Genomic DNA, 57,671 nt, shown 5'->3' on the forward strand with positions numbered 1-57,671 from the left:
GACCTCCCCCCGCTCGACCCACGACGTACCCGCAGCGACGACGGGCGTGCCGACACCGCCGGCGAAGCGCTGTGGCAGGAGCCCCGGCGCGCCCAGCCCCGGGCGATCCCCCCGATCGACCGCGCGCCCGAGCGGCACCGACCCGACGAGCGGCACCGACCCGACGAGCGGTTCCGACACGACGAGCGGTTCCGACACGACGACCGAGCCCAGGACGGCGGCCCCGGTCCCACCTCGGCGCCCCAGGCCGATCAGGCGATGTGGGCACCGGTGGGCGACGACCCGGCCACGGCGCCCCTCGGCCGTCCCGACATCCCCGGCGACGACCCGCGCCGTGACCCCGGGCCCCGCAGCCGCCGCAGTGGCGACCGAGGTGGCCACGGTCGCCGCGCGACCGCACAGATGCAGGCCCGTAAGCGACGACGCCGGGTGGTGCTGGCGCTGGTGATGGTCTTCATGGTCGCGGTCATCGGTTCGCTGGGATACGTCGGCCTGCGGATGACCGGCTATTTCGTCGACGACGACGACTACTCGAACGCATCCGGTACCGGGGACGTGCTCGTCTCCATCCCGCAGGACTCGACCCTCACCCAATTCGGTCAGATCCTGCGCGACCGCGGCGTGGTCGCCAGCGTGCGCGCGTTCACCGACGCCGCCGGATCGGGCTCCATCTCCGCAGGGTTCTACAAACTCCGGACCGGGATCCCGGCGGCGACGGCGGTGTCGATGCTCGACGGCGACGCGAACCGCGTGGGCCGTGTGGTGATCCCGCCGGGCCGCCAACTCGACACCAAGCAGACCGCCGACGGTTCGCCGAGCACGGGCATCTTCGCGATGATCGCGCAGGCCACCACGGTCACGATCGACGGCCGCCGATCCGGGGTCACCCAGGAGCAACTGGCCCAGGCCGCCGCGACCGCCTCGCCCACCGACCTCGGGGTGCCGTCGTGGGCCACGGCCGACGTGGAACGCCTCAACGGTGACCATCGACGCATCGAGGGCCTCATCGCGCCCGTGGCGTTCGAGGCCATCGACCCGACGCTGTCGCCGACCGCCATGCTCAAGTACCTGATCACCACCAGCGCAACGCTGTTCGATCAGTGGGGACTGCTCGACCGCAACGACACCGGGTTGAGCCCGTACCAGAACCTGGTGTCGGCGTCGGTGGTCGAGAAGGAGGTCGCCGATCCCGACGACTACGGCAAGGTCGCCCGCGTCATCCTCAACCGCCTGGGCAAGAACCAGAAGCTGGAGATGGACTCGACCGCGAACTACACCGCTGCGGTGGTGAACATCGACGTCTCCGGCGACGCGTACACCGCTGACACGAAGTGGAACACCTACCAGGTCAACGGCCTCCCTGCGACACCCATCGGGTCGGTCGGCAAGGCCCCACTCCAGGCCACCGACAACCCACCGGCCGGCAACTGGATCTACTTCGTGGCCGTCGACCCGCAGGGGACGACGTTGTTCACCGAGGACTACGCCGAACACCTCCGCAACCGGCAGAAGGCCTGCGACAACAAGGTCCTCGCCGTCGGATGCCGGTGACCGCTGCACCGTCGACGGTCCGTAGGGCCGCGGTCCTCGGGTCGCCGATCGGTCATTCGCGTTCCCCCGACCTGCACCTGGCGGCCTATCGCGCACTGGGACTCGCGGATTGGACCTACGAGCGGATCGAGTGCACCGCAGAGCAACTCGGTGACCTCGTCGACGGTCTCGACGACAGTTGGGTCGGGCTGTCGGTGACCATGCCCGCGAAGGTGGCCGCCCTCGACCACGCCGACGAGGTCACCGGGCGGGCGGCCATGGTGGGTTCGGCGAACACCCTCGTGCGCACACCGGCGGGATGGTCGGCGGACTGCACCGACATCGACGGGGTGACCGGGGCGTTGCGCGAACTGGGTGCCGAGAGTCTCGACGGCGCCTCGACGGTCGTGCTCGGAGCAGGCGGGACCGCGCGCCCGGCGCTGGCCGCCCTGGCCGCCGCCGGTGCGGGATCGGTGACGGTGGTGGTCCGCGAAACCGCCCGCGCCACAACACTTCTCGAGCTCGCCGACACGCTCGGACTCTCCGCCGAGGTGGTCGACTTCGCGCCCTCGGACGATCTCGCGTCACGCTGCGCGTCCGCCGCGGTCACCGTCAGCACGGTGCCCGCGCAGGCCGCGGCCCCTCTGGCGGTGTCGGTGGCGGCGTCGCCGCGCCTCGTCGACGCCATCTACGCCCCGTGGCCGACCCCACTGGCCGCCGCCGTCACCGACCGCGGCGGCGCGGTCGCGGGCGGGCTCGTGATGCTGCTCCACCAGGCCGTCACCCAGGTCGAACTGTTCACCGGCCGAGCGGCCCCGCGCGATGCGATGGCCGCCGCCCTCGCCCGCTGACCCCTGGGGAGCCGGGTCGGCATCGGTATCGATCCACAGTTGTGACACACCGGTGACTGCGCCGTCGGTTGTCCCCAGGTGGACCACATCGGACGCGACGCGGTGCGCCGCCATCGCCCACGATCATCGGGTGATCACGACCTCGGCCGTCTGCGCGGTGACCCTGCTGGTGGTCCCGGCATGGTTGATGGTGCTCACCGGCCACGACCTGCGCTCACGCACACTGCCCAACCGGCTGACCGTGCCCGCGGTGATCGCGGCAGCGGTCGCGGCGACCTGTCACGGGGGTGTCGCCTTGTCGGTCCTGGCGCTGTCGGTGCCGTACCTGCTCACCTGCCTCGCCGGCGGGTGCGGTGGTGGTGACGTCAAGCTCGCCGCGGCGCTCGGTGGCCTCGTGGCCGACCCGGGCCGATCTCTCGTCGTCGTGGTGGCCGCATCGCTGCTGAGCCTCGCCGCGGCCGGGGTGATCGCGGTGCGGGGCCGGGGGAGTGAGGGTCGCGCGCCGCGGCCGCACGGGCCCGCCCTGGTGGCCGCCGCGCTGATCGCCGGTGGGCTGCTGCCCGCCGGCTGACGCACGTGCGGCGGGAGGCCGCACACCGACGTGGAAGAATGATCACTCGTGCTGCGCTGGATAACTGCCGGAGAATCCCACGGCCCCGCCCTGGTCGCCCTCGTCGAAGGGATGATCGCCGGTGTCTCGGTCACGTCCGACGACATCGCCGCCCAGCTCGCCCGCAGGCGGCTGGGCCATGGCCGCGGTGCCCGCATGAAGTTCGAGGCCGACAAGGTCACCGTCGTCGGCGGTGTCCGGCACGGCCTCACCCAGGGCGGCCCCGTCGCCATCGAGATCGCCAACACCGAGTGGCCCAAGTGGGAGACGGTGATGGCGGCCGACCCCGTCGACGCCGCCGAGCTGGCCGATGTTGCCCGCAATGCCCCGCTCACCCGCCCGCGCCCCGGCCACGCCGACTACTCCGGCATGCTCAAGTACGACTTCGACGACGCCCGTCCGGTCCTCGAGCGGGCGAGCGCCCGCGAGACCGCCGCACGCGTCGCCGCCGCCACCGTGGCACGCAACTTCCTGCGTCAGGTGCTCGGCGCCGAGGTCCTGAGTCACGTGGTGTCGATCGGGGCGTCCGACCCGTTCGACGGTCCGAGCCCCACGCCGGCCGATCTCGACCGCATCGACGCCAGCCCGGTGCGCGCCGCGTCCGAGACCGCAGAGGCCTCGATGATCGCCGAGATCGAGGCCGCGAAGAAGGAGGGCGACACCCTCGGCGGGGTCGTCGAGGTCATCGTGACCGGCCTGCCGGTCGGCCTCGGCTCCCACGTCAGCGGTGAGACCCGGCTCGACGCACGTCTCGCATCGGCATTGATGGGCATCCAGGCGATGAAGGGTGTCGAGGTGGGCGACGGTTTCGCGACCGCCCGCCGCCGCGGCAGCCAGGCCCACGACGAGATGGTCCCCGGGCCCGACGGCGTCCTGCGCTCGACGAACCGTGCCGGCGGCCTCGAGGGCGGCATGACCAACGGTGAGGACCTCCGCGTCCGTGTGGCCATGAAGCCGATCTCGACGGTGCCGCGTGCGTTGTCGACCGTGGACATGTCCACCGGCGAACAAGCCAGCGCCATCCACCAGCGGTCGGACGTGTGCGCGGTCCCCGCCGCGGGAGTGGTCGCCGAGGCGATGGTGGCGCTCGTCGTCGCGCAGGCGGCGCTCGACAAATTCGGTGGCGACTCGGTGACCGAGACCGCCGACAACGTGGCGCGCTACCGCGAGCGTGTCGCCGCACGCCTCGCCCACGGCGACGCCGCCGCCTCGGTTCCGCGTCCCGCCGCCGGATGACCTCCGACCCACCCGCGAACGGCACGGCCGGACCCGTCGTCCTGATCGGGTTCATGGGTGCGGGGAAGTCGACGGTCGGATCGGTGCTGGCCGCCCATCTCGGCGTCGAGTACCTCGACACCGATCACGAGATCGTCCGACGCACGGGGCGGTCGATCGCCGACATCTTCGCCACCGACGGCGAGGAACGGTTCCGTGAGGTCGAGACCGCGGTCATCTCCGATGTGCTCACCAATCACCGTGGTGTCGTGGCCCTCGGTGGCGGCGCCGTCCTGAGCCCCGAGGTCCGGCGCGTCCTGTCCGGGCATCGGGTCGTGCACCTCTATGTCGCACCCGCCGCAGGTTTCGCCCGGGTCGAGGGTTCGGCCCGTCCGCTCCTGCAGGTCGACGCCGACGGCCGCACCCCGCGAGAGCGGTACGTCGCCCTGCACGCCGCACGGGCCGCGGTCTACGCCGAGGTGGCGACCGTCCGTGTGGACACCGACGACGCCGACCCCGTGACCGTCGCCGGGCGTATCCGTGTGCTGCTCGACCCCGCGACGCCGTCGTCGGACCGCTCCCACCCGCACCACCCCGATCCCCGAGAGGCCTCCTCGTGACCGAGCCCACCACCGAGCCCACCCACACCGAGCCCACCCGCATCCGGGTCGCCACGGCCGACCCGTACGACGTGGTGATCGGGCGTGATCTCCTCACCGATCTCGTCACGGCCGCCGGCGGTGCCGACCACATCGCGATCCTGTATCAGCCGCCGCTGATCAAGACCGCAGAGGCGGTGCGCGAGGTGCTGGCCGAGGCGGGCTTCGACGCCCATCGCATCGAGATCCCCGACGCCGAGGCCGGCAAGGACCTGTCGGTGGCAGCCTTCTGCTGGGAGGTGTTCGGTCGGATCGGCATGAAGCGCAACGACGTGGTCATCGGCCTCGGCGGCGGTGCCGCCACCGACCTCGCCGGGTTCGTCGCCGCCACCTGGATGCGCGGCATCGGCGTGATCCATCTGCCGACGACGCTGCTCGGCATGGTCGACGCGGCGGTGGGTGGCAAGACCGGCATCAACACCGACGCGGGCAAGAACCTGGTCGGCTCGTTCCACGAGCCCCGTGCGGTGCTCATCGACACCGCGACCCTCGAGACGGTGCCGCCCAACGAGATCATCGCCGGGCTCGCCGAGGTCATCAAGACCGGGTTCATCGCCGATCCGGAGATCCTCACCCTGATCGAGGCCGACCCGGTCGCCGCACGCGATCCGTCGGGATCGGTTCTGCCCGAACTGATCCGACGCTCGGTACAGGTCAAGGCCGATGTGGTGGCCGCCGATCTGCGCGAGTCGTCACTGCGGGAGATCCTCAACTACGGCCACACCCTCGCCCACGCGATCGAACGTCGGGAGCAGTACCGGTGGCGCCACGGGGCCGCGGTCTCGGTCGGTCTGATGTACGCCGCGGAACTGGGCCGTCTGGCCGGGCGCCTCGACGACGCCACCGCCGATCGACACCGCAGCATCCTGGAGTCGGTGGGGCTGCCCACCGGCTACGACGAGGACGCCTTCCCGGCGTTGCTCGAGACGATGGCAGGGGACAAGAAGAACCGGTCGGGCATGCTGCGGTTCGTGGTGCTCGACGGGCTGGCTCGGCCGGGACGACTCGAGGGTCCCGATCCCGGTCTGCTGGTCGCCGCCTACTCCGCGATCGCGCGGTCGGCGTCGCCCGGGGGCATCCTGCTCTGACCCGCACGCCGCGGGCGCCGACCGTTCGAGGGCCGGTCCGCGGGGCGCGGCCTCAGTGGCTGTCGGCGGTCTGGCGCTGCGAGGTGTCGGCGTCGCTGTTCTGCTTGGTGTTCTTGGCGCGCTGGCGCCGTGCTAGCAGGCGTCCCACCGCGGCGCCGACGAGTGCGGCGAGGAACACCAGCAGGGTGGTGAACGAGCCGCCCGCGAAGATCTCGACGAAGATCGAGTTCTGACCCATACCCGCGACCAGGTAGTTGCTCAGGGCCCACGAGACGATCGCCGAGACGACACCGGTGAACAGTCCGGCCTTGAGCCAGCGGATGGTGAGGTCGTCGTAGTCCTCGGGGTCGTCGTGGGCGCGACCGTCGGCGATGCCGTCGACGCCGCCCCAGATGATCGCGATGAGGACGACGACCGCGACGGCGATGGTCTTCCAGTACGTGCCCTGCAACGGGGCGTGCACGATCGCGAGACCGAGCAGCACCCGGGCCACCACGTGGACCACCGACATCGACACACCACGCAACAACCAGGCAACCATGGGCGGAAGCGTACCCAACGCCCTCGGCGCCGTGTGCCGCAACACACACTTCCTGCGCGGTAGCGTGGCTGCGATGACCTCCCTGGCACCGTCGGTGACCGATCCGCACGACGTCCATCGGGCTCGTCGCGACCGTCTGCGCGCGGCCCTGACCGACGTCGGCGCCGATCACGCCCTCATCGGCGACCTCGTCAACGTCCGCTACCTGACCGGGTTCACCGGTTCCAACGCCGCGGTCGCGATCGCCGCGAGCGGTCCCGACGACGACCGCATCGCCACCGACGGTCGGTACGTGACGCAGGTGTCCGAGCAGGTCCCCGACCTGGTCGGGGTGATCGGTCGGAACTGCCCCGCGACCCTGCTCGGCGGGTTCGCCGGGGGATCGGTGGTCGCGGTGGAGGAACACGCGATGACGGTCGCGACCTGGCGTGCGCTGGGTGCCGACGCCGACGCCACGAGCCCCTCGATCCGCCTCGTGGCCCTGGGGCCGCGGGTAGAGCAGTTGCGGGTGGTGAAGGACGAGAGCGAGATCGAGCTGCTGCGGCAGGCCTGTCAGGCCGCCGACGTGGCGCTGGCCACCATCATCGAACGCGGCGTCATCGTGCCCGGGCAGACCGAGCGGCAGGTGGCACGCGCCCTGGAATGGGAGATGTACGCGTGCGGGGCCGACGACATCTCCTTCGAGACGATCGTCGCCGCCGGAGCCAACTCCGCGGTACCGCACCACCGTCCGACCGATGCCGTGCTCGCCTCCGGCGACTTCGTGAAGATCGACTTCGGGGCCGTCGTGGGCGGGTACCACTCCGACATGACGCGCACCTACGTCCTCGACCACGCCGCGGACTGGCAGCGGGAGATCTACGACCTCGTCGCCGCGGCCCAACAGGTGGGTCGCGAGGCGCTGGCGCCCGACGCCGACGCGCGTGGGGTCGACGCCGCCGCACGCGCGGTGATCGACGCCGCGGGGTACGGCGAGAACTACGTCCACGGCCTCGGACACGGCGTCGGTCTGCAGATACACGAAGCGCCGGCGATCGGTGCAAGTGCGACGGGTACACTGCCATGCGGTGCGGCAGTCACCGTGGAACCCGGTGTGTACCTGCCCGGCAGAGGTGGTGTCCGCATCGAGGACACGCTGGTGGTCCGCGAGGGCGTTCCCGAGCTGCTGACCACCACCGACAAATCATTCTCCGTCATCTAGGGGCGTCCGAACGTCCCGACGACGATGACCATGCGCCCGCTCGCGGGTGGAAGGAAGCGACACACACGTGGCCAGTACCGCAGATTTCAAGAACGGGCTCGTTCTCCGGATGGACGACCAGTTGTGGCAGATCCAGGAGTTCCAGCACGTCAAGCCCGGTAAGGGTCCGGCGTTCGTGCGCACCAAGATCCGCAACGTGCTCTCGGGCAAGATCGTCGACAAGACGTTCAACGCCGGCGTGAAGGTCGAGACCGCGACCGTCGACCGACGGGACATGACGTTCCTCTACAAGGACGGCGCCGACTTCGTCTTCATGGACTCGGAGAACTACGAGCAGATCTCGGTCAGTCCGCAGACGCTCGGCGACGGCCACAAGTTCCTCCTCGAGAACATGAAGGTCCAGGTCGCCATGCACGACGGCAACCCCCTCTACGTCGAGCTCCCCGTCACCGTCGAGGTGCTCGTGGCCCAGACCGATCCCGGTGTGCAGGGTGACCGGTCGACCGGCGGCACCAAGCCGGCGACGCTCGAGACCGGCGCCGAGATCAACGTCCCGCTGTTCATCAACACCGGCGACAAGCTCAAGGTCGACTCCCGCGACGGCAACTACCTCGGTCGCGTGAACTCGTGACCTCGGTTCGTCCGCTCTGCGTGTGAGGGCCGCGTGAAACAACCCGGAACCCGACACAAGGCGCGGCAACGCGCCGTCGACCTGTTGTTCGAGGCCGAGGCCAAGGACGTCTCGCCGATGGAGCTCATCGCGCAGCGGCGTGAGCTCGTCGTCGACGACGAGAGCATCGGGATGATCCATCCCTACACCGCCCGGGTCGTCGAGGGCCTCACCGCCGATCGCGCACAGATCGACGCCGTCCTCACCTCGCACCTGCGCGAGTGGACCCTGCCCCGACTGCCCGCCGTCGACCGCGCGATCCTGCGCCTCGCGGCGTGGGAGTTGTTCAACACCCACGACGTCCCGCCCGTCGTCGTGGTCGACGAGGCCGTCGAGCTCGCCAAGGAACTGTCGACCGATGAGTCGCCCGCCTTCGTCAACGGCGTGCTCGGTCGGATCGTGACCCTCGCCCCGCAGGTGCGGGCCGCGTCGATCGCGACCGGATCGGAGCCCGACACCGCCGGCGAGTGACGCAGCTCGCTCGAGGCGGGTTCGGCGCGCGGCGACTGTTAAGGTTCTCCGCGGAAGCAGGCATCCTTTAACGATCCGTCCCGTGAGGCGGAGAAGGAGGTCGGGTAGGTGACACCGGCAGACGGCGCGCCCGATGATCGGCGGATTCTCCTCGATTCCGGTGACGTGGCCCGGACGATCGCGCGGATGGCCCATCAGGTCATCGAGAAGACCGCACTCGACGACCCGCAGGCGCCCCGGGTCGTGGTCCTCGGGATCCCCACGCGAGGAACGACTCTCGCCCAACGTCTCGTCGACCGCATCCGTGAGTTCTCCGGCGTCGACGTCGGTGTCGGGTACCTCGACATCACCCTCTACCGCGACGACCTGCGCGCACAGCCGCACCGGCCCCTCGAGCGCACCTCGGTTCCCGCCGGTGGCGTCGACGCGGCGCTGGTGATCCTCGTCGACGACGTCCTCTACTCCGGTCGCACCGTCCGGGCGGCACTCGACGCCCTCCGCGATCTCGGACGCCCGTCGGCGGTACAGCTCGCGGTCCTCGTCGATCGCGGGCACCGTGAACTGCCGCTGCGCGCGGACTACGTCGGCAAGAACATCCCCACCTCGCGCACCGAGGACGTCTCGGTGCAGCTCGTCGAGCACGACGGGATCGACCAGGTCGTCCTCGCCCCGGCCGCCCGATCCGCAGCGACTCGGCCGGCCGCCGGCGAGAGGCGGACACGCTGATGCGACACCTGCTCTCGGTCGACGACCTCGACGCCGCGGCCGCGCACGGACTCCTCGACGAGGCCGAACGGTTCGAACAGGCGCTCCTCGGCCGTGAGGTCCGCAAGCTGCCGACGCTGCGCGGTCGCACCGTGATGACCCTGTTCTACGAGAACTCCACGCGCACCCGGGTGTCGTTCGAGGTCGCGGGCAAGTGGATGAGCGCCGACGTCATCAACGTCAGTGCCTCGAGTTCCTCTGCGGGCAAGGGGGAGTCGTTGCGCGACACCGCCAAGACCTTGCGTGCGGCAGGCGCCGACGCGTTGATCGTGCGCCACCCCGCCTCGGGTGCGGCCCATCAGATCGCGCGGTGGACCTCCGAGGACGGCGACGGGCCGGCGGTCATCAACGCCGGCGACGGCACCCACGAACACCCCACGCAGGCACTGCTCGACGCGTTGACGCTGCGGCAGCGACTCGGCTCCCTCGAGGGCAGGCGCATCGCGATCGTCGGCGACATCCTGCACTCGCGGGTCGCCCGGTCGAACGCGCACCTCCTGGCGACCCTCGGGGCGCAGGTGGTGCTCGTCGCGCCGCCGACACTGCTGCCGGTCGGTGTGTCGGTATGGCCCGTCGAGGTGTCCCACCACCTCGACGCCACCCTGCCCGGTGTCGACGCGGTGATGGTGCTGCGCGTGCAGGCCGAGCGCATGAACGGTGGGTTCTTCCCGTCGGCGCGGGAGTACTCGATCCGGTACGGCCTGAGCGAACGCCGCCTCGCCCTGCTCGACGACGACGCCATCGTGTTGCACCCGGGCCCGATGCTGCGCGGCATGGAGATCGGCTTCTCGGTGGCCGATTCACCCCGCGCCACGGTCCTGCAGCAGGTGAGCAACGGGGTGCACATGCGGATGGCCGTGCTGTTCCGACTGCTGGTCGGGACCGACGAGGAGGGTGTGTCGTGAGTGAGCAGCTGCTGATCGCCGATGTGCGTCCCTACGGCGAGGGCGACGCTGTCGACCTCCTCGTCGTCGACGGCGTGATCACCGAGATCGGCACCGACCTCTCGGCCGACGGGGTCGAGAGGGTCGACGGCCACGGTGGTGTGCTGCTGCCGGGCTTCGTCGACCTGCACACCCACCTGCGCGAGCCCGGTCGCGAGGACACCGAGACCATCGAGACCGGTTCGGCGGCAGCAGCTCTCGGCGGTTACACCGCGGTGTTCGCCATGGCCAACACCGATCCGGTCGCCGACTCGGCCGTGCTCACCGACCACGTGTGGACACGCGGTCAGAAGGTCGGTCTCGTCGACGTCCACCCCGTCGGTGCGGTGACCGTGGGCCTCGAGGGCACCCACCTCGCCGAACTGGGCGCGATGGCCGACGGTGTCGCGCAGGTCAAGATGTTCTCCGACGACGGCAAGTGCGTCCACGATCCGCTGCTCATGCGCCGCGCCCTGGAGTACGCGAGCGGACTCGGGGTCCTCATCGCCCAGCACGCCGAGGAACCACGACTGACCGTCGGTGCCATCGCCCACGAGGGGCCCACCGCGGCCCGCCTGGGTCTGGCCGGCTGGCCACGTTCGGCGGAGGAGTCGATCGTCGCCCGCGACGCGATCCTCGCCCGTGACGCCGGTGCGCGGGTGCACATCTGCCACGCGTCGACCGCGGGCACCGTCGAACTGTTGCGGTGGGCCAAGGCGCAGGGCATCGCGATCACCGCGGAGGTGACGCCGCACCATCTGCTCCTCGACGACTCCCGCCTGCAGACCTACGACGCGGTCAACAAGGTCAACCCGCCGCTGCGGGAGAGCAGCGACTGTGTCGCCCTGCGACAGGCACTGGTCGACGGTGTGATCGACTGCGTCGCCACCGACCACGCACCGCACGCCGAGCAGGACAAGTGCTGCGAGTTCGCTCAGGCCCGGCCCGGCATGCTCGGTCTGCAGACGGCGCTGTCGGTGATCGCGGCGACCGTGGTGGGGCCCGACGGCCTCGACTGGCGTGGCGTCGCCCGGGTTCTCAGCGAGCGACCCGCACAGATCGTCGGTCTCCCCGATCAGGGGCGCCCGATCGCGGTCGGCGAGCCGGCCAACCTCACCGTCGTCGACCCCGACGCGGAGTGGACGGTGTCGCGCAGCGCGCTGGCGAGCCTCAGCGCCAACACGCCGTTCGACACGATGACGCTGCCCGCACGGGTGGTCGCGACAGTCCTGCGCGGTCGGGTGACCGCGCTCGACGGACAGGTGCGATACCGATGAGCGGTGTGCTGGTGGTGGCGATCGTCGTCCTGGCGTGGCTGGGGGTCATCGCGCTCATGCTGCGCGGATGGCGCAATCGCGCACGCAGACAACAGGATCTGCTCGGTGCGTTCCCCGAGGTCCCGCTCGATCCCGGAGCGCTGCGGTTCGGTCCGCACACCGGGCTCTACGTCGGGTCCACCGTCGCACCGAGCTGGCAGGACCGGGTGGCCGTCGGCGACTACGGCGACCGCGCGTCGACGGAGTTCTCCGCGTTCGACAACGGCATCCTGCTCAGCCGGCACGGCGCGAACCCCATCTGGATCCCGCGGGAGTCGCTCGTCGCGGTCCGCACCGAGCGCGGCCTCGCCGGCAAGGTGATGACCGCCGACGGCGTGCTGGTGATCCGCTGGCGTCTGCCGTCGGGGACCGAGATCGATTCCGGTGTGCGCGCCGACGACAAGAGCGTCTATCCGACCTGGGTGGAACTCGACCCCCCGAAGACCACCGACACACCCGATCCGGCGGCCGACGGACCAGACGACAACCCCACCGACACAGCGAAGGAGCAACGATCATGACCACAGCGGTGTTGGTGCTCGAGAACGGGCAGGTGTTCACCGGCACGGCGTTCGGCGCCACCGGCCAGACCCTCGGCGAGGCGGTGTTCTGCACCGCGATGACCGGTTACCAGGAAACCCTCACCGACCCCAGCTACCACCGGCAGATCGTCGTCGCCACGGCCCCCCAGATCGGCAACACCGGCTGGAACACCGAGGACGACGAGAGCCGCGGCGGGCGCATCTGGGTGGCCGGATACGCGGTGCGCAACCCGACCCGCCGGGTGTCGAGCTGGCGGTCGACGGGAACCCTCGACGACGCGCTCGTCGAGCAGGGTGTCGTCGGGATCGCAGGCATCGACACCCGCGCCGTGACCCGCGTCCTGCGCGACCACGGGTCGATGCGCGCGGGCATCTTCTCCGGTGACGCTCTCGCCGACACCGACGTGCTGCTCGACCGGGTGCGCTCGGCGCCGTCGATGGCCGGCGCCGACCTGGCCGGTGAGGTCAGCACCGACTCCGAGTACGTCGTCGACGCGGTCGGGGAACACCGGTTCACCGTCGCCGCCATCGATCTCGGCATCAAGACCAACACGCCGAGGATGCTCGCGCAGCGCGGTGTCCGCGTGCACGTGTTCGGATCGTCGGTCGATCCGCAGGTCGTCACCGACCTCGCTCCCGACGGGGTGTTCCTGTCCAACGGACCCGGCGACCCGGCCACCGCCGACGACGCCGTCGCGCTGACCCGCAGCGTGCTCGACCGCCGGATCCCGTTGCTGGGCATCTGCTTCGGCAACCAGATCCTCGGCCGCGCACTGGGCCGCGACACCTACAAGATGAAGTTCGGTCACCGCGGCATCAACATCCCGGTGATCGACCACACCACCGGTCTGGTGTCGATCACCGCGCAGAACCACGGCTTCGCCCTCGAGGGCGAGGCGGGCGAGGAGTTCGACACCGACTTCGGGCGGGGACGGGTGAGCCACACCTGCGCCAACGACGGCACCGTCGAGGGTGTCGAGCTCGTCGACGGTCGCGCGTTCTCCGTGCAGTACCACCCCGAGGCGGCGGCCGGTCCCCACGACGCCGCATACCTGTTCGACCGATTCGTCACCGTGATGCAAGGAGTGCGTGCCTGATGCCCCGCCGCAGCGATATCGACCATGTCCTGGTGATCGGTTCGGGTCCCATCGTCATCGGCCAGGCGTGCGAGTTCGACTACTCGGGTACCCAGGCCTGCCGCGTGTTGCGCGCCGAGGGCCTGCGCGTGAGCCTGGTGAACTCGAACCCCGCGACGATCATGACCGACCCGGAGTTCGCCGACGCCACCTACGTCGAGCCGATCACCGCGGAGTACGTGGAGAAGGTGATCATCGCCGAGCGCGACGCCGGACACCCGATCGACGCCGTGCTCGCCACACTCGGCGGGCAGACCGCGCTGAACACCGCCGTGGCCCTGCACGAGCAGGGGATCCTCACCAAGTACGACATCGAGCTGATCGGCGCCGACTTCGACGCGATCCAGCGCGGCGAGGACCGGCAGAAGTTCAAGGACATCGTCGCCAAGGTCGGCGGCGAGAGCGCCCGCTCCCGTGTGTGTTTCACGATGGCCGAGTGCCACGACACCGTCGCCGAACTCGGCTACCCGGTGGTGGTGCGTCCGTCGTTCACCATGGGCGGTCTCGGTTCGGGCATGGCCTACGACGAGAACGACCTCAACCGCATCGCCGGCGGTGGCCTGGCGGCCTCGCCGACGGCCAACGTCCTCATCGAGGAGTCCATCCTCGGGTGGAAGGAGTACGAGCTCGAGCTGATGCGCGACGGCCGCGACAACGTGGTGGTCGTCTGCTCCATCGAGAACGTCGACCCGGTGGGCGTCCACACCGGCGACTCGGTCACCGTCGCACCCGCGATGACGCTCACCGACCGCGAATACCAGAAGATGCGCGACCTCTCCATCGACATCCTGCGCGAGGTGGGCGTCGACACCGGCGGGTGCAACATCCAGTTCGCGATGGACCCCGCCGACGGCCGCCTGGTGGTCATCGAGATGAACCCCCGGGTGTCGCGGTCGTCGGCGCTGGCGTCGAAGGCCACCGGGTTTCCGATCGCGAAGATCGCCGCGAAGCTCGCCGTCGGCTACTCCCTCGACGAGATCGTCAACGACATCACCGGCGAGACGCCGGCGTGCTTCGAGCCCACCCTCGACTACGTCGTCGTGAAGGCACCGCGGTTCGCGTTCGAGAAGTTCCCCGGCGCCGACGACACCCTGACGACCACCATGAAGTCGGTGGGCGAGGGCATGAGCCTCGGACGCAGCTTCGCCGAGGCACTGGGCAAGGTCATGCGGTCGATGGAGACCAAGGCGGGCGGTTTCTGGACCGACCCGGCCACCGACGACTCGCTCGAGCAGATCCTCGCCGACATCGCCACCCCGCGCGACGGGCGGCTCTACCGGATCATGGCGGCATTCGACCTCGGCGCGACCGTGGAACAGCTCTTCGACGCGACGAAGATCGATCCCTGGTTCCTGGCCGAGATCGAGGCCATCGGTGCGCTGGGCGCACGGGTCCGCACAGCCGACACCCTCGACGAGGACCTGCTGCGCGAGGCCAAGTCGCACGGCTTCTCCGACCGGCAGATCGCGGCTCTGCGCACCGATTTCGCCGACGACGCGGCTGTGGCCGCACATCGCTACGCCCTCGGCGTCAACCCGGTGTACAAGACCGTCGACACCTGCGCCGCCGAATTCGAGGCCAAGACGCCGTACCACTACTCGACCTACGAGACCGATCCCGCCGCCACCAGCGAGATCGCCCCGCAGACCGAACGCGGCAAGGTCCTGATCCTCGGATCGGGTCCCAACCGCATCGGCCAGGGCATCGAGTTCGACTACTCCTGCGTGCACGCCGCGACGACGCTGACCGACGCCGGCTACGAGACGGTGATGGTCAACTGCAACCCCGAGACCGTCTCCACCGACTACGACACCGCCGACCGGCTCTACTTCGAACCGCTGACGTTTGAGGACGTCGTCGAGGTGTACCGCGCCGAGTCCGCCTCGGGCACCGTCGTCGGTGTGATCGTGCAGCTCGGCGGCCAGACCCCGCTCGGGCTGGCGCGACGCCTCGAGGAGGCCGGCCTGCCCATCGTCGGCACCAGCCCCGCCGCCATCGACCTCGCCGAGGACCGCGGCGAGTTCGGCAAGGTCCTCGACGCCGCGGGCCTGCCCGCCGCGAAGTACGGGATGGCCACCACCTTCGCCGAGGCCCGCACCATCGCGGCGGACATCGGATACCCGGTGCTGGTCCGCCCGTCGTACGTCCTCGGCGGCCGCGGCATGGAGATCGTCTACGACGAGCCGTCGCTCGAGGGCTACATCTCCCGCGCGACCGAGCTCACCCCCGAGCACCCGGTGCTCGTCGACCGGTTCCTCGAGGACGCCGTCGAGATCGACGTCGACGCCCTGTGCGACGGCACCGAGGTGTACATCGGCGGGATCATGGAACACATCGAGGAGGCCGGCATCCACTCCGGCGACTCGGCCTGCGCTCTGCCCCCGGTCGCCCTCGGCAAGACCGACGTCGCCGCGGTGCGGCGCTCGACGGAGGCGCTGGCTCACGGCATCGGGGTGAAGGGCCTGCTCAACGTACAGTTCGCCCTCAAGGACGACATCCTCTACGTCCTCGAGGCCAACCCGCGGGCCAGCCGCACGGTCCCGTTCGTCTCGAAGGCGACCGCGGTGCAGCTGGCGAAGGCGTGCGCCCGGATCATGCTGGGGGAGTCGATCGCCGAGCTGCGCACCTCCGGTGTGCTGCCCGCGACCGGTGACGGCGGTGACCTCCCGGTGGGCGCGCCCATCGCGGTCAAGGAGGCCGTGTTGCCGTTCAACCGGTTCCGTCGCGCCGACGGCACCGGCGTCGACTCGCTGCTGAGCCCCGAGATGAAGTCGACCGGCGAGGTGATGGGCATCGACGCCGACTTCGGTCGGTCGTTCGCGAAGTCGCAGACCGCCGCCTACGGCTCGTTGCCGCTGTCGGGCAACATCTTCGTCTCGGTCGCGAACAAGGACAAGCGGGCCCTGTTGTTCCCGGTGAAGCGCCTCGCCGATCTCGGCTTCCACATCCTCGCCACCGAGGGAACCGCAGAGGTGTTGCGCCGCAACGGGATCACGTGCACACAGGTGTTCAAGCACTCCGACACCGACCTCCCCGAGGGCGCGGTGACCATCGTCGACACCATCCGGGCCGGAGAGGTCTCGATGGTCATCAACACCCCGTTCGGCAACTCCGGACCGCGCGTGGACGGCTACGAGATCCGCAGCGCCGCGGTGTCGGTGAACATCCCCTGCATCACCACCGTCCAGGGCGCCGGCGCGGCGGTGCAGGGCATCGAGGCCGCACTGGGCGGTGACATCGGGGTGATGTCCCTGCAGGAACGCCACCGCGTGATGCGCAGCTCGTGACCGATCCGGGTGGTCGCTCGGGCAGCGGGGGAGCCGACTACGCAGGCCGCCACCTCGACGCCGTCGCCCGCCGTGGCCGTCTGTGCGTGGGTGTGGACCCCCATCCGGGGCTGCTCGCCGCGTGGGGCCTCGCCGACGACGTCGGCGGGCTGCGTGCGTTCACCGAGACCGTGGTGCGCGCCGTGGCGCCGATCGCGGCCGCGATCAAACCCCAGGTGGCCCTGTTCGAGCGATTCGGTTCGGCCGGGTTCGGCGTGCTCGAGGAGGCCATCGCCGAGATCACCGCGGCGGGTGCGCTGGTCATCTCCGACGCCAAACGCGGTGACATCGGGTCCACCATGGCCGCCTACGCGCACGCGTGGCTGTCGCCGCGGTCGCCGTTGTGTTCCGACGCCGTCACCGTCTCGCCCTATCTGGGATTCGGGTCGCTCGACCCCGCGTTCGACGCCGCCGCGGAGTCGGGCCGCGGGGTGTTCGTCCTCGCCCGTACCTCCAATCCCGAGGGGGCGGCGCTGCAACTCGCCGACGCCCTGGGTACCACCGTCGCGCAGTCGGTGATCGACGCCGCCGCGGCCCGAAACAGCTCCGGACCCGCCGCACTGGGCGTGGTCGTCGGTGCCACACGTCCGCACGGTCTGTCACTCGAGGCACTGGGGGGACCGATCCTGGCGCCGGGCGTCGGAGCGCAGGGCGGCACGCCCGACGACGTCGCCCGCATCTTCGACGGCGCACACCGCTGGGTCCTGCCCGCGGTCTCGCGGGAGATCCTCGGCGCCGGTCCCGACCGCGCGGCTCTCGTGGCGGCGACCGAGTCGATGCGCGATGCGCTGGAGTCCGCCCTGCGCGGCTGAGGCCGTCCGCGCTCTCGCCCCAGCTCACGAGGGCAAAGCGACACGCTCGACGGGCTGAGCGATTACGACCGATCCGGGTTCGAACCACCCGTCACACACGTCCCATGCGCACCTCGACGGCCGCGGACCGACCGGGCGTCGTCGCTGAGCGCGAATAGGCTGTCCCGCAGCTGTTTTCGCCGACATCGGCGATCGTGGGGCGGCCGGGGGCGCCGGCGGCGTCGGACCGGGGCGAAATCCTCTACAACACGGTCTCTAGTGCGGAAATGGCGGGGTGGGGGTCGCAAATCCCAGCTCACGTCGGTACGGTCGCAGTCGCTGTGGCAAACCACAGCACCCGCTGCCCACCCGGTGGCGACTCGACCCAGTTCTACGAATACGGAGGAACCCGTGGCCCTTCCCCAGTTGACCGCTGAGCAGCGCGCTGCTGCTCTGGAGAAGGCAGCTGCCGCTCGCAAGGCGCGCGCCGAGCTCAAGGAGCGGCTCAAGCGTGGAGGCACCAACCTCACGCAGGTGCTGAAGGATGCCGAGACCGACGAGATCCTCGGCAAGATGAAGGTCTCCGCACTGCTGGAGGCCCTGCCCAAGGTGGGCAAGGTCAAGGCGCAGGAGATCATGACCGAACTCGAGATCGCCCCCACCCGCCGTCTGCGCGGCCTGGGCGATCGGCAGCGCAAGGCGCTGCTCGCGAAGTTCGATCAGGACTGATCAGAACTAGATGGCATCGCACGACCGGAGGGGTCGACTGGTGGTACTGGTCGGCCCCTCCGCCGTCGGTAAGTCCAGTGTCGTGCGGCGTCTGCGTGAGCTGATGCCCGACCTGGTGTTCAGCGTCTCGGCCACCACCCGCGCCCCGCGAGCCGGCGAGATCGACGGCCGCGACTACCACTTCGTCGGCGCCGACGGATTCGACGCCATGATCGCCGCGGGCGATCTGCTCGAGTGGGCCGAGATCCACGGCGGGCTGCAACGATCCGGGACCCCCGCCCGCCCCGTGCTCGACGCCCTCGACGCCGGCAAACCCGTTCTCGTGGAGGTCGACATCGCCGGCGCACACGCCGTGCGCGACCGCCTCCCCGACGCCATCACCGTCTTCCTCACCCCGCCGAGCTGGGAGGTGCTGGTCGAACGGCTCACCGGTCGCGGCACCGAGAGCCCCGAGGTGATCGAGCGCCGACTGCAGACCGCACGCGCCGAACTGGCCATCGCCGACGAGTTCGACCACGTCATCGTCAACGACGAAGTCGACCGCGTGGCCCGCGAGTTGGTATCCTTGCTGGTCGGGCGTGAGGATCCCCGGTCGTCTGCAGTGTGACCCACATGGTGCGGTGTCCGACCGACTCCCCTGAACAGCGCGTTTGCATCCGATTGCCCGCTGATGCGCCCGATCGACAACGAAGTGAGGACTTTGCGTGAGCATCCCGACCAGCAGTGCAGCCTTCGGCTCCGACGCCACAGCGACAGGCGTCGTCGACGCCCCGGCCTACGACACGCCGCTGGGTATCACCAATCCGCCCATCGATGAGCTGCTCGACCGCGCATCGTCGAAGTACGCCCTGGTGATCTACGCGGCCAAGCGCGCACGCCAGATCAACGACTACTACAACCAGCTCGGCGACGGCATCCTCGAGTACGTCGGCCCCCTCGTGGAGCCGGGCCTGCAGGAGAAGCCGCTGTCGATCGCCATGCGCGAGATCCACAGCGACCTGCTCGAGCACACCGAAGGCGAGTAGGTCGATCGCGAACAGCGACGCGGGTCGACGCCGATGACCGGGAGCGGCCCGTCGCGGCGCATCGTCGTCGGTGTCGGCGGCGGTATCGCCGCCTACAAGGCGTGCTCGATCATCCGCCACTTCACCGAGGCCGGACACGACGTCCGTGTCATCCCGACCCGCGCCGCGCTCGAGTTCGTCGGTGCCGCCACGTTCGAGGCACTCAGCGGCAATCCGGTGACCCCCGACGTCTTTGCCGATGTCGAACAGGTCCCGCACGTCCGCATCGGACAGGGCGCCGACCTGGTGGTCGTCGCGCCGGCGACGGCGGACCTCATGGCGCGCGCCGCGTCCGGACGGGCCGACGACCTGCTCACCGCGACGCTGCTCACGGCCCGGTGCCCGGTGGTCTACGCCCCCGCGATGCACACCGAGATGTGGGAGCACCCCGCGACCGTCGCCAACGTCGCCGCCCTGCGCAGTCACGGCGCGATCGTCCTGCGTCCCGCCTCGGGACGGCTCACCGGACGCGACTCCGGACCGGGCCGCCTGCCCGAACCGACCGAGATCGGGCTCCTCGGCGACGTCCTCCTCGAGCGCCCCGACGCCCTGCCGCACGACATGTCCGGCGTGCGGATGCTCATCACCGCCGGCGGCACCCGTGAACCCCTCGACCCGGTGCGCTATCTCGGCAACCGCAGTTCCGGCAAGCAGGGGTATGCGTTGGCGCGCGCGGCCACCCATCGTGGCGCGTCGGTCACGCTGATCGCCGGGGCCACAACCGAACTCGTCGCACCCGCCGGCGTCGAGGTGGTGCCGATCGTGACGGCGACCGAACTCGCCGAGGAGGTCGGCAAGCGCGCAGGCGACGCCGACGTGGTGATCATGGCCGCGGCCGTCGCCGACTTCCGACCGGTGAGCGTCGCGGAGTCGAAGATCAAGAAGGGCGCGTCGGGTCCCGCGCCCATCGAGCTCGACACCAACCCCGACATCCTGCACGGCATCGTCGCCGCCCGCGATCGCGGCGAACTCGGCGGCACCACCGTCATCGTGGGTTTCGCCGCCGAGACCGGCGACGCGTCGGGCGGGGTCCTCGACCACGGTCGGGCGAAGCTGGCCCGCAAGGGATGTGACCTGCTGGTGGTCAACGCCGTCGGCGACGGCAAGGCCTTCGGGACCGACGACAACACCGGATGGCTGCTCGCCACCACCGGCAGCGAGACCGCACTGCCGCTCGGATCGAAAACACTCATGGCGAGCCGAATACTGGACGCCGTCGGTGACCTGCTGGGCGGGAGTCGATCGCACTAGACACGGGTACGCGCCCATCCCGGCCAGGTCACCGGCCGTCGGTGGGGGTGTGTACCTTGAACGATTGTCACGGGGGACAGATCACGCCCGGGCGTGCCTGCACAACATCTGTAGCAACCACACCACGACTGCACCTCGTCGCGAGGTTCGAGAGGAAAAGATGAGTTCTGCCGGAGCATCCAGGCTCTTCACCAGCGAATCGGTCACCGAGGGTCACCCAGACAAGATCTGTGACGCCATCAGCGACTCGATCCTCGACGCCCTCCTCTCGCAGGACAAGCACTCGCGCGTCGCCGTCGAGACCCTGGTCACGACCGGACAGGTCCACGTCGCCGGTGAGGTCACCACCTCGGCGTACGCCGACATCCCGAAGATCGTGCGCGACAAGGTCCTCGAGATCGGTTACGACTCGTCGTCGAAGGGCTTCGACGGCGCGTCGTGCGGCGTCAACGTCGCGATCGGCGCGCAGTCCCCGGACATCGCCCAGGGCGTCGACAACGCCTACGAGGCGCGCGTCGACGGCCAGACCGACGAGATCGACAAGCAGGGCGCGGGCGACCAGGGTCTGATGTTCGGTTACGCCACCTCCGAGACCCCCGAGTTCATGCCGGTGCCGATCGCGCTCGCGCACCGCCTGTCGCGTCGTCTCACCGAGGTCCGCAAGGACGGCACGCTGCCGTACCTGCGTCCCGACGGCAAGACCCAGGTCACCATCGAGTACAACGGCGACAAGCCGGTCCGGCTCGACACCGTCGTCCTGTCGACGCAGCACGCCGCCGACATCGACCTCGTCAACATGCTGACCCCGGACATCAAGACCAACGTCGTCGACGCGGTCCTCGCCGATCTCGACCTGCCCGATCTCGACACCTCCGACATCCGCCTGCTGGTCAACCCGACCGGCAAGTTCGTGCTCGGCGGGCCGATGGGTGACGCCGGTCTGACCGGCCGCAAGATCATCGTCGACACCTACGGTGGCATGGCCCGCCACGGTGGCGGCGCGTTCTCGGGCAAGGATCCCTCGAAGGTCGACCGCAGCGCCGCCTACGCCATGCGGTGGGTCGCGAAGAACGCCGTCGCCGCCGGTCTCGCCACGCGCATCGAGGTCCAGGTGGCCTACGCCATCGGCAAGGCCGCGCCCGTCGGTCTGTTCGTCGAGACCTTCGGCACCGAGACCATCGACCCGGTCAAGATCCGTTCGGCCATCACCGAGACGTTCGACCTGCGCCCCGGCGCGATCATCCGCGATCTCGACCTGCTGCGCCCGATCTACGCCCCGACCGCGGCCTACGGCCACTTCGGTCGCACCGACGTCGACCTGCCGTGGGAGAACACCGACCGCGCCGACAAGCTGAAGGCCGCCGCCGGTCTGTGACACCCCCGCGGTGCACACCGTCGTGACGACCGCGACCACGACACCCGACGCCACCGGACGATGAGCGCACGCGCTGCCACCCGCAGCCCTGCGCCTCATCTGCCGGTGGCGTCGGTGCTCCCACTCCTCGGCCTGGCCCACCTCGACCGGCCGTTCGACTACCAGGTCGACACCGAGCAGGACGCCGCCGCGCGTCCCGGTACCCGTGTCCGCGTGCGGTTCTCCGGCCGCCTCGTCGACGGGTTCGTCCTCGACCGGCTCGAGGCCAGCGACCACCCGGGCCGCCTGGGATGGCTCGAACGCGTCGTCTCCGATGAGCCGGTGCTGACCCCCGAACTCCTCGCACTCTGCCGGTCCGTCGCCGCGCGCTACGCGGGCACCACCACCGACGTGGTGCGCCTGGCGATCCCGCCGCGACACGGCCGCACCGAACAGGCACCCACCCTGCTCGCCGAACCCCCGGCGACCGAACTCCCCGTTCCCGGGGCACCCGACACCGCGGGATGGTCGTCCTATCGCGGGGCTGCGGCGTTCACCGAGCTCATCGGCGCCGGCGGCCCCGGGCGTGCCGCCTGGCAGGCGCTGCCGGGGGAGGACTGGGCGGCCCGGATCGCCGAACTGGCCACGCACGCCGTCCGGGGCGGCCACGGGGTGATCGTGGTCGTCCCCGACCAGCGCGATCTCGACCGGGTCGAGTCGGCCTGTCGTGCCGCACTGGGAGACCGGGTGGTCGCCCTGTCGGCCGGTCTCGGTCCGTCGACCCGCTATCGCCGGTGGCTGCGGGTGCTGCGGGGAACGGCCGATGTCGTCGTCGGCACCCGGAGTGCCGGATTCGCCCCGGTCCACCGCCTGGGGCTCATCGTGGTCTTCGACGACGGCGACGACAGCCTCGCCGAACCGCGCGCGCCGTACCCCCATCCCCGCGAGGTCGCCGTGCTGCGCACCGTCGAGACGGGATGCGCGCTGGTCATCGGGGGCACCTCGCGCACCGCCGAGACCCAGATCCTCGTCGAGTCCGGGTGGATGCACGATCTCGTCGCCGAGCGGGCGACGGTCCGCGACCGTGCGCCGCGCATCGCGGCGATCAGCGACGACGACCGGCAGATCGCGCGTGACCCCATGGCCCGGGTGGCCCGCATCCCCGCCATCGGGTTCGACGCCGCCCGCCGTGCGCTCGCCGACGACACCGGCGTGCTCATCAGCGTCCCGCGGCGCGGATACCACCCCTCGCTGGCGTGCGAACGGTGTCGCACCCGCGTCCGGTGCCGGCGGTGTCGTGGCCCGATGTTCGCCGACGGTCCGACCTCGCCCCGTGACGGGTCACCGGTCGCCATCACCTGCCGCTGGTGTGGCCGCGGCGAATCGTCCTTCCGCTGCGCCGAATGCGGCGACACGCATCTGCGGGCCCTCACGGCCGGGGCGCGACGCACCGCCGAGGAACTGGGCAAGGCGTTCCCCGGCGTCCCCGTGGTGACCTCGGGGGGGAGCACCGTCGTCGACACCGTCGAGTCCGGTGCGCGGGTCGTCGTGGCCACCCCGGGAGCCGAACCGGTGGTCCCCGGCGGCTACGGCGCGGCCATCCTCCTCGACACGTGGGCGCAGCTCGACCGCGCCGACCTGCGCGCCGGTGAACAGACGCTGCGTCGGTGGCTCGCGGTCCTCACCCTCGTGGCACACACGGGATCCGCGGTCGTCGTCGCCGACGCGTCTCTGGCGGTGGTGCAGGCCGCGATCCGGTGGGACCCCGTCGGGTTCGCCGCCGAGGAGGTCCGCCAGCGGGTCGAGCTCCGGTTGCCGCCCGCGGTCACCATGGTGTCGGTGGACGGCTCGGCGTCGACGGTGGGGGAGTTCGTCCGCTCGGTCACGCTGCCCGACACCGCCGAGATCCTGGGTCCGGTGGACCTTCCGGGCGACGCCCGCCCACCCGCGGGAGCCGACCGACCGGGGTCGGTCGACACCGCCACCGGCCGCATCGAACGCGTGCTGCTGCGTGTACCGCGCACGGGGGGTCGCGAACTGGTCGAGGCCATCCGGGTCGCCCAGGTCCACCGCACCTCCACACATGAGTCCGGGGTGCTGCGTGTCCAGGTCGATCCCCCCACCGTCGGCTGACCCGTGCGGCCTGCCCGACCCGCCGGGTCGGAGGCGACCTAGACTCGTGACCTGGACATGTGGCGATCAGCGGCCCGACACGGGCGCGATCGGCGAGGCGAGAGGGAGTACGACGTGGCGGTGGCGGACATCCGGTTGTTCGGTGATCCCGTTCTACGGACCCGGGCCACCGAGGTCACCGACTTCGGGCCGGACCTGCACCGCCTCGTCGACGACATGCTCGAGACGATGGACCGCCACCACGGGGCCGGCCTCGCCGCACCCCAGATCGGTGTCGGGGCGCGCGTGTTCACCTACGACTGCGGTGGACAGCGCGGTCACATCGTGAACCCGGTGTGGACCGCGGTCGGGACCGAGACCCAGACCGGGCCCGAGGGCTGCCTGTCGATCCCCGGCGTGCAGGCCGACACCACACGCGCAGCCGAGGTCACCGTGACCGGTGTCGATCGCCACGGCGATCCGGTGACGCTGCATGTCGACGACATCATGGCGCGGTGCGTCCAGCACGAGACCGACCATCTCGACGGCGTGCTGTTCCTGCAGCGTCTCGCCCCGGACGTGCGCAAGGCCGCGATGCGGGTGGTGCGGGGAAGCGCCTGGTTCACCGAGGGGCGCACCTCGACCGACGATCCAGGCTCGTACCCGACCACCTGGGTCCAGGGCGACCCCGACACCACCGAGGACGCCCGCACGCGCGACGCCCCCGCGACCTCCGACGCGACCCTGTGAGGGTCGTCTTCGCGGGCACGCCGGAACCGGCCGTGCCGTCGCTGCGTCGGCTGCTCGATTCCCCCGACCACGAGGTCGTCGGCGTGCTCACCCGTCCCGATGCCGTCGCCGGTCGCGGTCGCAGGGTGACCCGGTCGCCGGTGGCCGAGCTCGCCGACGCGGCCGGCGTCGAGGTGGCCACCCCGCGTCGCCTGCGTGACGACGACGCGCACGAGATCCTGCGCCGCTGGTCGCCGGACTGCTGCGCGGTCGTCGCCTACGGCGCGCTCGTCCCGCCCGATCTCCTCGACCTGCCGACTCACGGCTGGATCAACCTGCACTTCTCGCTGCTCCCGGCGTGGCGCGGTGCCGCACCGGTCCAGGCGGCCATCGCCGCCGGCGACGTCATGACGGGTGCCAGCACGTTCCGCATCGAGGCCGGGCTCGACACGGGACCCGTCTTCGGGACCATGACCGAGTCGATCCGTCCGACCGACACCAGTGGGGACCTGCTCGCGCGCCTGGCCGACGGCGGTGCGCAACTGCTGACCTCCACCCTCGACGGTATCGAGACCGGCGAGCTGGTCGCCGTGCCCCAGCCCGCCGACGGCGTGAGCCTGGCCCCCAAGATCGAGGTCGCCGACACCCGCGTCCGCTGGGATCGCCCGGCGCACATCGTCGATCGCCACATCCGGGCCGCGACACCAGCCCCCGGTGCCTGGACCGAACTCGACGGGACGCGACTCAAGACCGGTCCGGTGACCGTCGCCGACCCCGAACAGTTCGATACCGCGGTGGTCCCGCCTGGGCATCTGCTCGTCACCAAGAAGGCCGTCTTCGTCGGAACCGGCTCCACGCCGGTTCGACTCGGCACCGTGCAACCCCCGGGGAAGAAGCCGATGCCCGCCGCCGACTGGGCACGCGGTGCCCACCTCACCGACGGGATGGTCCTCGCATGACCCGGCCTGCCCACATCCGGGACAAGGCCGTCGACCCGGTCCGTGCCGTGGCCCGCGACGTCCTGCGCGCGGTGCGTGAACGCGACTCCTACGCCAACCTCGTGCTGCCCGCCCTGTTGCGCGAGCGGAAGATCACCGGGCGCGACGCCGCGTTGGCCACCGAGCTGGCCTACGGCACCTGCCGCAGCGCGGGCACGCTCGACGAGATCATCGCCTCGGCCGCCGGCCGGCCCGTCGCCGACATCGACGGCACCGTCCTCGACGTCCTGCGTCTCGGCGCCTACCAGCTGCTGCGCACCCGGATCGGCGCCCACGCCGCGGTCTCGACGTCGGTGGATCTCATCCGTTCCGAGGCCGGTCAGGGTCCGGCCGGGTTCTGCAACGCGGTACTGCGCAAGATCTCCCAGCGCGACGAGGACCTCTGGACCGACGAACTCGCCCCGACGATGGCCGACGACCTCATCGGACACCTCGCCTTCCGGTACGCACACCCGCGGTGGATCGCCGAGGTGTTCGCCGAGGCGCTGAGCACACCCGACGCCCCGGTCCGGGCGGGGGAGCTGCAGGCGGCTCTCGCCGCGGACGACGAACGACCCCTGGTCCATCTCGTGGCGCGGCCGGGACTGATCAGCGCCGAGGAGCTGGCCGCGGCGACCGGCGGCGACATCGGCGCGTTCTCGCCCTACTGCGTGTACCTGCCCGGTGGCGACCCCGGCGCGCTCGACGCCGTCCGCGAACACCTCGCCGGTGTGCAGGACGAGGGCAGTCAGCTGGTGGCCCGGGCGCTCACCGTCGCCGAGATCGACGGCCCCGACACCGGGCGCTGGCTCGACCTGTGTGCCGGGCCGGGCGGCAAGGCCGCGCTCGTCGGAGCCGTCGCCGACATCGACGGGGCCCATCTCGACGCCGTCGAACCCTCCGATCACCGCGCCACGCTCGTGCGGCAGTCGGTCGACGGTCTTCCCGTCACCGTGCACGTCGCCGACGGCCGCAGCAGCGGACTCACGCCGGGCTACGACCGCGTGCTGGTCGACGCGCCGTGCACCGGTCTCGGATCGTTGCGCCGACGCCCCGAGGCGCGGTGGCGCCGACAGCCCTCCGACGTACCCGAACTCGTGGCCCTGCAGCGCCAGTTGCTCAGCGCAGCACTGGAACTGGTGCGGCCCGGCGGTGTCGTCGTCTACTCGACGTGCTCACCGCACCCCGCCGAGACCGTCGGGGTCGTCGAATCGGTGGTCGCCGACACCGGTGCGCGGGTGGTCGATGCGCGACCGTTCGTCGGTGTCGCCGACATCGGCGACGGCCCCTTCGTCCAGCTGTGGCCGCATCGCCAGGGCACCGACGCGATGTTCCTGGCCGCTCTCACCCGTCCCTGACGCACGACGGGGCGTGCATAGACTCTGCAGACCATGTCGTCCCCGCAGCGCCCCGATCAGCCCATGATCGCCCCGTCGATCCTGTCCGCCGACTTCGCCAACCTCGCCGCCGAGGCCGACGCCGTGCGCGGCAGCGACTGGTTGCACGTCGACGTGATGGACGCACACTTCGTCCCCAACCTCACCCTCGGTCTGCCCATCGTGGAGAGCCTGCTCAAGGCGACCGACATCCCGCTCGACTGCCACCTCATGATCGAGGACCCGAAGCGATGGGCGCCGCCCTACGCCGAGGCCGGCGCCCGCAACGTCACCTTCCACGCCGAGGCGACCGACGACCCGGTGTCGGTGGCCAAGGACATCCGCGCCGCGGGCGCGCTCGCCGGACTGAGCATCAAACCGGGCACCGATCTCGAGCCGTATCTGGAGATCCTCCGCGAGTTCGACACCCTGCTGGTGATGAGCGTCGAGCCGGGATTCGGGGGACAGTCCTTCATGCCGGAGGTCCTGGACAAGGTGCGCACGATCCGGACCAGGATCGACTCCGGTGATCTGCGACTGCTGGTCGAGATCGACGGCGGCATCAACGCCGACACCATCGCCGAGGCCGCCGAGGCCGGCGTCGACTGCTTCGTGGCCGGCTCGGCCGTCTACGGGGCCGACGACCCCGCCGAGGCCGTGGAGAAGTTGCGCGCGCAGGCCCTCGCGGCCCGTGGCTGACCCACGTCGATGACCTCCGAGAGGGTCGCGACCGACGAGGCGGCGATGCGTGCGGCGATCGACGCGTCGCAGTCCGCGCGCGGGATCAGCACCCCGAACCCCCCGGTCGGCGCGGTGGTCGTCGACCGCGCAGGGGTCGTGGTCGGGGTCGGCAGCACCGCCCCCGCGGGCGGACCGCACGCCGAGGTGGTCGCCCTGGCCGCGGCCGGTGACCGCGCCCGGGGAGCGACTGCCGTCGTCACCCTCGAGCCGTGCGATCACACCGGCCGCACCGGGCCGTGCACCGCAGCCCTCATCGCGGCGGGGATCACCCGCGTGGTCTACGCGGTCTCCGACCCCAACCCGGTGGCCGCCGGGGGAGCGGCGACACTGCGCGCGGCCGGGGTCGAGGTGGTCGGCGGCGTCCTCGCCGACGACGTCGCCGCCGATCCGTTGCGCGCGTGGCTGTTCCGACTGCGCACGGGCCGCCCCCTGGTCACCGCGAAGTTCGCGGCGACCCTCGACGGCCGGATCGCCGCACCCGACGGGACCAGCCGGTGGATCACCGGCGACGTCGCGCGCGAGCGGGTGCACCGCGACCGTGCCCGCCTCGACGCGATCGTCGTCGGGTCCGGGACGGTCGCCACCGACGATCCCGCTCTCACCGCCCGCCACGCCGACGGATCGCTGCGGGGACACCAACCGACACGGATCGTCCTCGGCCGTCGGCCGCTGCCGGACGGGGCCCGCATCCTCGGCCCCGAGGCGACGACGCTGCACGTGGCGTCCCACGACCCCGCCGAGGCCGTCGCCGCCGCCGGCGACGCCCTGTCCCTGCTGGTGGAGGGCGGCCCCACCGTGCTCGGCGCCTTTCTGGCCGTCGGACTCGTCGATCGCGTGCAGGCCTACCTCGCACCCACCGTGCTCGGCGCCGGTGCCGCCGCGGTCCTCGACGCCTCGGTCGCCACCCTCGCCCAGGCCCACCGATTCACCCGCGAATCGGTCGAGATCCTGGGCGACGACCTTCTGATCACCCTGGCGCCAACCGTCTGACCGGGGCTTTTCGCCCATCGCGGGCAGGGTGGAACCCCCGTGCTGTGCTAGCGTCGAAATCAGAGTTCTCAGGGCGGGGTGTAATTCCCCACCGGCGGTGATGACGAGAGATCGTCGAGCCCGCGAGCGCCCGCTCGCACCGATCAACGATCAGTGCGGACGGGGTCAGCAGATTCCGGTGTGAACCCGGAGCCGACGGTCACAGTCCGGATGAGAGAGAACCCCCGCGGTCGTCGTCGACCGCGGTCGTGCCGCCCTGGGTCGATCGACCGACAGGAGCGCACGTGTTCACCGGAATAGTCGAGGAGCGCGGCACGGTTGTGTCTCGTGATGATCTCGCCGACGCTGCACGTTTCACCGTCCGCGGCCCGCTCGTGACCAGCGACGCCGGGCCCGGGGATTCCATCTGCGTCAACGGCGTCTGTCTGACCGTGGTCGGTGCCCCCGACGCGGGCGAGTTCACCGTCGACGTCATGGCCGAGACCCTGAACCGTTCCTCTTTGGCCTCCCTCGGCGCCGGCGCGCCGGTCAACCTCGAGCGCGCCATGGCCGCCGGTGGTCGGTTCGGTGGACACATCGTCCAGGGCCACGTCGACGGCACCGGGACCGTCGCGTCGATCTCACCGTCGGAGAACTGGACGGTCATCCGCATCGCCATCGATCCCACGGTGGCGCGCTACATCGTCGAGAAGGGGTCGATCACCGTCGACGGCGTCTCCCTGACCGTCTCCTCGATCGCCTCCGTCGACGCCGCGGACGCATGGTTCGAGATCTCCCTGATCCCCACCACCCTCGAGGTCACGACCCTCGGCACCCTCACCGACGGCGCCACGGTCAACCTCGAGGTCGACGTCATCGCCAAATACGTGGAACGCCTGGCCACCCCGGCCGCACCCGGCACCCGCCACCCGGAGAGCCTTCCGGAGAACAACGAGGTCTCGTCATGACACAGCTCGATCCCGTCCGCACGAACCGCTTCGACACCGTCGAACGCGCGATCGCCGACATCGCCGCGGGCAAGGCCGTCGTCGTGGTCGACGACGAGGACCGCGAGAACGAGGGCGACCTCATCTTCGCCGCCGAGAAGGCGACCCCGGAACTCGTCGCGTTCATGGTGCGCTACACCTCGGGGTACCTCTGCGTCCCGCTCGACGGCGCCGACTGCGACCGTCTCGGCCTGCCGCCGATGTACACCATGAACCAGGACAAGCACGGGACGGCCTACACCGTCACCGTCGACGCACGCGAGGGCATCGGCACCGGTATCAGTGCGTCGGACCGCGCGGCCACCATGCGTCTGCTCGCCCGCCCGGAGAGCACCGCCAACGACTTCACCCGCCCCGGACACGTCGTGCCACTGCGCGCCAAGGAGGGCGGCGTGCTGCGTCGACCCGGCCACACCGAGGCCGCGGTCGACCTGGCCCGCATGGCCGGACTCACCCCGGCCGGCGTGATCTGCGAGATCGTGAGCCAGAAGGACGAGGGCCACATGGCCCAGACCGACGAACTGCGCACGTTCGCCGACGAACACGGCCTCGCGCTGATCTCGATCGCCGACATGATCTCGTGGCGTCGACGCCACGAGAAGCACGTCGTCCGGGTCGCCGACGCCCGCATCCCGACCGACCACGGCACGTTCCGCGCCGTCGGTTACACCAGCATCTACGACGAGGTCGAGCACGTCGCCCTCGTCCTCGGTGACATCCCCGGTCCCGACGGTGCCGGGGCCGACGTCCTGGTGCGGGTGCACTCGGAATGCCTCACCGGCGACGTCTTCGGATCCCTGCGGTGCGACTGCGGGCCGCAACTCGACGCCGCCATGGAGATGGTCGCCGCGGAGGGCCGCGGAATCGTCCTCTACATGCGAGGACACGAGGGCCGGGGGATCGGCCTGCTGCACAAGCTGCAGGCCTACCAACTCCAGGACAGCGGCGCCGACACCGTCGACGCCAACCTCGAACTCGGGTTGCCCGCCGACGCCCGCGACTACGGTCTCGGCGCGCAGATCCTCACCGACCTCGGCGTCACGTCGATGCGGTTGCTGACCAACAACCCCGCCAAGCGGGTCGGTCTCGACGGCTACGGACTGCAGATCACCGAGCGCGTCCCGATGCCGGTGCGCCCCAACCCCGAGAACCTGCGATACCTGCGGACCAAGCGTGATCGCATGGGCCACGATCTCATCGGCCTCGACGACCACACCGGAGTCAGCGGCGGGGCCGGCGCATGAGCGGCGCGGGTGAACCGGTCGTCGAACTCGGCGCCGCGACGGGGCTGACCCTGGCCATCGCCGCCTCGCAGTGGCACGAGCAGATATGCACCGCGCTGCTCGACGGTGCGCTGCGTGTCGCCGCCGACGCCGACATCCCCGAGCCCACCGTCGTGCGGGTCGCGGGCGCCATCGAGCTGCCCGTGGTGGTGCAGGCGTTGGCCCGCACCCACGATGCCGTCGTTGCGCTCGGTGTCGTGATCCGCGGCGAGACACCGCACTTCGAGTACGTGTGCGATGCCGTCACCGCCGGCCTGACGCGGGTGTCGCTCGACGAGAGCACGCCGGTCGGCAACGGCGTGTTGACGGTCCTCACCGAGGAACAGGCGCTGGCGCGGGCCGGTCTGCCCGACTCCGGGGAGGACAAGGGAGCACAGGCGACGACAGCGGCGCTCGCCTCGGCGATCACCCTGCGCGAACTCTCGCGCCTCGACGCCCGGTGACCCGTTCCGTGCCCCCGACCACCGGAACCGTCGAGTGGGATCTGACGTACCGCGCGGTCCGCACGCCGCGCTGGGCCACGGTCGTCGCGGCGCTGTTCGTCATCGCCCACGTCGTCGTCGGCATCCTGTTGCGGGTGTCCGACACCGGGGTCCGCTTCCGCGTCACCGACCAGGTGGGCCTCGCGATGATCGGCGTCGTTCTCGGCGGTGCCATCATGACGCTCACCCGGCCCCGACTGCGGGTCGGCGCCGCCGGCGTCGAGGTGCGGAACATCCTCGGCGAGAGGCTGTTCGAATGGCCAGACGTCGAGGGCATCTGGTACCCGGACAAGGGTCATTGGGCCCGCCTCGAACTCCCCGCCTTCGAACACGTCCCGGTGATGGCCATCCAGGCCAACGACGGCATCCGCGCCGTACAGGCCATGGACATCTTCCGCGAACTGCACGACCGCTACCGCACCTGAGCAGGCCCGTGTTCGGCTTCTGGGTGGCGAAGTCTGTTGGCTGACTGTGTGGAAGCGACCATCGAGTGTGCTCGGCACAGAACGGCCGGCGGCGTGATCGGCAGCGCACACTCGATGCGGCGTTTCCGCACCGTCAGCGGCCTGTCTTTCGTCGAGAAGTGCCGCCGACAGTGCGGAAGCCCGACGCCGAGTGTGCGTCGTTCCGTACGGACCTCACTGTGCGTGGTCAGCACACTCGACAACGGTTTCCATACGGTCAGCACCGGGGTCAGTCGTTTCCTTCGTCGAAGACGGCTCCACACCGTCAGCAACCGGGTGGGTCAGCGGGGGTCGCCCATGACCTCACCCTCGCGGCGGGGGTCGGCGCCGCCGATCCAGCCCTTCCCGTCGCGGACGACGGCGGCGAGTCCCGAGGACTGATCGGCCACCGAGACCTGATGACCCTTGCGGCGTAGTTCGGTGACCAGCGGGTCGCGGTCGCCGTTGTCGGCGGCGTCGATGGCGGGGTGCTCCCCGCCCACGTTCGTCACCGGGGTGTTGGCGGCGCCGAAATCGACACCCGACACCGCCTGCTGCGGATCGAGGCCCCAGTCGAGCAGCGACACCAGCGTTTTCACGACGAGCTGGATGATGACCGAACCACCCGGCGACCCCAGCGCGGCCATCAGATCGCCGCGGGACCCATTGCCGGCGCCGTCGAACACCAGGGTCGGCGACATGGAGCTGCGGGGTCGTTTCCCGGCTGCGACCCGATTGGCGACCGGGGCACCCGTGGCGTCGGTCGGTTGCGCCGAGAAGTCCGTGAGCTGGTTGTTGAGCACGAAACCGTCGACGAAGTGGAACGAGCCGAACGCGGACTCGACGGTGGTGGTCATCGACGCCGCGTCGCCTTTCTTGTCGATCACGACGATCTGACTGGTCCCGTGTTCGGGTGTGGTGACGACACCGGACGGGACGGGCCCGAAATCCCCGGCCCGCGCCGTGCCCATCGAGCGGTTCGGGTCGATCAGGGCGGCGCGCTTGGTCAGGTACGCCGGGTCGGTCAGCGCCGCGGGCGAATTCCCCGGCAGGGGAACGAAGTCGGTGTCGGCGACGTATTTGTCGCGATCGGCGTAGGCCAGACGCTCGGCCTCGGAGATGAGGTGCACCGCCTGGGCCTGCGGCACGCCCCCGTTGCGGTCCACCGCGCGTGGACCAAGCGCGGCGAGATCGAAGTTCGACAGTATGCCCATGGTCGAGGCCACGGCGATCCCGCCCGACGACGGTGCCGGCATGCCACACAACACCCGACCGCGATACGGGGTGCACAGCGCCTCGCGCTTCTTCGCCCGGTAGGCCGCGAGATCGGCGGTGGTGGTCAGTCCGGGCGTCATCCCGCCGGTCGTGGAACCGATCTTGTCGACCACGTCGCGTGCGATGGCGCCGGTGTAGAACGCGTCGGGACCGTCGGTGGCGATCGCGCCCAACGTCTTCGCGTAGGCCGGGTTGGTGAGAACGGTCCCCGCCGTCTTGGCGCTGCCGTCGGGGTTGAGGAAGTATGCGCGGGCATCGGGATCGGCCGTGAGGTCGGCCCGGCTGTCGGCGATCGCGGCCGCCATCCGTGGGCTGATCCGGAAGCCGTTGTCGGACAGTGTGATCGCGGACTCGAACAGATCGCGCCACTTCTTCGCGCCGTGGTCGGCGTGGGCCATCTCGAGCATCCGCAGGACGCCGGGGGTCCCGATCGAGCGGCCGCTGGCCCGCGCCGACGGGATCGGGGCACGCCGGTCGGTCGCGCTGATGTACCGGAGATAGTCGCCGGTGGCGGCCGCGGGTGCCGTCTCGCGACCGTCGTAGGCCTGGACCGACTTCGTCGTCGCGTCGTAGTACATGAGGAACGCACCGCCTGCGATCCCGGTCGCCTGCGGTTCGACCAGACCGAGGACCGCCTGGGCGGCGACGAGCGCGTCGGCGGCGGTACCACCGTCACGGACGACCTCGCACGCGGCCTCGGTCGACAGGGGGTTGGCCGTGGCGACGGCGAACGAACCGGTCCGCACCGGGGTCATCTGGGTGCGATAGCCGGTCGCCACCTCCGGGTTGGTGGCGATGTCGCGACTCGGGCCGGCACCGGCCGACGCGGCGGCGGCCACGGGTGTCCCGTTGGGAACGGTCGCACATGTCCCGGCTGCGCTGTCCGACCCCGATCCGGAGTCGTCGGAACACGCGGCGGCGGTGAGCGTGAGAGCAGCGACCGCCCCGATGGCGACGAGACGTGGCGTCCGTCGTCGCGGACCTCCCGGGGCGCTCGATGTGCGTACGAACGGAGCCATCGGCCCACCTCACCTGTCGTCGGTCCTGGCGTGCCGGTGATCGTAACCCCCTCGCCGAGGGCCACGCGTCCGACCGGCGAGGCGATCGCGGACCACTGTCGTCGGTCCGCCGTACTAACCTGGGACCCGTGCCCGATCCGACCACCTACCGCCCGGCACCCGGGAGCATCCCGGTGGCGCCGGGGGTCTACAAGTTCCGGGACACCTACGGCCGCGTGATCTACGTCGGCAAGGCCAAGAGCCTCCGGCAGCGCCTGACGTCCTACTTCGCCGACCTGTCGGGCCTCCATCCACGCACCCGCCAGATGGTGACCACCGCCGCGTCGGTCGAGTGGACCGTGGTGGGCACCGAGGTCGAGGCGCTGCAGCTCGAATACAACTGGATCAAGGAGTTCGATCCGCGCTTCAACGTCCGCTACCGCGACGACAAGACCTACCCGATGCTGGCGGTCACCCTCAACGAGGAGTACCCGCGGCTGTTCGTCTACCGCGGCCCCCGCCGCAAGGGGGTCCGCTACTTCGGGCCCTATGCCCACGCCTGGGCGATCCGCGAGACCCTCGACCTGCTGACCCGCGTCTTCCCCGCGCGCACCTGTTCGGCCGGTGTGTTCAAGCGGCACAAGCAGATCGACCGCCCGTGCCTGCTCGGCTACATCGACAAATGTGCCGCACCGTGTGTCGGTCGGGTCAGTGCCGCCGAGCACCGCGAGATCGTCGACGACTTCTGCGACTTCCTCGCCGGCAAGACGGACAAGATGATCCGCCAGCTCGACAACCAGATGGCGGTCGCCGCAGCCGATCTGGACTTCGAGCGCGCGGCCCGTCTGCGCGACGACGTCGGTGCGCTCCGCCGGGCCCTGGAGAAGCAGGCCGTGGTCCTCGGTGACGGCACCGACGCCGACGTGATAGCCATGGTCGCCGATCAGCTCGAGGTGTCGGTGCAGATGTTCCACGTGCGCGACGGGCGGGTGCGCGGCGAACGCGGCTGGGTCGTCGAGCGCACGGACGTCATGACCGGCGGCGCCGGGAGCGATTCCGATGATGCCGATCTCGCCGAACAGGTGGGGCAGTTCCTCACGCAGTTCTACGGCGAGCAGGTCGACCAGAACGCGACCGTGAAGGGCTCCGGCGGTGAGGACCGCAACGACACGGTGCCGCGCGAGGTGCTGGTTCCCGTGCTCCCACCCGACGCCGGCGAGTTCACCCGATGGCTGTCCGATCTGCGCGGCGCCGCGGTCGATCTGCGCGTACCGCAGCGCGGCGACAAGAAGGCGCTCATGGAGACCGTCGAACGCAACGCGGGGGAGGCGCTGACCCGCCACAAGCTGCGCCGTGCCGGTGACCTCACCACCCGCTCGGCGGCGTTGACCGAGATCCAGGAGACCCTCGGCCTCGACATCGCGCCGCTTCGCATCGAGTGCATCGACATCTCGCACGTGCAGGGGACCGACGTGGTGGCCTCGCTCGTCGTGTTCGAGGACGGTCTGCCGCGCAAATCCGACTACCGGCACTACTCGATCAAGGAGGCCGCCGGCGACGGCCGCTCCGACGACGTCGCCTCGATTGCCGAGGTCACCCGACGCCGGTTCCTGCGTCACCGCACCGATCACCTCCCCGACACCGCCGAGTCCGGCACCGCCGCCCTGTCCGACACCGAGGTGGAGGTCGATCCGGCGAATGGTGGCGACATGGCGCCCGAGGCCGCGATCGACCCCGCCACGGGTCGGCCACGCCGGTTCGCCTATCCGCCCAACCTGTTCGTCGTCGACGGCGGCGGCCCGCAGGTGCGTGCGGCCGCGGCCGTGCTCGACGATCTCGGCGTCACCGACGTCGCCGTCGTGGGTCTTGCCAAGCGTCTCGAAGAGGTGTGGACACCCGACGACGACGATCCGGTGATCTTCCCGCGCACCAGCGAGGCGCTGTTCCTGTTGCAGCGGGTGCGCGACGAGGCACACCGGTTCGCCATCACGTTCCACCGCAGCAAGCGCAGCAAGCGGATGACGGCGTCGGTGCTCGACGGCGTGCCCGGCCTCGGTCAGAGCCGCCGGGCGGCGCTGGTGTCCCATTTCGGGTCGGTGGCCAACCTGCGCAGCGCGACGGTGGAGGAGATCTCCGGGGTCCCCGGCATCGGTCGATCGACGGCGCTGGCGGTCCAACGGGCCCTCACCGAAGGAGCGCAGTCGTGAGCGGAGGTGTGGGTCCCGGCGCCGAGATGGACGTGTTGTTGGTCACCGGTATGTCCGGCGCCGGTCGCGGCACGGTCGCCAAGCTGCTCGAGGACCTCGGGTGGTACGTCGCAGACAACGTCCCCGCCTCGCTCATCGCCGACATGGTGTCGGTCGCCCGCTCCGACGACCCAGCGCTCACACGGCTGGCCATGGTGATGCGCGCCGGCGCAGCGCGATTCGCCGGTGAGGTCGCCGAGTTGCGCGGCGAGCTCGCCGCCGCGGGCCACCGCCCGCGCCTGCTGTTCCTCGACGCCGACGACGCCGCCCTGGTACGGCGGTTCGAACAGGTGCGTCGCCGACATCCGCTGCAGGACAACGGAACCCTGATCGAGGCAATCGGTCGGGAACGCTCCGTGCTGAGTACGGTCGCCGAGTCGGCCGACCTCGTGGTCGACACCTCCACGCTGTCGGTCACCGCGCTGCGCGAGATCGTCGACAACGCCTTCGCCCAGCCCAGCGCGACCGACGTCCGGATCACCCTGCAGTCCTTCGGCTTCAAATACGGTCTGCCGATCGACGCCGACCTGGTCGCCGACGTGCGCTTCCTGCCCAACCCGTACTGGATCCCGGAGCTGCGGGAGCTCAACGGACTCGATCAGCCCGTGTCGCAGTACGTCCTCCGACAGGAGGGCGCCGAGGAGTATCTCGCCGCGCTCGAACAGGTCATCCGGCTCACCGCCCGTGGCTACCAGCGAGAAGGCAAGCGCTACATGACCGTCGCTATCGGGTGCACCGGCGGCAAACACCGCAGCGTCGCGATGTCGCGCGAGATGTGCGGTCGGTTGTCGATCCCGGTGGACCGCGGCGAACAGGGCCCGACGGCCGCCGAGAACCGCGCGTTCGACGCACGTGTGGCCCATCGCGACCTGGGCCGCGAATGACCGGCACACACAGGACGGACGGCGTCGACGTCGGCCGGGTGGTCGCCCTCGGGGGCGGCCACGGTCTGTACGCCACGCTGACCGCCATGCGTCACATCAGCACCGATGTCACCGCCGTCGTGACGGTGGCCGACGACGGCGGTTCGTCGGGTCGGCTGCGCTCGGAGTTGTCGGTGATCCCGCCCGGCGATCTCCGGATGGCGTTCGCCGCACTGCTCGCCGCCGACGGCGCACACCCGGGTGACGGTGACGCCACGACCGACCCGGAACTGTGGGTCACGTTGCTGCAGCACCGATTCGGCGGTCGTGGCGCCCTGGCCGGACATCCCGTCGGCAATCTGGTGCTCGCCGGTCTCACCGAGGTGTTGGGCGATCCGGTGGCCGCGCTCGACGCGATGGGGGAGTTGTTCGGGGTCACCGGTCGCGTCCTGCCGATGTCGACGGTGCCGCTGAGCATCGAGGCCGACGTGTCGGGCCTCGAGGTCGATCCCCGGATCAGTCGCAGCATCACCGGACAGGTCGCGGTCGCGACGACACCGGGCAAGGTACGACGCGTGCGCCTGCTCCCCGCCGACCCACCCGCCTGCCCACAGGCCACCGAGGCGATCAGCGCAGCCGACCTCGTCGTCCTGGGTCCCGGTTCGTGGTTCTCCAGCGTGATCCCGCACGTACTCATCCCTGATCAGTTGCAGGCCTTGAAGTCCACCGAAGCACGCCGGATGCTCTTCGTGAACCTCGCGCCCGAACTCGGTGAGACCAGTGGTTTCTCGGTGGAACGCCATCTGCACGTCCTGCACGCACACGCCTCGGATCTGCGCATCGACGATGTCATCGTCGACGTCGGCTCCGCACCGGCGGGCCGCGAACGCGACCACGTTGAACGGGCGGCCGCACGGTTCGGTGCGCACCTGCGGGTCGGGGATCTCGCGCGCGAATGCACCCATGTGCACGATCCGGAGAAATTGGCGGCCATGGTGCATACGCTGTGCGCAGGTTCGGGAGGTGGCTACGCTATCGGGGCGGTCGACGGGACCGACGGCCCGGCCGGACACGCGGGGGCCCGATGAGTCACCGGCCCGGGCATGATCGTCTGGGCGAGGCCGGCACCGCACGACGACGTCGCGACGTGCACCGCAACCCGACGCGACACATCTGGGGATCACCCCGGCAGGAGGACGACAACCGGTGGCGATGACAGCAGCCGTCAAGGACGAGCTGAGTCGACTCGTGGTCACGCAGACCAGCTGTCGCAGGGCCGAGGTGTCGGCATTGCTGCGTTTCGCCGGCGGACTCCACATCGTGGCCGGACGCGTGGTGGTGGAGGCCGAGGTCGATCTCGGCAACGTCGCCCGACGGCTGCGCAAGGAGATCTTCGATCTCTACGGCTACAACTCCGAGGTCCACGTCCTGCGCAGCGGCGGACTCCGCAAGAGCGCCCGCTACATCGTCCGCGTCACCAAGGACGGCGAGGCCCTCGCCCGCCAGACGGGCCTCCTCGACATGCGCGGTCGTCCGGTGCGCGGACTGCCGGCACAGGTCGTCGGTGGCGGTGTCGCCGACGCCGAGGCGGCCTGGCGCGGTGCCTTCCTCGCCCACGGATCGCTCACCGAACCCGGCCGTTCCTCGGCTCTCGAGGTGAGTTGCCCTGGACCCGAGGCGGCGCTGGCACTCGTCGGCGCGGCCCGTCGACTCGGTGTGGCCGCCAAGGCCCGCGAGGTCCGCGGAGCCGATCGCGTCGTCATCCGTGACGGTGAGGCCATTGGCGCGCTGCTCACCCGGATGGGCGCGCAGGACACACGGCTCACGTGGGAGGAACGCCGGATGCGCCGCGAGGTCCGCGCCACCGCGAACCGGCTCGCCAACTTCGACGACGCGAACCTGCGTCGGTCGGCTCGCGCGGCGGTCGCCGCAGCAGCCCGAGTGGAACGTGCCCTCGACATCCTCGGCGACACCGTTCCCGACCACCTGCTCAACGCGGGCCGGCTACGGGTGCAGCACCGCCAGGCCTCGCTCGAGGAACTCGGCCAGCTCGCCGATCCGCCGATGACGAAGGACGCGGTCGCCGGCCGCATCCGCCGACTGCTGTCCATGGCCGACAAGAAGGCACGCACCGACGGCATCCCCGACACCGAGTCGGCCGTGACGTCGGAACTGCTCGACGAGGCCTGACGATCCGGCCTGGCGGCGCCGCGTGAGCGGGCTCCGTTTAGGCTTGGGTCACCGTAGTGATCGACTCCATCTCCACAAGCAAGGAGCACATTGTGACCGTTCGGGTAGGCGTCAACGGATTCGGCCGCATCGGCCGCAACTTCTTCCGTGCCGTCGCAGCGCAGAAAGCGCTGGGCACCACCGACATCGAGATCGTCGCCGTCAACGACCTGACCGACAACGCCACACTGGCGCACCTGCTGAAGTTCGACTCGATCCTCGGTCGCCTCGACGCCGACGTGTCGCTCGAGGGCGAGGACACCATCGTCATCGGTGACCAGAAGCTGAAGAGCCTGTCGGTCAAGGAGGGCCCCGCAGCCCTCCCGTGGGGCGACCTCGGGGTCGACGTGGTGGTCGAGTCGACCGGCATCTTCACCAAGCGTGACAAGGCCCAGGGCCACCTCGATGCCGGCGCCAAGAAGGTCATCATCTCCGCGCCCGCCTCCGACGAGGACATCACCATCGTGATGGGCGTCAACGACGACAAGTACGACGGCAGCCAGAACATCATCTCCAACGCCTCGTGCACCACGAACTGCCTCGGCCCGCTGGCCAAGGTCCTCAACGACGAGTTCGGCATCGTCAAGGGCCTGATGACCACGATCCACGCCTACACCCAGGATCAGAACCTGCAGGACGGCCCGCACGCCGACCTGCGTCGCGCCCGCGCCGCCGCCATCAACGTCGTCCCCACCTCCACCGGTGCCGCCAAGGCCATCGGCCTCGTGCTGCCCGAGCTGAAGGGCAAGCTCGACGGCTACGCGCTGCGTGTGCCGATCCCCACCGGCTCGGTCACCGACCTCACCGCGCACCTGCGCAAGGCCGCCACGGTCGACGAGATCAACGCCGCCATGAAGGCCGCCGCCGAGGGACCGCTCAAGGGCATCCTCAAGTACTACGACGCGCCGATCGTGTCGTCGGACATCGTCACCGACCCGCACAGCTCGCTGTTCGACGCCGGTCTGACCAAGGTCATCGACGATCAGGCCAAGGTCGTGTCCTGGTACGACAACGAGTGGGGCTACTCCAACCGTCTCGTGGACCTCATCGGTCTCGTCGGCAAGTCGCTCTGACAGGTCGGCCGGATCCCACTCATGGCACTCGCATCGCTGAAAGATCTGCTCGACTCCGGGGTGTCCGGGCGCACCGTGCTGGTGCGGTCGGACCTCAACGTCCCGCTGGACGGCACCACGATCACCGACGCCGGGCGCATCATCGCCTCGGCACCGACGATCGCGGCGCTGGCCGACGCGGGCGCGTCGGTGATCGTGACCGCGCACCTGGGACGCCCGAAGGGCGCGCCCGACCCGGCGTTCTCGCTCGGACCTGTCGCCACACGGCTCGGAGAGGAGCTCGGACGCAACGTCCAGCTCGCCTCCGACGTCGTCGGTACCGATGCGCTGGCTCGGGCCGAGGGACTCACCGACGGTGATGTGCTTCTGCTGGAGAACATCCGGTTCGACCCGCGGGAGACCTCGAAGGACCCCGCAGAGCGGGGGAAGCTCGCCGAGGCGCTCGTCGAGCTCGTCGGCGACGACGGCGCGTTCGTCTCCGACGGTTTCGGTGTCGTCCACCGCGAGCAGGCATCGGTGTACGACGTCGCGAAGCTCCTGCCGCACTACGCCGGTGGGCTCGTCGAGTCCGAGGTGAAGGTTCTCGAGAAGCTCGCCGCCGAGGTGGCCCGTCCGTACGCCGTCGTCCTGGGCGGGTCGAAGGTGTCCGACAAGCTCGGGGTCATCGAGGCCCTCGCACCGAAGGTCGACACACTCGTCATCGGCGGCGGCATGGCGTTCACGTTCCTGGTCGCCCAGGGGCTCTCGGTCGGCAACTCGCTTCTGCAGGACGATCAGGTGGGGGTCTGCAAAGACCTCCTCGAGCGATTCGGCGATGTGATCCACCTGCCCGTCGACGTGGTCATCGGCGATTCGTTCTCGGCCGACGCCGAGGCGAAGACCGTTGCCGTGCAGGACATCCCGGACGGCTGGATGGGTCTCGACATCGGGCCGGAATCGGTCAAGCGGTTCGCCGCGGTGCTCTCGGGCGCCCAGACGATCTTCTGGAACGGCCCGTCGGGTGTGTTCGAGTTCGACAAGTTCGCCGCGGGTACCCGCGGTGTGGCCGAGGCCATCGCCGCAGCCACCGCCGACGGCGCGTTCAGCGTGGTCGGTGGCGGCGACTCGGCCGCCGCGGTGCGCCATCTCGGTCTCGCCGACGAGGCGTTCTCGCACATCTCGACCGGCGGTGGCGCATCGCTGGAGTACCTCGAAGGCAAAGAGCTGCCGGGGCTGAAAGTTCTGGAGGACTGACCCGATCGTGGCCACCCGCAAGCCGCTCATCGCCGGCAACTGGAAGTGCAATCTCAACCACCTCGAGGCCATCGCCCTGGTGCAGAAGATCGCGTTCGCGCTGCCCGCGAAGTACTTCGACAAGGTCGACGTCACCGTCATCCCGCCGTTCACCGACATCCGGAGCGTGCAGACCGTCATCGACGGCGACAAGCTGTTGCTGACCTACGGGGCGCAGGACCTCTCGCAGCACGATTCGGGCGCCTACACCGGTGAGATCAGTGGCGCGTTCCTCGCGAAGCTCGGGTGCACCTACGTGGTGGTCGGGCACTCCGAGCGTCGCACCCTGCACGCCGAGACCGACGAGGTCGTCCTCGGCAAGACCACGGCCGCGCTGCGCCACGGCCTCACGCCGATCGTGTGCATCGGCGAGGGGCTCGAGATCCGCGAGGCCGGCGATCACGTCTCGTACAACGTGGAGCAGCTCAAGGGTTCACTGGCCGGGTTGACCGCCGAGCAGATCGCGAAGGTCGTCATCGCCTACGAACCGGTGTGGGCCATCGGAACCGGCCGGGTGGCGAGTGCGGCCGACGCCCAGGAGGTGTGCGCGGCGATCCGTTCGACGCTCGCCGAACTGGCCGACGCCGAGGTCGCGGCATCGGTGCGGGTCCTCTACGGCGGCTCGGTGAGCTCGAAGAACGTCGGTGAGATCGTCGGTCAGACCGATGTCGACGGTGCCCTCGTGGGCGGTGCGTCGCTCAAGTCCGACGAGTTCGCGACCCTCTCGGCGATCGCCGCCGGTGGGCCCCTGCCCTGATCGGGGCCGATCACCACGTAGACTCCCATTGCGTTCGCGGCATCCGCCGTGCTCGCGTGACGACCAAAGGACCCTCGGCAGTGAAGCTCGTCTTGGACATCGGATTGGTGATCACCAGTGTTCTCATGGTGGTCCTCGTGCTGCTGCACCGCGGCAAGGGCGGCGGCCTGTCGTCGCTCTTCGGTGGCGGCGTCCAGTCGAGCCTGTCCGGATCGAGCGTCGTCGAGCGCAACCTGGACCGCCTGACGATCTTCGTCGGCATCATCTGGTTCATCTTCATCCTCGGCATCGGCCTGGACATCAAGCTCTCCTGACCCACGACGCGCCACTCGGCCTGCCGTCGCAGGCGGGACGCGCGATACTGGTGGGATGACGGAACAGTCCGCGATGGCGGAACAGGGCAGGGCCTCAAGCGGTCCCGAGTCGACCACCCCCTCCGAGACCTTCGCTGCGCCGTCGGACGCACCGGTCACCTCGACCGCCACCGGCCGCGCGGCCACCGAACCCCTGCGCGAGGACATCCGCCTGCTCGGCGGACTGCTCGGCGACATCGTCCGCGAACACGCCGGCACCGAGATCTTCGACCTGGTCGAGCGCGCGCGCGTCGAGTCGTTCCGTGTCCGCAGGTCCGAGATCGACCGCGGTGAGCTCGCCGACACCCTCTCGGGCGTCGATGTCTCCGAGGCGATCCCGGTGATCCGGGCGTTCAGCCACTTCGCGCTGCTGGCGAATCTCGCCGAGGACATCCACCGCGAGCGGCGACGCGCCGTCCACGTCCGCGCCGGGGATCCTCCGGTGGCGAGCAGTCTCGCGGCCACCCACGCCAAACTCGACGCCGCCGGTCTCGACGACGCCGCCGTGGGCAAGGCACTGGCCGACGCCGTGGTGGTCCCCGTCATCACCGCGCACCCCACCGAGACCCGACGCCGGACGGTGTTCGAGACCCAGCGCCGCATCACCGACCTCATGCGTTTCCGTGGTCGCACCGAGCTGACGCCCGCCGAGGACGACGAGGTGGTCGCCGGACTGCGGCGACAGATCCTGACGCTGTGGCAGACGGCCCTCATCCGACTCGAGCGACTGCGCATCGAGGACGAGATCGAGGTCGGGCTGCGCTACTACGACGCGGCGTTCTTCGAGGTGATCCCCGCGATCAACGCATCGTTGCGGGCCGATCTGCGCACCCGGTACCCCGACGCCGGTCTCGGTGACGACCCGATCCTGCGGATGGGCTCCTGGATCGGCGGCGACCGTGACGGGAACCCGTTCGTCACCGACCGGATCGTCGCGATGGCGACCGGCCGCGCCGCCCAGACGGCCCTCACCCACCACCTCGAGCAGTTGACGACCCTCGCCCAGGAACTGAGCATGTCGTCGCGCCTGGTCACGGTCAGCGACGCGGTCATCGAACTCGGTGGCGGCGAGGAGGGGGACGTCGCGACCGACGAGCCCTACCGTCTCGCGCTGCGCCACATCCGTTCCCGCCTGCTGGCGACCGCCCGGCACCGGTTCGGCGACGAGGTCGCGCCGTTGGCCGACTCCTTCGTCGACACCGCCGCCGAGCCCTACGCGGTGGCCGCCGACCTGCTCGCCGATCTCGACGTGATCGACGCCTCGCTCCGTGACAACCGCGATTCGGCGCTCGCCGACGACCGGCTCCTGACCCTGCGGGAAGCGGTGCGCACGTTCGGGTTCCACCTCTCCGGGCTCGACATGCGGCAGAACTCCGACATCCACGAGGAGGTCGTGGGCGAGCTGTTGGCGTGGGCCGGTGTCCACGACGACTACGCGGGCCTCGACGAGCCCGCGCGCGTAGAACTGCTCGTCCGTGAGCTCTCGGACCGTCGACCCCTCATCCGTCCCGGCGCGGAGCTCGGTGAGCTCGCCGCGAAGGAGCTCGCCATCGTCACCGCGGGCGCGAAAGCCGTCGCCGACTACGGACCCGAAGCAGTCCCCAACTACATCATCAGCATGTGCACCTCGGTCAGCGACATGCTCGAGGCGATGATCATGCTCAAGGAAGCCGGACTGTTCGACCCGGGGTCGGCGGAGCAGGGGCCCCGCTGTTCGGTGCGCGTGGTGCCGCTGTTCGAGACCATCGAGGATCTGCAGCAGGGCGCGGCGACCCTGCTCGCCGTGCTCGACGTGCCGCTCTACCGCGATCTCGTCGCCGCGCAGGGCGACATCCAGGAGATCATGCTGGGCTACTCCGACTCCAACAAGGACGGCGGCTACCTCGCCGCGAACTGGGCTCTCTACCGCGCCGAGCTCGACCTCGTGGAGGCCGCCGAGAAGGCGGGTATCCGCCTGCGGTTGTTCCACGGCCGCGGCGGCACCGTCGGTCGCGGCGGTGGCCCGAGCTACGACGCGATCCTCGCGCAGCCGCCCGGCGCCGTACAGGGGTCGCTGCGCATCACCGAGCAGGGTGAGGTCATCGCGGCCAAATACGCCGAGCCGGTGCTGGCGCGTCGGAACCTCGAGACACTGCTCGCCGCCACCATCGAGTCGACCCTGCTCGACACCGAGGGGCTCGGTGACGCCGCCGACGGCGCCTACGAGATCCTCGACGACCTCGCCGCGCGCGCACGGTCGGCGTACAGCGCGCTGGTCCACGACACCCCCGGATTCGTCGAGTACTTCACCTCCTCGACGCCGCTTTCGGAGATCGGTGCGCTCAACATCGGCAGCCGACCGGCCTCGCGCAAGCAGACCGAGAAGATCTCGGACCTGCGTGCGATCCCGTGGGTGCTGTCGTGGACGCAGTGTCGTGTGATGCTTCCGGGTTGGTACGGGACGGGTTCGGCGTTCGAGGAGTGGATCGACGGTGACGACGGGCGTCTCGAGACACTGCGCGGCTACTACCGGCAGTGGCCGTTCTTCCGGACGGTCATGTCGAACATGGCGCAGGTGCTCGCGAAGTCCGATCTCGGTCTCGCCGAACGGTATTCACACCTCGTGGCCGACGAGGAGCTGCGTGCGCGGGTATTCGGCATGATCGTCGACGAGCACCGCCGCACGACCGCGATGTACTTCGCGATCACCGAGTCCGACGACCTGCTGGCCGACAACCCGTCGTTGGCCCGCTCGGTGTTCAACCGGTTCCCCTACCTCGAGCCGCTCAACCTTCTGCAGCTCGAACTGCTGCGCCGTTTCCGTGCCGGCGACGACTCACCGCAGGTCCGGCGCGGGATCCAACTCACCATGAACGGCCTCGCCACAGCGCTGCGCAACAGCGGGTAGCGGTTCGGGGTTCAGCGGGCGGTGAAGACCGCGAACACCTCGTGCAGTTCGTCGGCGTGCAGCGGCCCGAGGGCATCGCGGTTGTGCAGGAATCCGATGCCGGCGAACAGCAGTGCCGCCGCGCGGACCTCGGCCGTCCGCTGGTCGAATCCCGATTCGATGAGGGCGTCGCGGACCATGGTCACGACGAGGCGGTCCATCGCGCGCACGGCATCGGCGACCGTGGCGTCGCTGCGCGCCCATTCACGCATCGCGACCTCGACCGCGCGGACCCGCTCGTCGAACAGCGTGCCGGCCATGGCGACGATCCGCTCGGCCGGTGGCAGCGAGCCCAGCTCGGTGACCCGCGCCATGTTCGCGGCCTGCAGTTCCTGCCATCGATGCGCGACGGCGACCATGAGCGCGTCGATGTCGGTGAAGTGCCAGTAGAAGCTGCCCTTGGTGACACCGAGTTGCTCGCACAACCGGGAGATCTTGACCCCGGCGACGCCCTCGGCGACGAGCAGATCGAACGCCGCGTTGACCCAGTCCTCGACCGTCAGGCGGGTGGAACGCGCCATCTACGCCCTCACAGGGGATGGGCGGCGTCGGGATCGAGCGACGACGCGGCGGGGGAGTCGAGGAACCACACGGTCGCCTCGCTGCCGTGGACGGCCGCACATGGCCACTGCCCGGCGTCACCGCCGGTGATGCCGGCGGCGGCGGCCTCCGCCTTGTCCTCGCCGGCGACGAGGAACCAGACCTCCCGGGAGCGACACACCACCGGGACGGTCAGCGTGATCCGTCGCGGCGGCGGCTTGGGGGAGTCGTGCACCGACACGACGGTGTCGTCACGTTCGGCGAGGGCGGGGGTGTGGGGGAACAGCGAGTTGATGTGTCCCTCACCGCCCATGCCCAGCAGGTGGACGTCGAAGGCGGGGCTCGCCGCGCCGTGACCGGCGTCGGAGAGCCATTGCCGGTACTGGCCGGCCGCGGCCTCGATGTCGTCGCCGAACTCGCCGTCCGAGGGTGCCATCACGAACACCCGCGACGCGTCGACGGGGACGTGGTCGAGGAGTGCGTCGGACAGCTGCTTGTGATTGCGCTCGTCGTCGTCGCCCGCGACGAACCGCTCGTCGCCGAACCACAGGTCGAGTCGGGCCCAGTCGAGCGGATCGTCGGCCGCCGATGCGGCGTTGTCGCGCAACCATTCCGCGATCGCGACCCCATTGCTTCCGCCGGTGAGGACGAGCGACGCCGAACCGCGCTCGCGCTGCGCGGTCACCAGGGTGTGCACCAGCCGGGTACCCGCGGCGTCGATCAGGGCGGCTTTGTCGTCGGCGACGACGACCTCGGGCACGGGACGTTCGACCGATGTCATGCCGACACCCCTTCTGCCGATTCGCGGCTGATCTGCGCGGCACCCTGGAGCGCCAGGTGGTACACCTCGTCGGGATCGAGTCGACGGAGTTCCTCGGCGATGCAGTCACGCACACCGCGGGTGCTCATCGCGACACGCCCGTCGGGCTTGCCGGGGTTCGACAGCACGGCGTTGTTGTTGCCGTCGACGGCGAGGACCAACGGCCCGCTCGCCCGCTCGAGGCGGACCTCGAAGCTGCCGATGTGCCGCTGGGTGTCCACGCCGAGCTGTGCGCGCAGCCATCCCGCGAGCAGGTCGATCGACGGCGACCGGTCGGGCCCGCTCACCACGACACGCTCGACCGGCTCGTGCGGGGGTCGGTCGAGGGCGGCGGTGAGGATCGCGCGCCAGTACGTGATCTGCGCCCACACGAGGTCGGAGTCACCCGGGGCGTAACCGGCGAGCCGCTCGCCGAGGATCGTGTTCGGGTCGTTCGCCTTCGCCGCATCGGTGATGCGACGGGTGCCCAGGCGCCCGACCGGGTCGGCGGCGGGCTCGCTGGGCGCCTCCCCGGGCCACCAGGTGACCACCGGGGTGTCGGGCAGCAGGAACGGCACCACGACGCTCTCGGCGTGCTCGGCGAGCTCGCCGTAGAGACGCAGCACCACCACCTCCGAGGCGCCGGCATCTCCACCAACGCGTATCTGGGCGTCGAGACGTGCTGCGGCAGCACGGTTTCCGAGCGACACCACGATCACCCGACAGGGATGCTCCCGGCTGGCGTCGTTGGCGGCCTCGATCGCGCCCTCGGTCGGCTCACCCTCGTCGGCGCACACCACCAGGGTGAGCACCCGACCGAGGGTGACCGCGCCACCGGACTCGCGCATCTTCACGAGCTTCTTGCTGACCTTCTCGGTCGTCGTCGCGGGCAGGTCGAGAATCATCGGGAGTGTTCCTTCACGGGAGAAGATCGCGAGAGCTCTAGGGTCGACGCCACACGCGCCCGACGCGGGTCATCATGTCTTCGGCCGACCGTGGCCCCCACATCCCCGACTCGTAGGTGTCGGGGGTGCCCTGCTCGGCCCACGCCTGCAGCACCGGGTCGAGGATCTTCCACGACAACTCCACCTCGGCGTTGACAGGGAAGAGCGATGGCTCACCGAGGAGCACGTCGAGGATGAGCCGCTCGTAGGCCTCGGGGGAGGACTCGGTGAACGCCTGGCCGTAGCTGAAGTCCATGTTGACGTCGCGGACCTGCATGCTCGACCCCGGCACCTTCGACCCGAAGCGCAACGTGATGCCCTCGTCGGGCTGCACTCGGATGACCAGCGCGTTCTCGCCGAGTTCCTCGGTCATGGTCTTGTCGAACGGCAGGTGCGGAGCCTTCTTGAACACCAGCGCGATCTCGGTGACCCGACGGCCCAGGCGTTTGCCGGTGCGGAGGTAGAACGGCACACCCGCCCACCGGCGACTGTCGACCTCGACCGCGATGGCCGCGAACGTCTCGGTGATCGAGTCGGCCGCGAAACCCTCCTCGTCGACCAGGCCGGGCACCGACTGGCTGCCCTGCCATCCGGGACCGTACTGACCGCGGGCGGTGTTCAGTTCCAACGGCAGGATGTTGCGGGTCGCCGAGAGCACCTTGATCTTCTCCGCCTGCAGCTCCCGCGGCTCGAAGGAGACGGGCTCCTCCATCGCCACCAGCGCGAGCAGCTGCAGCAGGTGGTTCTGGATCACGTCACGCGCGGCACCGATGCCGTCGTAGTAGCCGGCGCGGCCACCGAGCCCGATGTCCTCGGCCATGGTGATCTGCACGTGGTCGACATAGTGCGAACTCCACAGAGGATCGAACAGCTGGTTCGCGAACCGCAACGCCAGGATGTTCTGGACGGTCTCCTTGCCCAGGTAGTGGTCGATGCGGAACACCGAGTCCTCGGGGAAGACACCGTTGACGACCGCGTTGAGCTCCTTGGCGCTGGCGAGGTCGTGACCGAACGGCTTCTCGATGACGACGCGACGCCAGTTGTCCCCGGTGTGCTGGGCCAGACCCGACCGCTGCAATTGCTCGCACACCGTCGGGAACGCCTTGGGCGGCACCGAGAGGTAGAACGCGTGGTTGCCGTCGGTGCCGCGTTGCTCGTCGAGATCGGCGAGCGTGGTCGCGAGCTGATCGAACGCCGCGTCGTCGTCGAAGGCGCCCTGCACGAAGCGGAAACCCTCCGACAACCGCTCCCACACGTCCTCACGGAACGGCGTGCGGGAGTGGTCGCGCACGGCGTCGTGGACCACCTGACCGAAGTCCTGGTTGTCCCAGTCGCGCCGGGCGAAACCCACCAGGGCGAAGCTCGGCGGGAGCAGACCGCGGTTGGCGAGGTCGTAGACCGCGGGCATCAGCTTCCGCTTGGCGAGGTCACCGGTGACGCCGAAGATGACCAGGCTGCACGGACCCGCGATCCGGGGCAGACGCTTGTCGCGGCTGTCCCGGAGCGGGTTGGCCCAGCCGGTGTCGGTGGCTGCCGTCACCGGTGTCAGCCCTTGGCGGCGTCGAGTTGCTCGGTGGTCGCGTCGAGCAACTCACCCCACGCCTTCTCGAATTTCTCGACGCCCTCGTTCTCGAGGGTGAGGAAGACGTCGGTGAGATCGATGCCCAGCGCGGAGATCGCGTCGAACACCTCCTGCGACTCGGGTCCCCGGCCGACGAGGGATTCGGTGTCGACGGTGCCGTGGTCGGCGAAGGCGTCCATCGTCTTCTCCGGCATGGTGTTCACGGTGTTGGGGGCGACGAGATCGCTGACGTAGAGCGTGTCGGGGTAGTCGGGGTTCTTGACCCCGGTCGAGGCCCACAGCGGACGCTGGGGACGCGCACCGTCGGACAGCAGACCCTGGAACCGGGACTCGGTCTCGAACACCTGCTGGTAGGCGACGTAGGCCAGACGCGCGTTGGCCAGAGCCGCCTTGCCCTTGAGGTCGGTCGCCTCCGGGGTACCGATGGCGTCGAGGCGGGAGTCGATCTCGGTGTCGACGCGCGAGACGAAGAACGACGCGACCGAGTGGATCGTGGAGATGTCGTGTCCGGCGGCCTTGGCGGCCTCGATGCCCTCGAGGTAGGCGTCCATCACCGCGCGGTAGCGCTCGACGGAGAAGATCAGGGTCACGTTGACGCTGATGCCCTCGGCGAGGGTCCTGCTGATCGCGGGGATCCCGGCCTCGGTGGCGGGGATCTTGATCAGCAGGTTGGGTCGGTCGACGATCTTCCACAACTCGATCGCCTGGGCGGCGGTGTTGTCGGTGTCGTGGGCCAGACGTGGGTCGACCTCGATCGACACCCGCCCGTCGACACCGTTGGTCGACTCGTAGACCGGCGCGAAGATGTCACAGGCGTTGCGGACGTCGTCGGTGGTGACGGTGCGGATGGTGGCGTCGACGTCGGCGCCGCGGGCGGCGAGTTCGTTGATCTGCTCGTCGTAGCTGTCCCCGGCCGACAACGCGGCCTGGAAGATCGACGGGTTGGTGGTGACACCGACCACCGACTTCGTCTCGATCAACTCGGCGAGGTTGCCCGAGGAGATCCGTTCCCGCGACAGGTCGTCAAGCCACACCGACACCCCGGCCTCGGACAGGTTCTTCAGGTTCTGGTTCTGGGCCATTCTGGTCATCCCTTCGCGTTCGTGATGGAGCGCTGAGCAGCCGCGACGACGGCGTCGGCGGTGAAGCCGTACTCGCGGAACAAGGTCTCGGCGTCAGCGGACTCGCCGTAGTGCTCCAGCGAGATGATCTCGCCGGCGTCACCGACGAGCTTGTGCCAGGTCATCGCGATGCCGGCCTCGATGGAGACGCGCGCCTTGACGGTCGGCGGGATCACCTGGTCCTTGTAGTTCTGGTCCTGGTCCTCGAACCACTCCACACAGGGCATCGACACGACCCGCGCGGCGATTCCCTGCTCCTCGAGCTTCTTGCGTCCCTCGACCGCGTACTGGACCTCGGACCCGGTGGCGATGATGACCACCTCGGGGGCCCCGTTGGCCGCGTCGGCCAGGACGTATCCGCCCTTGGCGACGCCCTCGGCACTGGTGCCCTCGAGGATCGGGACTCCCTGACGGGTCAGGGCGAGGCCGACCGGGCCGCTGCTCGACGAGCGCGCGATGACCGACTTCCACGCATACGCGGTCTCGTTGGCGTCACCGGGACGCACCACCGACAGGTTCGGGATGGCGCGCAGGGCCGCGAGGTGCTCGATCGGCTGGTGGGTCGGGCCGTCCTCGCCGAGTCCGATGGAGTCGTGGGTCCACACGTAGATCGGGTCGATGTCCATCAGGGACGCGATCCGCACGGCGGGGCGCATGTAGTCGGCGAACTGGAGGAAGGTGCCACCGTAGACGCGGGTCGGTCCGTGCAGCACGATGCCGTTGAGGATCGACCCCATGGCGTGCTCGCGGATACCGAAATGCAGTGTGCGGCCGTAGGGCTCGGCGTCCCAGTCGTCGGTCGAGATCGACGTGGGGCCGAACGACTTCGCGCCGTCCATCGTGGTGTTGTTCGATCCGGCGAGGTCGGCGGAACCGCCCCACAGCTCGGGGAGCACCGGCGCGAGCGCGGTGAGCACCTTGCCCGACGCGGCACGGGTCGCGGGTCCCTTGTCGCCGACCTCCCACGTCGGCAGGACATCGGCCCAGCCGTCGGGGAGCTCATCGGCGGTGAGGCGGTCGAGCAGCGCCTTGCGATCGGGGTTGGCCGTCGCCCAGGCGTCGAAGTCCTTGCTCCACTGCGCGTGGTCGTCGCGACCGCGGGCGACGAGCTCGCGGGTGTGTGCGACGACCTCGTCGGCGACGTCGAAGGTCTTGCTCGGGTCGAACCCGAGGATCTCCTTGGTGGCCGCGACCTCATCGTCACCGAGCGCGGAGCCGTGTACGCCGCCGGTGTTCATCTTGGTCGGGGCCGGGTAGCCGATGATGGTGCGCAGCAGGATGATCGACGGCTTGTCGGTGACCGCCTTCGCGTTGGCGACCGCCTCCTCGATGCCCGTGACGTTCTCGCCGCCTTGCACGGTCTGGACGTGCCAGCCGTACGCCTCGTAACGCTTGGCGGTGTCCTCCGACAGGGCGATGTCGGTGTTGTGCTCGATGGAGATCTTGTTCTCGTCGTAGAACAGGATGAGGTTGCCCAGCTGCTGGGTACCGGCAAGCGAGGACGCCTCGGAGGTGACGCCCTCCTCGATGTCGCCGTCGGAGGCGACGACGTAGATGTAGTGGTCGAAGATGCTCTCGCCGATCGCGGGCTCGGGATCGAAGAGTCCGCGCTCCCGACGCGAGGCCATCGCCATGCCGACCGCCGACGCGAGACCCTGGCCGAGGGGGCCGGTGGTGATCTCGACGCCACGGGTGTGGCGGAACTCCGGGTGTCCGGGGGTCTTGGAGCCGAAGGTGCGCAGCGCCTCGAGGTCGGCGAGTTCGAGACCGAAACCGCCGAGGTACAGCTGGATGTAGAGGGTGAGGCTGGAGTGCCCACACGACAGGACGAACCGGTCGCGGCCGAGCCACGCGGTGTCGTTCGGGTCGTGGCGCATGATCCGCTGGAAGAGGGTGTAGGCCAGCGGTGCGAGGCTCATGGCGGTGCCGGGGTGACCGGATCCGCACTTCTGCACCGCATCGGCCGCGAGCACCCGTACGGTGTCGACGGCTTTGGTGTCGAGATCGGTCCAACCCTCCGGATGTGACGGCTGGGTCAGGGCGCGGATCTCATCTGTCACTGCCACGATGTGCAAGTCTCCTGTGTCGGTCGCGTCGAGTGCGGAACGGAGTTGTCGCGGTCGGTGACCTGCACTCCGTGGCACGGTGTGGTCACACCTGTGCCGACGGTCGCAGTGTGCGACGCGCAACTCCGTGCCCAAGCGTAGTCCGCAGGTCCGGCGCCCGGGCGGTCGCCGGGGTGTCGGATCGATGACCGTTGTCGGAGCGTCCAATTGTCGATCCGGATCGGTCGGCGTCTACCATTCCGTGTAGTAGACGAACGAGTGTTCACGTTCGTATCGAGTTCGACAGCCAGGAGCGTCAGTGGAGATGGGGCACAGCGTGGGCGGACACGGTTCCGCGGCCACCCGGCCCGGACTGTCACCCGGCATTCCCGAACCCACGTCGGGGGCCGGTCGCCTCCGGCAGATCGTGTTCGCGTACATCGCGCTGACCAAACCGCGCGTCATCGAACTCCTGCTCGTCGCCACGGTGCCGGTGATGTTGTTGGCCGACCGCGGGTCGATCGACATCGGTCTGATCGCGGTCACCCTCGTCGGCGGGTGGTTGGGTGCGGCGAGCGCCAACACCCTCAACATGGTGATCGACCACGACATCGACCAGAAGATGAAGCGCACCGAGCGGCGCCCGCTCGCCCGGCACGCGGTGTCGCGCATGCACGCCCTCGTCTTCGGTCTCGTCCTCGGCGTGGCCTCGTTCGCCGTCCTGTGGACCTGCGCGAACCTGCTCTCCGCACTGCTGGTCACCGCGACGATCGCGTTCTACGTCTTCGTCTACACGATGATCCTCAAGCGCCGTACCTGGCAGAACGTCGTCTGGGGCGGTGCGGCGGGCTGCATGCCGACACTCGTCGGCTGGGCCGCGGTCACCGGGTCGCTCAGCTGGCAACCGGTCGTGCTGTTCCTGGTCATCTTCTTCTGGACGCCGCCGCACACCTGGGCGTTGGCGATGCGCTACAAGGAGGACTACAAGGCGGCCGGTGTCCCGATGCTGCCGGTGGTCGCCACCGAACTCCACGTCGCCAAGCAGATGGTCTATTACACCTGGGCCACCGTCGCCTCGACGCTCGTCCTCGTGTGGGCCACCGGGCCGATCTACGCGGTCGTGGCCATCGGTGCGGGCGCATGGTTCCTGCGGGCGGTCCACAAGCTCCTCGCCGCGACCCGTCGCGGTGAACCGATCACCCCGCTCAAGGTCTTCCTGCAGTCCAACGAGTACCTCGCCATCGTCTTCTGCGGCCTGGCGGTCGACTCCGTCGTGCACCTGCCGACCGTCGCCGGCTGGTTCTGACCCCCGTCGGCCCGGCTCACCGGCCGACTCAGGGGACGAGGACGATCGATCCCGTCGTCGCGCGCCCGGCCAGATCGGTGTGCGCCTGCGCAGCCTGTGCCAGCGGATAGCGCGCGCCCACCCGCACCGACAGCCGCCCGTCGGCCACCGCGCCCATCACCTCACCGGTGCGCCACGCGAACTCGTCGGCGTCGGCGATGAAATGCGCCAGCGTCGGTCGTGTGACGTGCAGTGAACCGAGTGCGTTGAGGCGTTGCACGTCCAGGGGCGGCACGGGTCCGCTCGCCGCCCCGAACACCACGACCGTGCCGCGGATGCGGGCGGCGCGCAGCGACTGCTCGAACGTGTCGGCACCGACACCGTCGTAGACGACGGCCACCCCCGCGCCGTCGGTCAGGTCGCGCACCTTCTCGGCCACGTCGTCGCCGTAGCGCAGGACGTCGGTGGCACCGGCGCCGAGGGAGAGGTCCTCCTTGGCGTCGGTCGAGACCGTCGTGATCACCCGGATACCCGCCGACGTCGCCAGCTGGGTCAGCATGAGCCCGACCCCGCCCGCTCCGGCATGGACGAGCACCGTGTCACCGGCGGCCGGGTGGGCGCTTCCGTCGAGCAGATAGTGGGCGGTCAGCCCCTGCAGCAACACACACGCCGCGGTGGCGTCGTCGACCGAGTCGGGTACCGTCACGGCCCGATCCGCGCGCACCGTCACCTGCTGGGCGTAGGAACCCGATGCCTCGCACCACGCGACCCGGGTACCGATTCGGTCGTCGGACACACCCTCGCCGACCGCGACGACCGTTCCCGCACCCTCGCTGCCCGGCACATACGGGGGAGTGGAGGGGTACAGACCCGAGCGGAAGTAGGTGTCGATGAAGTTGACGCCCACGGCCGCGACGTCGACGAGGAGCTCGCCGGGCCCGGCGACGGGACTGTCGACATCGACGACCTCGAGGACCTCGGGGCCGCCGTGCCGCGTGACGTGTATCGCTCGCATGCCTCCAGTTCTACCCGGCCACCTCTGCGCACGACAGCGAGGGCCGCGTCGCCGAGGAACACGGGTCCGGGGTGCGGATATGCTCATCGACATGGCGGATCAGAAGACGGACGAGACGACCACCACCGAGCAGGCAGGCGGCGAGGTGCACATGGCGCGCGGCACCCTGGCCGCGGTCACCCGGTTCGTCCGGCGCAACGGCGGCAGCGCGAAGGCGGTCGTCGAGCCGGTCGGCGCCGACGGGGTGCGGGTGTTGCTCGTGGGCGACAACGGCGTGATGGGCGATCAGGTGGTCGACGACGTCGCCACGGCGAACGCACTCGTCGAACGCGTCGACGGGCTCGAGATCTCGGAGTGGGATCGGGAGCTGAGCTCGGTGGCCAACCCGCGCGACGGGCACCACGCCAAGATGGCGGGATGGGTCGCGCGGACCTGAGCTCGGCTCAGTTCTCGACGACCTCGCCTGATCCGGCCCGCTCGAGTCGCGTCCGGTCCGACCCGCTCGCAGCGGCGACCTCCTCGACCCGCAGACGCGGGCGCATCGACACCCAGAGGGCGGCGGTGGCCGCGACACACGCTCCGGCCCCGGCCACGTGGGCGACCACGAGTGCCTCGGGGATGCCGGTGACGTACTGGGTGAACCCGATGCCGGCCTGCACCACGATGAGCGCGACCACGACGTAGAGACGGTTGCGGACCCGTGCCGGCGCGCCCACGGCGGCCAGTCCGAAACCCAGGGCGACGATGAGCGCGAGGTAGGCGACCATCACCTCGGCGTGGAAGTGGACGAGTGAGGTGATCGCGATCTCCAGTCGCGGTACCGGTTTCTCGATGCTCGCGTCGCCGGCGTGGGGACCGGCACCGGTCACCATGGTGCCGGCGACGAGCAGCAGACCCAGGACAGCTGCGCTGAGCACGGTCAGCGCACGTAGCGGTTGGGGGACGACGGCGATCGCCTCGGTGTCGTCGGGTTCGCGCACCTTCTCGAGGAGCAGGACCGACAGCCACACCATCGCCATGGAGACCAGCAGGTGGATCGCGACCGTCCACCACAGCAGCCCGGTGAGGACGGTGAGGCCGCCGATGACGGCCTGCGCGACCGTGGAGAGCGGCATCAGCCAGGCGTAGACCTTCACCTCGCGCCGACGCCGAGCGCGGGTCACGGCGATGACGATCAGTGCGGCGGTCGCCACCACCGCGAAGGTGAGCAGCCGGTTGCCGAACTCGACCGCCTGATGGAACCCGGCGACGTTGGTGTGCGGCGCCGGTGTGAAGCTGCCCGGGAAGCACTGCGGCCAGGTGGGACAGCCGAGACCGGAGGCGGTGACACGCACCACCGAACCGGTGACGGCGATGCCCGCCTGGGTGATGAGGACCGCGATGGCGACCCCGATCTGCGCACGCCGAGAGGGCATGGGGAGGAGGTCGACCAGCCGGACGAAACCGCGATAGAGCACGACCCGATCGTATAGAAGGGGCCGGTCGGAACGGCAATCCTGCGGCTGTCGTCTCGGCCACCCCGGCCCACGGCCCGGGTGCGCTGCCGCGTCAGATGAAGCGGAACCAGCGGACGGCGGCAATTCCGGCGACGACGCCCCAGGCGATGAGCACGCCGAGTCCGACGTAGTCGATGGAGTGCTCGGTGGCCTGGTGCAGGGCCTCGCTCAACGCCCCGGACGGGATGGCACGGGCGATCCATCGCACGGCCTCGGGGACCCCGTCACCGACGACCACGAGACTGCCGATGCCGATGAACACGAACCAGACGACGTTGGCCAGGGCGAGCACGATCTCGGCGCGCAGGGTGCCGCCGAGCAGCAGGCCCAGTGCCGAGAAGGTCATGGTGCCGATCGCGATGGCGACGGCGCCGAGCAGGAGCCCGGTGGCGCTGACGTCCCACCCGAACGCGAATCCGATGATCCCCAGGACGACGGCCTGCAGCACCACCACGATCGCGACGGCGATCGACTTGCCGACGATGACGCCCCACCGCGGCAGGGGTGTCGCGCCCAGACGTTTCAGGGCGCCGTAGCGGCGGTCGAACCCGACGGCGATGGCCTGTCCGGTGAACGCGGTCGACATCACCGCCACCGTCATGATGGCGGGCACGAAGCGGTCGGCGCGGCTCTCGGCGAACGTGCCGATGGGCAGCAGGCACAACCCGATGAGCAGGGTGACCGGTATGAACAGGGTCAG

General features: G+C 70.1%; 53 protein-coding genes and 1 riboswitch (1 of these 54 running past the window's edge). Of the genes, 42 read left to right on the plus strand and 11 right to left on the minus strand.

Going from position 1 to position 57,671, the window contains the following annotated elements:
• The 6 genes from TU34_RS09585 to aroB form a co-directional block, all read left to right on the plus strand.
• Positions 1–1,551, plus strand: a 1,551-nt coding sequence (locus TU34_RS09585; protein WP_052688842.1) for an endolytic transglycosylase MltG, incomplete at its 5' end; no start/stop codon positions are given.
• Positions 1,542–2,381, plus strand: a complete 840-nt coding sequence (locus TU34_RS09590) for a shikimate dehydrogenase (RefSeq protein ID WP_045822663.1) — start codon at positions 1,542–1,544, stop codon at positions 2,379–2,381. The genes TU34_RS09585 and TU34_RS09590, both read left to right, overlap by 10 nt.
• Positions 2,382–2,511: 130 nt before the next feature.
• Entirely contained in the window at positions 2,512–2,952 is a 441-nt protein-coding gene (locus TU34_RS22980; RefSeq protein WP_160298517.1) for a prepilin peptidase, read from the plus strand.
• A gap of 48 nt (positions 2,953–3,000) precedes the next feature.
• Positions 3,001–4,227, plus strand: a complete 1,227-nt coding sequence (gene aroC, locus TU34_RS09600) for a chorismate synthase (RefSeq protein WP_045822664.1) — start codon at positions 3,001–3,003, stop codon at positions 4,225–4,227.
• On the plus strand, positions 4,224–4,826 hold the full coding sequence (locus TU34_RS09605; protein WP_045822665.1) for a shikimate kinase: 603 nt from the start codon (positions 4,224–4,226) through the stop codon (positions 4,824–4,826). The genes aroC and TU34_RS09605 overlap by 4 nt, the downstream gene beginning before the upstream one ends.
• Positions 4,823–5,953, plus strand: a complete 1,131-nt coding sequence (aroB, locus tag TU34_RS09610) for a 3-dehydroquinate synthase (RefSeq protein WP_045822666.1) — start codon at positions 4,823–4,825, stop codon at positions 5,951–5,953. The genes TU34_RS09605 and aroB overlap by 4 nt, the downstream gene beginning before the upstream one ends.
• Positions 5,954–6,005: 52 nt before the next feature.
• Here aroB and TU34_RS09615 read toward each other — a convergent pair whose 3' ends face one another.
• Positions 6,006–6,494 carry a B-4DMT family transporter gene (locus tag TU34_RS09615; RefSeq protein ID WP_045822667.1) on the minus strand — a complete coding sequence of 163 codons (489 nt, stop codon included), beginning with the start codon at positions 6,492–6,494 and terminating at the stop codon, positions 6,006–6,008.
• Between the two features lie 73 nt (positions 6,495–6,567).
• On the opposite strand from TU34_RS09615, the gene TU34_RS09620 reads away from it, so the two are divergent.
• The 25 genes from TU34_RS09620 (at position 6,568) to TU34_RS09740 (ending at position 32,134) form a co-directional block, all read left to right on the plus strand.
• On the plus strand, positions 6,568–7,695 hold the full coding sequence (locus TU34_RS09620) for an aminopeptidase P family protein (protein ID WP_150116473.1): 1,128 nt from the start codon (positions 6,568–6,570) through the stop codon (positions 7,693–7,695).
• 67 nt (positions 7,696–7,762) lie between these two features.
• Positions 7,763–8,326, plus strand: a complete 564-nt coding sequence (gene efp / locus TU34_RS09625) for an elongation factor P (protein WP_045822748.1) — start codon at positions 7,763–7,765, stop codon at positions 8,324–8,326.
• Between the two features lie 33 nt (positions 8,327–8,359).
• Positions 8,360–8,836, plus strand: coding sequence for a transcription antitermination factor NusB (gene nusB, locus TU34_RS09630; protein ID WP_045822668.1), 477 nt, complete (start codon positions 8,360–8,362; stop codon positions 8,834–8,836).
• Positions 8,837–8,944: 108 nt separating this feature from the next.
• Positions 8,945–9,562 (plus strand): bifunctional pyr operon transcriptional regulator/uracil phosphoribosyltransferase PyrR, encoded by a 618-nt coding sequence (gene pyrR, locus TU34_RS09635; RefSeq protein WP_045822669.1) that lies wholly within the window; start codon positions 8,945–8,947, stop codon positions 9,560–9,562.
• On the plus strand, positions 9,562–10,506 hold the full coding sequence (locus tag TU34_RS09640; RefSeq protein ID WP_045822670.1) for an aspartate carbamoyltransferase catalytic subunit: 945 nt from the start codon (positions 9,562–9,564) through the stop codon (positions 10,504–10,506). Before pyrR ends, TU34_RS09640 begins: the two co-directional genes overlap by 1 nt.
• Positions 10,503–11,801 (plus strand): dihydroorotase, encoded by a 1,299-nt coding sequence (locus TU34_RS09645; protein ID WP_045822671.1) that lies wholly within the window; start codon positions 10,503–10,505, stop codon positions 11,799–11,801. The genes TU34_RS09640 and TU34_RS09645 overlap by 4 nt, the downstream gene beginning before the upstream one ends.
• Positions 11,798–12,361: a PH-like domain-containing protein gene (locus tag TU34_RS09650; protein ID WP_045822672.1), complete on the plus strand. Its 564-nt coding sequence runs from the start codon at positions 11,798–11,800 to the stop codon at positions 12,359–12,361. Before TU34_RS09645 ends, TU34_RS09650 begins: the two co-directional genes overlap by 4 nt.
• Positions 12,358–13,479: a glutamine-hydrolyzing carbamoyl-phosphate synthase small subunit gene (gene carA, locus TU34_RS09655; RefSeq protein WP_045822673.1), complete on the plus strand. Its 1,122-nt coding sequence runs from the start codon at positions 12,358–12,360 to the stop codon at positions 13,477–13,479. Before TU34_RS09650 ends, carA begins: the two co-directional genes overlap by 4 nt.
• A complete protein-coding gene (gene carB / locus TU34_RS09660) occupies positions 13,479–16,805 on the plus strand; it encodes a carbamoyl-phosphate synthase large subunit (RefSeq protein ID WP_045822674.1) in 3,327 nt (1,108 codons plus the stop codon). Before carA ends, carB begins: the two co-directional genes overlap by 1 nt.
• Positions 16,802–17,656, plus strand: coding sequence for an orotidine-5'-phosphate decarboxylase (pyrF, locus tag TU34_RS09665; protein ID WP_045822675.1), 855 nt, complete (start codon positions 16,802–16,804; stop codon positions 17,654–17,656). The genes carB and pyrF overlap by 4 nt, the downstream gene beginning before the upstream one ends.
• Before the next feature lie 390 nt (positions 17,657–18,046).
• Positions 18,047–18,364: an integration host factor, actinobacterial type gene (gene mihF / locus TU34_RS09670; RefSeq protein ID WP_045822676.1), complete on the plus strand. Its 318-nt coding sequence runs from the start codon at positions 18,047–18,049 to the stop codon at positions 18,362–18,364.
• A 10-nt stretch (positions 18,365–18,374) separates the two neighbouring features.
• Positions 18,375–18,971 (plus strand): guanylate kinase, encoded by a 597-nt coding sequence (gene gmk, locus TU34_RS09675; RefSeq protein WP_045822677.1) that lies wholly within the window; start codon positions 18,375–18,377, stop codon positions 18,969–18,971.
• 97 nt (positions 18,972–19,068) lie between these two features.
• Entirely contained in the window at positions 19,069–19,389 is a 321-nt protein-coding gene (gene rpoZ / locus TU34_RS09680) for a DNA-directed RNA polymerase subunit omega (RefSeq protein WP_408068724.1), read from the plus strand.
• 33 nt (positions 19,390–19,422) lie between these two features.
• On the plus strand, positions 19,423–20,679 hold the full coding sequence (gene coaBC / locus TU34_RS09685) for a bifunctional phosphopantothenoylcysteine decarboxylase/phosphopantothenate--cysteine ligase CoaBC (protein ID WP_045822678.1): 1,257 nt from the start codon (positions 19,423–19,425) through the stop codon (positions 20,677–20,679).
• A gap of 160 nt (positions 20,680–20,839) precedes the next feature.
• Positions 20,840–22,054 carry a methionine adenosyltransferase gene (gene metK / locus TU34_RS09690; RefSeq protein WP_045822679.1) on the plus strand — a complete coding sequence of 405 codons (1,215 nt, stop codon included), beginning with the start codon at positions 20,840–20,842 and terminating at the stop codon, positions 22,052–22,054.
• 60 nt (positions 22,055–22,114) lie between these two features.
• Positions 22,115–24,166 carry a primosomal protein N' gene (locus TU34_RS09695; protein WP_160298518.1) on the plus strand — a complete coding sequence of 684 codons (2,052 nt, stop codon included), beginning with the start codon at positions 22,115–22,117 and terminating at the stop codon, positions 24,164–24,166.
• Positions 24,167–24,280: 114 nt separating this feature from the next.
• Complete coding sequence (gene def, locus TU34_RS09700) at positions 24,281–24,895, plus strand: peptide deformylase (RefSeq protein ID WP_065973563.1); 615 nt, start codon at positions 24,281–24,283, stop codon at positions 24,893–24,895.
• Positions 24,892–25,833 (plus strand): methionyl-tRNA formyltransferase, encoded by a 942-nt coding sequence (gene fmt / locus TU34_RS09705; protein ID WP_045822680.1) that lies wholly within the window; start codon positions 24,892–24,894, stop codon positions 25,831–25,833. Before def ends, fmt begins: the two co-directional genes overlap by 4 nt.
• Positions 25,830–27,209 (plus strand): RsmB/NOP family class I SAM-dependent RNA methyltransferase, encoded by a 1,380-nt coding sequence (locus TU34_RS09710; RefSeq protein WP_045822681.1) that lies wholly within the window; start codon positions 25,830–25,832, stop codon positions 27,207–27,209. Before fmt ends, TU34_RS09710 begins: the two co-directional genes overlap by 4 nt.
• A 33-nt stretch (positions 27,210–27,242) precedes the next feature.
• On the plus strand, positions 27,243–27,926 hold the full coding sequence (rpe, locus tag TU34_RS09715; protein WP_045822682.1) for a ribulose-phosphate 3-epimerase: 684 nt from the start codon (positions 27,243–27,245) through the stop codon (positions 27,924–27,926).
• A 9-nt stretch (positions 27,927–27,935) separates the two neighbouring features.
• Positions 27,936–28,958: a bifunctional diaminohydroxyphosphoribosylaminopyrimidine deaminase/5-amino-6-(5-phosphoribosylamino)uracil reductase RibD gene (gene ribD, locus TU34_RS09720; protein ID WP_045822683.1), complete on the plus strand. Its 1,023-nt coding sequence runs from the start codon at positions 27,936–27,938 to the stop codon at positions 28,956–28,958.
• Between the two features lie 60 nt (positions 28,959–29,018).
• Positions 29,019–29,184: riboswitch (FMN riboswitch) on the plus strand.
• Positions 29,185–29,242: 58 nt separating this feature from the next.
• Complete coding sequence (locus tag TU34_RS09725) at positions 29,243–29,905, plus strand: riboflavin synthase (RefSeq protein ID WP_045822684.1); 663 nt, start codon at positions 29,243–29,245, stop codon at positions 29,903–29,905.
• The gene (locus TU34_RS09730; RefSeq protein WP_045822685.1) at positions 29,902–31,188 is read left to right on the plus strand and encodes a bifunctional 3,4-dihydroxy-2-butanone-4-phosphate synthase/GTP cyclohydrolase II; all 1,287 of its coding nucleotides are present in this window, start codon (positions 29,902–29,904) and stop codon (positions 31,186–31,188) included. The genes TU34_RS09725 and TU34_RS09730 overlap by 4 nt, the downstream gene beginning before the upstream one ends.
• The gene (gene ribH / locus TU34_RS09735; RefSeq protein ID WP_045822686.1) at positions 31,185–31,670 is read left to right on the plus strand and encodes a 6,7-dimethyl-8-ribityllumazine synthase; all 486 of its coding nucleotides are present in this window, start codon (positions 31,185–31,187) and stop codon (positions 31,668–31,670) included. Before TU34_RS09730 ends, ribH begins: the two co-directional genes overlap by 4 nt.
• Positions 31,667–32,134, plus strand: coding sequence for a PH domain-containing protein (locus TU34_RS09740; RefSeq protein WP_238981234.1), 468 nt, complete (start codon positions 31,667–31,669; stop codon positions 32,132–32,134). Before ribH ends, TU34_RS09740 begins: the two co-directional genes overlap by 4 nt.
• A 320-nt stretch (positions 32,135–32,454) precedes the next feature.
• Here TU34_RS09740 and TU34_RS09745 read toward each other — a convergent pair whose 3' ends face one another.
• Complete coding sequence (locus TU34_RS09745) at positions 32,455–34,446, minus strand: gamma-glutamyltransferase family protein (RefSeq protein ID WP_052688844.1); 1,992 nt, start codon at positions 34,444–34,446, stop codon at positions 32,455–32,457.
• 128 nt (positions 34,447–34,574) lie between these two features.
• Between TU34_RS09745 and uvrC the strand changes: the two genes are divergently transcribed.
• The 9 genes from uvrC to ppc all read left to right on the plus strand — a co-directional run bounded on the left by uvrC (position 34,575) and on the right by ppc (position 46,105).
• Positions 34,575–36,632, plus strand: coding sequence for an excinuclease ABC subunit UvrC (uvrC, locus tag TU34_RS09750; protein ID WP_045822687.1), 2,058 nt, complete (start codon positions 34,575–34,577; stop codon positions 36,630–36,632).
• A gap of 26 nt (positions 36,633–36,658) precedes the next feature.
• On the plus strand, positions 36,659–37,555 hold the full coding sequence (gene rapZ, locus TU34_RS09755; protein WP_045822754.1) for an RNase adapter RapZ: 897 nt from the start codon (positions 36,659–36,661) through the stop codon (positions 37,553–37,555).
• Positions 37,552–38,622, plus strand: a complete 1,071-nt coding sequence (locus TU34_RS09760; protein WP_045822688.1) for a gluconeogenesis factor YvcK family protein — start codon at positions 37,552–37,554, stop codon at positions 38,620–38,622. The genes rapZ and TU34_RS09760 overlap by 4 nt, the downstream gene beginning before the upstream one ends.
• A gap of 124 nt (positions 38,623–38,746) precedes the next feature.
• Entirely contained in the window at positions 38,747–39,724 is a 978-nt protein-coding gene (gene whiA / locus TU34_RS09765) for a DNA-binding protein WhiA (RefSeq protein WP_200932760.1), read from the plus strand.
• Between the two features lie 92 nt (positions 39,725–39,816).
• Complete coding sequence (gap, locus tag TU34_RS09770) at positions 39,817–40,836, plus strand: type I glyceraldehyde-3-phosphate dehydrogenase (RefSeq protein ID WP_045822690.1); 1,020 nt, start codon at positions 39,817–39,819, stop codon at positions 40,834–40,836.
• A gap of 21 nt (positions 40,837–40,857) precedes the next feature.
• Positions 40,858–42,069, plus strand: coding sequence for a phosphoglycerate kinase (locus TU34_RS09775; protein ID WP_045822691.1), 1,212 nt, complete (start codon positions 40,858–40,860; stop codon positions 42,067–42,069).
• A gap of 7 nt (positions 42,070–42,076) precedes the next feature.
• Positions 42,077–42,865, plus strand: coding sequence for a triose-phosphate isomerase (tpiA, locus tag TU34_RS09780; RefSeq protein ID WP_045822692.1), 789 nt, complete (start codon positions 42,077–42,079; stop codon positions 42,863–42,865).
• 80 nt (positions 42,866–42,945) lie between these two features.
• Positions 42,946–43,179 (plus strand): preprotein translocase subunit SecG, encoded by a 234-nt coding sequence (gene secG / locus TU34_RS09785; RefSeq protein ID WP_045822693.1) that lies wholly within the window; start codon positions 42,946–42,948, stop codon positions 43,177–43,179.
• Between the two features lie 55 nt (positions 43,180–43,234).
• Entirely contained in the window at positions 43,235–46,105 is a 2,871-nt protein-coding gene (gene ppc / locus TU34_RS09790; protein WP_238981236.1) for a phosphoenolpyruvate carboxylase, read from the plus strand.
• A gap of 11 nt (positions 46,106–46,116) precedes the next feature.
• Here ppc and TU34_RS09795 read toward each other — a convergent pair whose 3' ends face one another.
• From TU34_RS09795 to tkt, 6 genes are read right to left on the minus strand one after another with little or no spacing between them, the layout of a single operon-like run.
• Entirely contained in the window at positions 46,117–46,665 is a 549-nt protein-coding gene (locus TU34_RS09795; RefSeq protein WP_045822694.1) for a TetR/AcrR family transcriptional regulator, read from the minus strand.
• 8 nt (positions 46,666–46,673) lie between these two features.
• Positions 46,674–47,465: a 6-phosphogluconolactonase gene (gene pgl / locus TU34_RS09800; RefSeq protein WP_045822695.1), complete on the minus strand. Its 792-nt coding sequence runs from the start codon at positions 47,463–47,465 to the stop codon at positions 46,674–46,676.
• Positions 47,462–48,388, minus strand: coding sequence for a glucose-6-phosphate dehydrogenase assembly protein OpcA (gene opcA, locus TU34_RS09805; protein WP_045822696.1), 927 nt, complete (start codon positions 48,386–48,388; stop codon positions 47,462–47,464). The genes pgl and opcA overlap by 4 nt, the downstream gene beginning before the upstream one ends.
• A gap of 37 nt (positions 48,389–48,425) precedes the next feature.
• The gene (zwf, locus tag TU34_RS09810; RefSeq protein WP_045822697.1) at positions 48,426–49,967 is read right to left on the minus strand and encodes a glucose-6-phosphate dehydrogenase; all 1,542 of its coding nucleotides are present in this window, start codon (positions 49,965–49,967) and stop codon (positions 48,426–48,428) included.
• A 5-nt stretch (positions 49,968–49,972) separates the two neighbouring features.
• Entirely contained in the window at positions 49,973–51,091 is a 1,119-nt protein-coding gene (gene tal / locus TU34_RS09815; RefSeq protein ID WP_045822698.1) for a transaldolase, read from the minus strand.
• Positions 51,092–51,096: 5 nt separating this feature from the next.
• Positions 51,097–53,196, minus strand: coding sequence for a transketolase (tkt, locus tag TU34_RS09820; RefSeq protein ID WP_045822699.1), 2,100 nt, complete (start codon positions 53,194–53,196; stop codon positions 51,097–51,099).
• Positions 53,197–53,500: 304 nt separating this feature from the next.
• Between tkt and TU34_RS09825 the strand changes: the two genes are divergently transcribed.
• Positions 53,501–54,481 carry a heme o synthase gene (locus tag TU34_RS09825; RefSeq protein ID WP_082080104.1) on the plus strand — a complete coding sequence of 327 codons (981 nt, stop codon included), beginning with the start codon at positions 53,501–53,503 and terminating at the stop codon, positions 54,479–54,481.
• A 28-nt stretch (positions 54,482–54,509) separates the two neighbouring features.
• Here the strand turns inward: TU34_RS09825 and TU34_RS09830 are convergent, their stop codons facing one another.
• Positions 54,510–55,475, minus strand: a complete 966-nt coding sequence (locus TU34_RS09830; protein WP_045822700.1) for a quinone oxidoreductase family protein — start codon at positions 55,473–55,475, stop codon at positions 54,510–54,512.
• A gap of 91 nt (positions 55,476–55,566) precedes the next feature.
• On the opposite strand from TU34_RS09830, the gene TU34_RS09835 reads away from it, so the two are divergent.
• Complete coding sequence (locus TU34_RS09835; RefSeq protein WP_420835172.1) at positions 55,567–55,911, plus strand: hypothetical protein; 345 nt, start codon at positions 55,567–55,569, stop codon at positions 55,909–55,911.
• 7 nt (positions 55,912–55,918) lie between these two features.
• Here the strand turns inward: TU34_RS09835 and TU34_RS09840 are convergent, their stop codons facing one another.
• Together TU34_RS09840 and TU34_RS09845 are read right to left on the minus strand one after the other, a co-directional pair.
• The gene (locus TU34_RS09840) at positions 55,919–56,890 is read right to left on the minus strand and encodes a COX15/CtaA family protein (protein ID WP_082080119.1); all 972 of its coding nucleotides are present in this window, start codon (positions 56,888–56,890) and stop codon (positions 55,919–55,921) included.
• Positions 56,891–57,023: 133 nt separating this feature from the next.
• Positions 57,024–57,671 carry the 3' portion of an ABC transporter permease gene (locus TU34_RS09845; RefSeq protein WP_045822702.1) on the minus strand. 162 nt of this gene lie beyond the right edge of the window, so 648 of the gene's 810 nt are visible here — the last part of the coding sequence; the start codon falls outside the window, past its right edge — the gene reads right to left on this strand; the stop codon is at positions 57,024–57,026.

It is taken from the genome of Williamsia herbipolensis, assembly GCF_000964005.1.
In the GTDB taxonomy this organism is placed as follows: Bacteria; Actinomycetota; Actinomycetes; order Mycobacteriales; family Mycobacteriaceae; genus Williamsia_A; species Williamsia_A herbipolensis.

Bases quoted from the DNA above. Each gene is read 5' to 3' on its own strand.
- TU34_RS09590 (WP_045822663.1), top strand. From the start codon at position 1,542: ATGCCGGTGACCGCTGCACCGTCGACGGTCCGTAGGGCCGCGGTCCTC.
- TU34_RS09605 (WP_045822665.1), top strand. From the start codon at position 4,224: ATGACCTCCGACCCACCCGCGAACGGCACGGCCGGACCCGTCGTCCTG.
- TU34_RS09615 (WP_045822667.1), bottom strand. From the start codon at position 6,494: ATGGTTGCCTGGTTGTTGCGTGGTGTGTCGATGTCGGTGGTCCACGTG.
- TU34_RS09620 (WP_150116473.1), top strand. From the start codon at position 6,568: ATGACCTCCCTGGCACCGTCGGTGACCGATCCGCACGACGTCCATCGG.
- TU34_RS09640 (WP_045822670.1), top strand. From the start codon at position 9,562: ATGCGACACCTGCTCTCGGTCGACGACCTCGACGCCGCGGCCGCGCAC.
- TU34_RS09650 (WP_045822672.1), top strand. From the start codon at position 11,798: ATGAGCGGTGTGCTGGTGGTGGCGATCGTCGTCCTGGCGTGGCTGGGG.
- carA (WP_045822673.1), top strand. From the start codon at position 12,358: ATGACCACAGCGGTGTTGGTGCTCGAGAACGGGCAGGTGTTCACCGGC.
- carB (WP_045822674.1), top strand. From the start codon at position 13,479: ATGCCCCGCCGCAGCGATATCGACCATGTCCTGGTGATCGGTTCGGGT.
- gmk (WP_045822677.1), top strand. From the start codon at position 18,375: ATGGCATCGCACGACCGGAGGGGTCGACTGGTGGTACTGGTCGGCCCC.
- coaBC (WP_045822678.1), top strand. From the start codon at position 19,423: ATGACCGGGAGCGGCCCGTCGCGGCGCATCGTCGTCGGTGTCGGCGGC.
- metK (WP_045822679.1), top strand. From the start codon at position 20,840: ATGAGTTCTGCCGGAGCATCCAGGCTCTTCACCAGCGAATCGGTCACC.
- TU34_RS09695 (WP_160298518.1), top strand. From the start codon at position 22,115: ATGAGCGCACGCGCTGCCACCCGCAGCCCTGCGCCTCATCTGCCGGTG.
- TU34_RS09710 (WP_045822681.1), top strand. From the start codon at position 25,830: ATGACCCGGCCTGCCCACATCCGGGACAAGGCCGTCGACCCGGTCCGT.
- rpe (WP_045822682.1), top strand. From the start codon at position 27,243: ATGTCGTCCCCGCAGCGCCCCGATCAGCCCATGATCGCCCCGTCGATC.
- ribD (WP_045822683.1), top strand. From the start codon at position 27,936: ATGACCTCCGAGAGGGTCGCGACCGACGAGGCGGCGATGCGTGCGGCG.
- TU34_RS09730 (WP_045822685.1), top strand. From the start codon at position 29,902: ATGACACAGCTCGATCCCGTCCGCACGAACCGCTTCGACACCGTCGAA.
- ribH (WP_045822686.1), top strand. From the start codon at position 31,185: ATGAGCGGCGCGGGTGAACCGGTCGTCGAACTCGGCGCCGCGACGGGG.
- TU34_RS09745 (WP_052688844.1), bottom strand. From the start codon at position 34,446: ATGGCTCCGTTCGTACGCACATCGAGCGCCCCGGGAGGTCCGCGACGA.
- rapZ (WP_045822754.1), top strand. From the start codon at position 36,659: ATGGACGTGTTGTTGGTCACCGGTATGTCCGGCGCCGGTCGCGGCACG.
- TU34_RS09760 (WP_045822688.1), top strand. From the start codon at position 37,552: ATGACCGGCACACACAGGACGGACGGCGTCGACGTCGGCCGGGTGGTC.
- whiA (WP_200932760.1), top strand. From the start codon at position 38,747: ATGACAGCAGCCGTCAAGGACGAGCTGAGTCGACTCGTGGTCACGCAG.
- TU34_RS09775 (WP_045822691.1), top strand. From the start codon at position 40,858: ATGGCACTCGCATCGCTGAAAGATCTGCTCGACTCCGGGGTGTCCGGG.
- ppc (WP_238981236.1), top strand. From the start codon at position 43,235: ATGACGGAACAGTCCGCGATGGCGGAACAGGGCAGGGCCTCAAGCGGT.
- TU34_RS09795 (WP_045822694.1), bottom strand. From the start codon at position 46,665: ATGGCGCGTTCCACCCGCCTGACGGTCGAGGACTGGGTCAACGCGGCG.
- pgl (WP_045822695.1), bottom strand. From the start codon at position 47,465: ATGACATCGGTCGAACGTCCCGTGCCCGAGGTCGTCGTCGCCGACGAC.
- opcA (WP_045822696.1), bottom strand. From the start codon at position 48,388: ATGATTCTCGACCTGCCCGCGACGACGACCGAGAAGGTCAGCAAGAAG.
- tal (WP_045822698.1), bottom strand. From the start codon at position 51,091: ATGGCCCAGAACCAGAACCTGAAGAACCTGTCCGAGGCCGGGGTGTCG.
- TU34_RS09825 (WP_082080104.1), top strand. From the start codon at position 53,501: ATGGGGCACAGCGTGGGCGGACACGGTTCCGCGGCCACCCGGCCCGGA.
- TU34_RS09830 (WP_045822700.1), bottom strand. From the start codon at position 55,475: ATGCGAGCGATACACGTCACGCGGCACGGCGGCCCCGAGGTCCTCGAG.
- TU34_RS09835 (WP_420835172.1), top strand. From the start codon at position 55,567: ATGGCGGATCAGAAGACGGACGAGACGACCACCACCGAGCAGGCAGGC.
- TU34_RS09840 (WP_082080119.1), bottom strand. From the start codon at position 56,890: ATGCCCTCTCGGCGTGCGCAGATCGGGGTCGCCATCGCGGTCCTCATC.